Consider the following 55,566-nt stretch of genomic DNA (forward strand, 5'->3'; position numbering starts at 1 on the left):
TATGCCGCCACGGTTGCCGTCATCTCGGCAATTCCAGGTCCCAACATGCTGCTTGTGATGAGCCATGGCGCCCGCCACGGCTGGCGCCGATCCACGGCGACGATGGCTGGTTGTCTGGCAGCGCTGCTGTTGATGATGTCCATTTCCGCCGCAGGGCTTGGCGTGTTTCTCCAAGCCTGGCCGGCGTTGTTCGACACAATGCGCTTGGCTGGCGCAGCCTATCTCATCTACCTAGGCATCAAAACATGGCGCACAGCCACGCTCGCCCATGCATTTGAAGAAATGACGCCCGACACCAATGCGCCAGTCCATACCGCGCATCGCTCCATGGCTCTGTTTCGTAACGGCTTTTTGGTCGCCAGCAGCAATCCCAAGGCCATCCTGTTCGCGGCCGCTCTTCTGCCGCAGTTCATGAGCCCCAAGGCACATTGGCTACCTCAATTCGCGGTGCTCATCGGCACCTTTGCCGTCATTGAAGTAAGTTGGTACTTCATCTACGCCGGCTTTGGCTCGCGCTTGGGCGCGATGTTGCGCAGCGCAAAAATCGCACGTGCGTTTCAGCGTGTAACCGGCAGCATTTTCGTAAGCTTTGGCATGGCAATGGCTTCACTGCGTCACTGAAGCAGCGCTCGCCAGTCTCATCAGCGCCAGCGCCCTAATTCACCGAAAGCCAAGCGGATCATCGCATGGCATTTCTTCCCTCCCCGGCCAAAGCGCCGGGCTTTCCGGAGCTAACTGATGAGCGACCAAATCCGCGAAATCTGGCAACGCTTTGACGACCTTGTGGACAAGGCCCAGACGCCGGAAGCCAAGGTCCTTGTCGAAGCGATCAAGCTGCAGACGCAATTGATCAATCTCCGGCTTGCGGTTCTGGAACACCTACCAGCGGTTTCGGCACTGAGCAAACCGCGCCCCTAGAAGGCAAGGGCAATTCGCATGGACTTGGACTTGCATGCTGACCCGGCGCGCGACAAGCCACGCCGTTCAGGACGGCGAAGGATAGCGCGGATGCCACGGGCATCCTTGTGGGGCTTGCGGTTGGTTCGCTGGCTGCTGTAATTTATCCTGCAATGAAGGGCGGGACGCGCCCGGTTCGCCTGTGAAGGGGGTGTAACAATGCCGCCAGCAGCAGGAACCCGCCAAAGCGACTCGCTCCGGCTCGAAGCCGGGATGAGCGCCGTAGGCATCTCCGTCTTCCTTTGGGTCGGGCAGGATGTCAAGACCGCTTCATCGGACCTGCTCAATCATGCTCGCAAGTGAGCGAACATCAACGAGTCTCACTTCCTGCTTCGTCGAGGCAGGTTTAGCGTGGGTCTTACGACCCGCGTCAAAGCATCTCTCCACCGGTGGTCCACCGTGCGCTGCGCGATCCGCGCCTTTTCGCTGCTGTGCACCTCTCTCACGATGGAACGTCTGCGCGTCTCGTGAGCACGGAATCTCAATGGCGCTCAAGCAGCTTGGAAGTTTCCCGCACGGCGCCGACACACATCGGACCGAGCGCGCAGCGCACTTTGTTGGATGCGATGCATTAGTGGTGCTTCCGGGATGGCCAAGCGCGATTGCTCCGCCAGGGGGTCATTGCGCCAGCGCGATGCGCGGTGGGACTCGCACTTCCGCGCCTGGGGGCCATCCATCAGGGGGCCCGGCAAGCCGATGCCGCGGACTCGTCGGGAGTACACCGGTCGAACAGGCCCATGGCCTTCATAGCCTCGGCGTCACCGACCAGCACCCGCCGCTCGGTGACCAAGCGCGGCACCGAAGCGAAGCAATGGCTCCGAAGAATTCGGCGTTGTTCAACGGTGGGTAAACGTCGGCGCGCGCTTTTCAAGAAAGGCCTTCATGCCTTCGTGGGCGTCGTCACTGGCGAAGCGGGCATGCAACTGGCGGCGCTCAAAGCCGATGCCCTCGGCAAGCGACCCTTCGTAGGCGCGATTGACCGACTCCTTGATGGCCATCAGCGCGGGCAGCGAGAAGCTGGCAACCTTCGCCGCCAGCGCGAGGGCTTGCGCACGCAGTTGCTCGTCGGGGACGACACGCGACACCAAGCCGTAGCGGTCGGCCTCGGCGGCATCGAGCGTGCGCGCAGACAGGCACATGTCCATCGCCTTCGCTTTGCCGATTGCACGCGGCAGGCGCTGCGTTCCGCCGGCGCCTGGAAGCATCGCAAGCTTGACTTCGGGCAACGCGAACTTGGCACTCTCGGCGGCGATCACGATGTCGCAGGCCAGAGCCAGCTCGCAGCCGCCGCCCATCGCGAAGCCGGCCACCGCGGCGATCACGGGCTTGCGCACACGCCGGATGGTCTCCCAGTTGCGCGTGATGAAGTCGCTGCGGTAGACATCCATGTAGCTCCAGTCAGCCATCGCCGCAATGTCAGCCCCAGCCGCAAAGGCCCTGGCGCCGCCGGTGATCACGATGGCACCGATGCCTTCATCGGCATCGAAAGCGAGAAGCGCAGACCCGAGCGCGTCCATCAGCGCGTCATTGAGCGCGTTCATCTGCTTTGGCCGATTCAGCGCGATCAGGCCGACGCGGTCAACGCATTCAACGAGGACAGGCTGGTCTTGCATGGTGAGATCCTTGAAAACGTGACTCCGGGTCTCGGACGGTTCCCGACCGACACGGCCAGGGACCCGACGGTCATGAACGATTATTTGCCGCTGGGCTGGAGCGTGACCACGTCGTCGAAACGCCCGGATTGGGCACTCCGACGCCGCTGACCAGAGAGACGCGTCCGCCCAGCCGGCGGGGCGGCGCCCTCATTTAGCGGCCTCTTTGATCATCTCGCGCAGTTTGAATTTCTGGATCTTTCCAGATGCCGTGGCTGGCATCGCATCGAGCACGGTCAAACGCTCGGGGATGTACTGCAGTGCCACTTTTTGTGCCTTGAGAAATTCGACCAGCGCGGCGAAGTCGAGAGTCTGGCCGGGCTTCGTGACCACCACCGCGCACGCACGCTCGCCCAGTCGCTCGTCCGGATAGGCCACGATGGCCGCCTCCGCCACCGCCGGATGACGATAGAGCAGAGCCTCAATCTCGACCACCGGAATGTTCTCGCCGCCGCGAATGATCACGTCCTTGCTGCGACCGGTGATCCGGATGTACCCGCGCTCGTCGATGCGGGCAAGATCGCCAGTGTCGAACCAACCGTGCGCGTCGGTGCTGTTCCATTGGGGTCGGCGCAGGTAGCCGCCGAAGTTGGAGCAGGAACGCACCATCAGCTTGCCGACATGGTTCGCCGGCAGGGACGTGCCGTACGCGTCGATTACTTTGACCTCCACGCCTGGCAACGGGCGGCCGTCAGTCGTGAACGCGAGTTCGTCGTCATCGTCCAACTCGGTCAGCGTTACGGCACCGGTTTCCGTCATGCCCCAGGCCGAGACGATCTTCGTGCCGAGATCCTTGCGCGCCTTCTCCACCAGCGCACCGGGAATCGGCGCACCAGCGCACACAAAGGTGCGTAAGCTTGGCACGCTGGCGTCAGTTTCGGCCACCGTCCTGGCCAGGTCCGTCAGGAATGGCGTCGAGGCCATTGTGAAGCTCGCACCCTCGGCGCGGATGAGTTCGATCGCCTTCCTCGGGTCCCAGATGTCCTGCAACAGCGCGCTGGCGCGCAACATGATCGGCATGATCAACCCGTACATGAAGCCCGTCTGGTGCGCCATCGGGGATGCCATCAGCACCACGTCGTTACTGCCCAGGTTCAGCCGCTCCGCGTACGGAATGATGTTGGCCATCACTGTATTGGCCGAGTGCAGAACGCCCTTGGGCTCCCCTGTGGTGCCGGACGTGTAGATGAGGTGCGTGATATCGTCCGGCCTCGGCCGGCTGCGGGTCAGGATGTCCTTGGCGTCCGGCTCGTCTTCCCAGGCCGGATCGGCAAGCAGCGCATCGAAGCTGTTGGCACCCTTGCCACCGACGACCACGACGTGCCCAAGCGCAGGCAAGTCAGGACGCATCGCCTCGACCATCCGCTCGTGGTCGAAGCCGCGGAACACCTTGGGTACGATGACGACCTTGGCCTCTCCATGCTTGAGCATGAATGCCAATTCGCGCTCGCGGAAGATGTGCATCATGGGGTTGAGAACCGCGCCGAGGCGCGAGCAAGCGAGGTAGGTCAGCGTGAACTCCCACCAGTTCGGCAGTTGCACGGCCACGACGTCGCTGCGGCCGACGCCCAGGCGCGACAGGCCCACGGCAATCCGATCGGCCTTCGCCGCCAGTTCGCGGTAGGTAAAGCGACGGACCGAACCCGACTCAGCCTGCAGTGCTGTCAGCGCCACCTTGTCCGGGTAGCCGGCGGCACAGGCGTCAAGATCGTCGTTGATGGTGCGGTCATGCCAGAGGCCCTGCGCGATGCTGGCTGCACGGCGCGGTGGCAGCAGGTCGGCGTCGAATTCCATGGCTTCTCCTTTGTCTGCAATGGATCTGCCGCGCCCGATCAGGCCGGCACCGCGGCGCGGCCGCCATGCGTACGGGCGATGATGGTCTTCATGATCTGCGCCGTGCCGTCGCCGATCTGGAATCCAAGCACGTCGCGCAGGCGCTGCTCCATCAAGCCTCGGTCGTAGCCGCCATGTCCGAACATCAGCAGACACTGGTGAATCGCGTCGTAGGCGAGCTTGGGTCCCCACCATTTGCACATCGCCGCCTCGGCACTGTGGGGCCCGCCCTTATCCTTCAGCCAAAGCGTTTGCAGGCACAACAGGCGAGCGGCCTCGACCTGGGTCTCGAATTCGGCAAGCGGATGCGAGACGCCCTGGAACCCCGCGAGCGGCTTGCCAAATGCTTCGCGCTGCGCGACGTACTCCCAGGTTTCCTCAAGCGCAACCCGGGCGACGGCCAGCACCTGCAGGCCGATCAGGGCGCGCGAAAAGTCGAAGCCCTGCATCACTTGCACGAAGCCCTTGTTCTCGGCGCCCAGTCGGTAGCTCACGGGCACGCGCGCGTTCTCGAAGAAGATCGAGCCACGGCCAATCGCACGCTGACCATGACAGTCGAAGCGGCTCGTGGTGATCCCGGGAATGTCCATCGGCACCAGCATCGCCGTCACGCCATGCGCTGCGGACTCGACCGTGCCGGTGCGGCCGAAGACGACGGTGGCATCGGCCTGGTCGGCCGCCGAAATCGAGGTCTTCTCCCCATTTATCACGTACTCGTCGCCAATGCGCTCGACCCGCAGGCGCAAATTTGCGGCATCGGAGCCGCCGCGCGGCTCGGTCAGCGCAATCGCAAACAGGGCTTCGCCGCGTGTGAGCTTCTCGAGCCAAGGCTTGACGACCTCGGGCTGGCCATGCTGCGACAGGATTTGACCGTTCAACGAGGCGAGCAGATTGATATAGGAAATACTGAGATCGGCGCGCGCAATCTCTTCGTGGATGACGCCTGCGGCCAGGCAGCCCAGGCCCTGACCTCCGAACGCCTCTGGCAGCTCCGGCGCGATGAATCCCATCTCGCCCATTTCACGCATCAGTCGACGTTCCAGTTCACGCGTCTTGTCGCGCTCCAGAAATCCGGGAGCGATGCGGTCGGTGGCGAAACGCCGCGCGTGGTCGCCGAGTGCAACGAGGTCTTCGTCGAGATAGGGGTTCATGGCTCGTCTCCTGAATGCGCGCTGCCGCAGTGGACTGCCGTGTGGCGGAACACCGCGCGGTGCGCGCTCGGTGATTAGGGGGATCTACTTCGCGTATTTGCGGAAATCCGGCTTGCGTTTTTCTTTCCGCGCATTGACACCTTCGCGGGACTCTTCCGTGTCGTAGTACAGCTTGAGCGCGTACATGCCCAGGCCTGCGATCCCGCTCTGGTGCGCGGTGTCGGCGTTGAAGCTGCGCTTGGCAATGGCCAGCGCCGTGGGACTGCGCTCGCAAATCTCCTCGCCCCACTTCTGCACCTCCGCATCGAGCTGCTCGTGCGGCACGCACACGTTGGCCAGCCCCATCGCCACAGCCTGCGCACCGCTGTAGCGCCGGTTCAGGTACCAGATCTCGCGCGCCTTCTTCTCGCCCACCACGCGCGCCAGAAAAGCCGTCCCGTAGCCCGGATCCACCGACCCCATCTTCGGGCCCACCTGGCCAAAAATCGCCTTCTCCGAACAAATCGTCAGGTCGCAGATCGTGCACAGCACATTGCCCCCGCCAATGGCAAAGCCCTGCACCCGCGCAATCACCGGCTTGGGCACATCGCGAATGGCCGTGTGCAGCTCCTCCATCGGCAGCCCGATGGTGCCGCGCCCGTCGTAGTTGCCGTTGTGGGCCGACTGGTCGCCGCCGGTGCAAAACGCCCGGTCCCCCGCCCCCGCCAGCACAATGGCCCCCACCCCCTTGTCATACCCCGCCTTGTTCAGCGCCCGGATGATCTCGTCGCAGGTCTGGCCTCGAAACGAGTTCATCTTCTCCGGCCGGTTGATCGTGATCCAGGCCACGCCGTTGCGCACGTCGTACAGGATGTCTTCAAAATTCATGTCTGGCTCCTTGAATGTTCGCTGAAAATCGGCCTCGGAATCAGCCGTGCATGGTCAGGCCGCCCGACACGCTGATGACCTGACCGGTGATGAAACTGGCATCATCGCTGCCGAAAAACGCAATGGCGCTGGCCAGATCGTCGGGCTGGCCCAGCCGCCCCAGCGGAATGGCGCTGCGGAACGCCTCCAGCAGCTTGGCGGGGTCCCGCGCCCCTTCGGCCACACCAGCCAGCAAGGCGGTGTCCGTCGGCCCCGGGCACACCACGTTGACCGTGATGCCCTGGCGCGCGTGCTCACGCGCCAGCGTCTTCGACAGCGCCACCAGCCCGCCCTTGCACGCCGCGTACACCGCCTCCCCGACGAACCCCCGCGCGCAGCGTCCGACGCAATGTTCACAATGCGCCCGTACCTGCGCTCGGCCATGCCCGGCAGCACCGCGTGCAGCATGTGCAGCGCCCCAATCAGGTTGATCCCAATCAGCTTGTCCCACTCCGCCGGCTGCGTCTTGATGAACGGCTTGAACACGTCCCAGCCCGCGTTGTTCACCAGCACCCCGATCGGCCCCAACGCCGCTTCGGCCCCGCCCACCGCGGCGTCCACCTCGACGCGCCGCGTGATGTCGCACCCGAACGCCTGCGCCGCACCACCTTCGGCCCGGATCGCCTCCGCCACCTTCTGCGCCGCCTCCAGGTTCACGTCAAACACCGCAACCTTCGCACCCTCCTGCGCAAAACGCCGGCTCGTCGCCCCGCCAATCCCGCCTCCGCCACCCGTCACGATCACGGTCTTGCCTTCAAATCGTTGCATGATGTTTCCTATCAAACGTGAAGCTTGCGATCGCGAGTTGCGGGCTATCGTGAGCCACACGCTTTCTAGCTACCTGCCTATTATGACAATATATTGACGTATCATACTTCCCATCATTTGCGTTTTCAAGAGAAAATGTCGCAGACATATCATGGTTTGCACCTAGTACAAGCAGGAATCGGTGCAACCGAAATGGGCCAACCGCATGCGCTCTTGCTGTATTGGTACGTCCATCTATTGACTCAACAGCGCCGCCAAATCGTCGACACCGAGAGGCGGACCACGCAAGAGAGGGCTGTGTTGGGAACGCTGCGGAGGCCGCAGGCGATGCGGGGGATGAGCCTCAGGGACTTTGACCGGCACCTGACGGTCATTCGGCAGAACATGTGGAGGCCATCAGCGGGGCCGCAGCGCGGCCGACGATGCGCCCCGTACCGGTCCAAGACGAGGAGCCGCAAGCGCTGTCTGCCGTGCACCGAGCGCCGCGGAGTCCTCATGACCACCTGTGGCGGAACTTGCACCCGCAGGCGCGCGCCCGTGCCGGGCGCCCAATGACAAGGGCTGCACATGGCAGCCCTTGGTAAGTCCTTGATTTAAGTGGTCGGAGCGACAGGAGTCGAACCTACGACCCTCTGCTCCCAAACACTGCGCACACTCAGCCCCCCCCCGGGGGGGGGGGGGGGGGGGGGGGGAGGCGGGGGTAACTGGACACCGCACGACCTGCTCCGCACCGGCGCCACACTGATGGGCAAAGACGGCGTGCTTTCAGAAATCATCGAGCGGTGCCTGAATCACAAGGAACCGCGCAAGGTGGTGCGCATCAAGATCGAAGCGGTCTCGCTGGACAGCACCAGCATCAAGGTGCATTCCGACGGCACTGGCGCCCTAAAGATTCTTGACCTGATCGCACGGACGGCAAAATCACCCCGGAGGAACGTGACGTGCGATCTTAGGATGGGGGACGGCCGCTGCTTGCTCGACGCGATGCTCGCCGGCCCGTTCCAGCGCGCCGCGCAGGCGTGGGACGCCCTCGGGGCAGTGGCTCCACCGCCTGACGCGATTTCCGAGGCCGGAGTCACTGTGCGGCGTCACTTCCGCCGGCTCGTTCCGCCCGGCCTGCCCCCGGCGCACCGTCGGGCCCTGTTCTTTCCCGCCGCAACATCTCAAATCCTTAGCCTCTTGCAACCCGTAACGCCACGCTATACAATCGAATTATGATCAAGACCTTTCGGCACAAGGGACTGAGAGCGTTCTTCGAAGCAGGCAGCAAAGCCGGCATTCAGGCCGCCCACGCTCCACGGCTAGGAGTCTGTCGGACTTGAGTTCGAGCGAACCCGGATAATCAGTGCGGCGCGTTTTTTTGGACGGCGGCGCGCTGATCGAGTGTTCTGGAGGGTTCAGGCGGCGCAGTGAGGGGGCATGAGGCCGCCTGAGGACTCGGTTTTAGCGTGATTGGGGCGCATTTTCCCTCACGCCGCGCGCAGCACGTACATGCGCTTGATGTTCCAGGCCATGGTCACCAAGCTCCACTCGCCTTGCGCTTTGGCCAGCCCACGCAGGCTCATCTGGCGCCAGCCCATCACCCGCTTGATGATGCCGAACACCGGCTCCACCGTCTGCTTGCGCAAGCTGTAGAGGGCTCGCCCAGCCTGTGTGCGCAGCCGGTGCGCCATCCGCTCCACCGCATCCGTCGTCTGAGGGTCGGGCGCATCGGATGCGAAGCGCTCCATCACGGGCGTGTGATGCGACTGCCTCTTGAGCGCCAGCAGCGGCTCGACCCCGGCATCGCCGCAGGCGATCACGTTGGCCTGGCTGCAGTAGCCGTTGTCCGCAATCAGGGACTGCACCTCGCCCAGCACCGCAGGCAACGCCACAATCTGCTCCAGCGTGGGCACGACTTCGCGCTTGTCGTTGGGCGCCTGGCTCACATGCCGGGTGATCACCATCATCGTCTGGGTGTCCACGCCGGCTTGGGCGTTGTAACTCTGCTCGAAGCTCCCGCCCGACACGGGCATGATGCGTGACTCCTCATCCGTGAGGTTGACTTGGTCGCTGTCCATGGGACCCGCCTGGGGCGGCTCGGGGTCCTTGCCGCGGGGTTTCTTGCCCGCGTCGCGCTGGGCCTGGCGCTTGGCCTGCTTGGCCTCGAACTCCTGCTGCTCCGTCTTGAAGCGTTCGGCTGCGCGCTGCGCGATCTTGGCCTTGGCCTGCGCAATGGCTCTGAGGCGATCCTCCCGCCGGGCGATCTCGGCGGGCACATCCATGCCGTCGGGCGCGCTGGCGCGATCGCTCGTCTCCGCCAGCGCCAGCAGGCCCTGGACTTCCTCGCGCAACTGCGCCTCAATCTTGTTGGCATGCGCCCACGACAGCGCCTTGTGCTTGCTGGCGTTGGCGTCGATCTTGGTGCCGTCCAGCGCAATGTGTCCGAGTTTGAGCAGCTTCATCTCGCGTGCGAGCACCAGCACCTGCACAAACAGGGACTCGACTTCCTTGAGGAAGCGGTGGCGGAACGTCGCCAGCGTGTCGTGATCGGGGTGGGTATTGGCGGCAACAAAGCGAAACGCCACCGAGTCGTAGGTCGCGCGCTCAATCTTGCGGCTCGAATGCACGCCGTTGGCGTAGCCGTAGATCAGCAGCCCCAGCAGCACGGCAGGGTGATGCGCCGCCGATCCGCGCCCCGCATACTGCTTGACCAGATCGTCCAGATCAAGGCGATCGATGACTTCCACAACGAACCGTGCCAAGTGATCCTGCGGCAACCACTCGTCCACCGATGGCGGCAGGAGGTAGGCAGTGTCTCGGTCAACGCTAACGAAGCGGCTCATCGCAAAAAACCCAGGAATGCACTGCCTCCATTGTCATGCATCGCCTTCAAATCCGAAAGCCTCGAAAGTCCGACAGGCTCCTAGGGCGGCAATTGGCCAAGCTCGATGTGGCCAAGAACGCCAGCGACATGAATGTGCCAGGCTGGGGCTTGCACCCGCTCGCCGGAGGGCTTTCCGGTCATTACGGCGTCACTATCAACGGCAATTGGCGCATGACCTTCACGTTCGAAGGCGACAACGCCATCCTGGTGGATTACCAGGACTACCACTGAGAGGAACCGACCATGAACCGCATGCACAATCCGCCGCACCCCGGCTTGACACTGCGCGAGGACATCTTGCCGGCGCTGCGCTTGACCGTCACCGACGCCGCCGCACAACTCGGCGTGACGCGCCCTGCTCTGTCGCGCGTGCTCAATGGCCGCGCGGCGATCTCACCCGAAATGGCCTTGCGCCTTGAGGGCTGGCTCGGCATCGAGCATGGCGGCCGCGCAGACGTCTGGCTGCAGCAACAAAGCGCATATGACCTCTGGCAGGCTCGTCAAGCCGGTGCGCCAAAGGTCAAACATGCGCCGGTCGGCAATCTGATTGCGGGTTGAACCAGTTCGGCCGGCCCAGGCTGCCCCACGAAAATACGCAATCCCTGGCAGAGTGGCCGGCTGGCTGATCTGAATTGACGTGTGATGAGTCGACCAACTGTGATTGCCGTCAAAATCCGCGCCATGCTCGGCCAAAGGTGGACAGAGCACGGCTACCCCATGACCGGGCTTGTCAGCACGCCAGATGGCGATTATCTCGGGACGGTGAACGGCTTCATCCCTAGGCCAGAGCCAAAACGTAAAGGCAGGCCCAAGACGCCAGCGGAGAAGATACGGCAATATTGCGCGTTTCTGGCGCAGTGGGCAAACCCGTCACGAATCCTCAGTTACTCGAATCAACCAAGGCGGAAACACGCCGGCGCGTATTCCGAATGACTGCCGACGACCACAGCCATGACGCCATGCAGGTAAGGTCGCGCCGCGATGAATCGGATTGCTTGGGCTGGCTTGAGATCATCATTCCCAGCGGGTGTGCGACGCAAGGTAATTGTGTTCCCCGAAGCGCCGCGCCTGGACATTGATTCGGGCGGCATGACCATTGCCGGGCGGGCAACACGGTTCAAACGGACGGCCTCAAGTTCAAGCGCGCACTCGCACCCAACGGCCAGATGCTCAGCATTCGCCCTGCAGAGCAGGTTCCAGCGAGCCCAATGTCTTCGACAATGGCTTGGCCATCCTCGAACAATCGAGGATGCGACTGTGGCGCAGGCCCGCCTGACGTTTTCCTTGGTGCTACAAAGCGCCGCGAAAACGGCAACAAGATCCAGAAAACGCCAAGGGCTGCACCCTGGGCAGCCCTTGGTAAGTCCTTGATTTAAGTGGTCGGGGCGATAGGATTCGAACCTACGACCCTCTGCTCCCAAAGCAGATGCGCTACCAGACTGCGCTACGCCCCGAACCAACCATTGTAGGCGACTGGACCGTGCCCCGGAAATTGGGCTTGTCATCGATTGCAACAACCGTCCTCAACGCCGCCTCTAACATGCAGGTTTTGAGCCGCTGCCCGACAGGCGGGCCGGGATGCAACCCACCGACGGATGACCCCATTTCATGCAGACAAAGACGCAACTGCTGGCCGTGCTTGAGGGTGTGGTGCCGGGCGATGCTCGCGCTTTGATCGACCTTGTCGCGCTGCCCGCCTGCGGCCATGAACCGTGCCGCGGCACCGTCTCACGCGCGGAATTGACGCTGGCATTGACTCTGGCGCTATTTGCGCAATTGGTCGACGCGGTTCCCGAAGCGACGCGCTATGTCGAGCGCGTGCGCGCGCGCGGCGAATCCATCATTTTTGACCACGGTGCCGTGCGCACAGTGTTGGCGGACCAGTGTGGCGCGCTACCACCAGGCGAATTGGCCATCACGCGCATCCTGTTGCCACTGGGCTATACGCTCGCGGGCACTTACCCGCTGCCTCGGCTAAAGATGACCGGCCGCGCGTATATCCATACCGATGACCCGCGCGGCATCCCCCAGTTCTTTCTCAGCGAGTTGCACGCGGATCAGTTCTCGGCGGAATTCCACACCACGGTGAATGCGCTGCTTGGCGCCTCCCATGACCCTCTCACGAAGCACAACCTGGCAGCGCTGGATGCCCTACAACGCGATGAAAGCCTGCCCTTGGCCACCGCGCAGGAGTTACTGCCCCAGCTCGTGCGCTGCTTCGCACGCCAGCACCCTTTGCCCAGCGTGGCGCAATATGATGCGCTTGCGGCTGAGTCGGCCGAAATGGCTTGGATCAGCACGGAAGGACAAACATTCAACCACGCAACCGACCGAGTGAGCGATGTGGAGTCGCTCGCGGCCAGCCTGCGTGCTGAGGGTTACGCAATCAAGGATGCAGTGGAAGTCTCCGCGGATGGCACGGTGCGACAGACCGCGCTACGGGCAGCTTGCGTCAAGCGTCCCCTGCCGCAAGAGCAAAACGTCCATGCGCTGGAGCTTCCGGGCTCATTCTTCGAATTCATCGCCCGCGCAGCCCTTCCCGGCGGCTCGCTACCTGCCGATATGGACATGCGATTCGACTCCGGCAACGCAACCGGCATTTTCAAGATGACCGCAATATGAACAAGACACACACGTCCTCGGCAAATGATTCAGGGCTGCGTTCTCGCACAACTTGGCTGGCGCTCTTCGTTGTGCTGGGCGCCGCCGAAACTCTGGCAGCCGCGCTTTGGGTCCAGCATCTGGGGAACCCTCCCTGCCCGCTTTGCATCTTGCAACGCATGGGTTACCTTGCCGTCTTGGCATTCGCGCTGATAACGTCTGCGGCAAGGCTTGGCAAGATGCCTGGCATTGGCCGTGGGACTGCCGCTCTTGGCGTGTTGAGCGGGTTGCTCGGGTTGGCTGCCGCGGCGAAGCATGTGTGGCTGGTTTGGCACCCCGGTCAGACTTGCGGGCTCGATCCTCTGGCCGTAACCATCAACCATTGGCCCATTACGCACTGGGCGCCGTGGATGTTCCGAGCCGACGGATTTTGCGCTGATGTGCCATATGTTTTTGGTATCGCCTTGCCCTTCTGGTCGGCGCTTGGGTTCATCGTACTGACTGCGCTTTTGCTGCCGGCGTTGCGAGCCCCTGCCAGTCACTGACGGATCCCGTCTGGTTGGAGGCTGACGCCCCTCGGGCTCTGGAGACGATTGGCGCGCTCTCCAATCGCCACCTCGATGCGGGTAAATGCGCCGCAAACCGGTTTGGCCGCCACGCGTCAGTACCACCGGCAATCGCGACACTCGCAGAGGCGTGCGCGGTGGCCGACGCAACTCTCATGGGCGCGCCCTTCAGGGTCACGCCCGAAGAGGACAATGATGCGTGCGTCCCGGCCGAAACCGGTTCGAGGTGGATCCCCGATTGTTTTTTTGCGTTCGCTCCAAGCGCTGTGTGCGGCAGCCATGGGCCACGATCGCGGTCACCTCCTTGCCGCGCGTCTGCTCGCCACGTCCAAACTGGGTCACTCAACGCGAAGCCATCGAGGCGTTCCATGGCGGATGAAGCCAAGATCCCGCCCATCCTCGCGGGAGCCGATACGGCAGGTGACGATATGCCTGCAAGAAAATCGCAGTGGCACGAAAATGGCTGCCATGCAAAACCTGAATGCAGTCTCCGTGTCCATGCTCGACCTCGTCGCCGTGCGAGAGGGTGGTACCGTGGCCGATGCACTGGCCATCGCACTGCGCACCGCCCAGCATGCAGAAAAACTCGGCTTTACGCGCTACTGGCTCGCCGAACACCACAACATGCCCGGCATTGCGAGCTCTGCCACGGCCGTACTCGTCGGCTATGTCGCCGCTGGCACGCAGCGCATTCGCGTTGGCTCGGGCGGGGTCATGCTTCCGAACCATGCTCCGCTTGTCGTGGCCGAGGCCTTCGGCACCCTGGCTGAGCTCTACCCGGATCGCATCGACCTGGGCCTGGGCCGCGCCCCTGGAACAGACCCGCTGACCATGCGCGCGCTGCGCCGTGACCGCATTGAAACTGAGGATGACTTCCCCCGCGACGTGGCTGAGCTTCAGCGCTTGCTCGCACCGCCCGAGCCGGGTCAGCGCTTGGTCGCCATGCCCGGAGCGGGAACCCAGGTGCCCATCTGGCTCTTGGGCTCAAGCTTGTTTTCGGCACGGCTCGCCGCGCAGCGTGGACTTCCCTACGCCTTCGCATCACACTTTGCACCGCGCCTGCTCCTGTCGGCGCTTGATCTCTACCGCCGCGAATTCTGTCCCTCTTCCACGCTAGCCCGCCCATACGTCACCATTGGCGTGCCCCTGATTGCGGCGCCTTCGGACGACGAAGCCCAATTCCTTGCTAGCAGCACCTACCAGCGCGTGCTCGGCATCATCACAGGACAACGAGGCCGCCTTCAACCACCGGTGCCAGGCTTCATGGAACAGCTCCACCTGCAGGAGCGCGCTGCAATTGCGGATTTTCTCGCCGCTGCCGTGATCGGGGGACCCACGACGGTGCGTGCCGGGCTTGAAGCCCTGGCCAAAGCGACGAACGCCGATGAGTTCATGCTCGTCTGCGACATTTTCGACGCCGACCTTCGCCTGCGCTCGCTGGACATTGCCGCTGCCGCCATGCGGTCTTGAATCCGGGCCTTGTTGGACCCGCACGTTGTGGCTATGCTGGGCGGTCCAAGAAGGAGACAGGCAATGCGCGAAGATAGTCGGCAAGGTTGGTCGCGACGTGAGATGTTGAACGTGATGGCTTGGACGGTCTTTGCCGGCATCGCCGGCACCGATGTTGCGGGCTTTGGGCAGGCACAATCGGCGGAGCCGCAGCAGTCCATGGACAGCCTGCTTCCGCAAGGCTCACAACAGCTCGCCACGCTGATGGACACGCTGGCCAAAGCCCCGCACCGTCGGGACTTCAAGACGGTTCCGATGATACTTACCGACCCCGAGATGTGGGACGCACAGGCCATCCATGATGTCCTGCATTACCCCGGCAATCCGAAAATGGTCTGGCACAACACCGACCTGGAAGGCCCTTGGCTGAACCTGATGCGCCTGACGCTGAACGCGCAGATCTGGTCGTTCAAGCATCCCAATTTCCTCATTGTCTCCGTGACCCATGGCTCCGCCGCTCTAGCCCTGTTCGACGAGCAGGCGTGGACAAAATATGAATTTTCCAAACTGACGAAGAACAAGGTCAAGCGCAATACGTTCATCGACATTCCCGCCGCAGCCATTGCCAACCCGGCGGACTTCCAGAATCCTGAAGGCGCATACTCAGCCAAGGCCACGAGTATCGCCGTTCTGCAACGCCGCGGCGTCGTATTCATGGCCTGCCATGACGGCATTTGGGGGCTCGCTGGCCACCTTCACAGCAAGGGACACAACCCGGACAGGCTTTCGCAGCCACAATTGGCCGCGGATCTCACCAACCACCTGATACCGGGCGCAATCCTCACGCCCGACGTGGTGGCCGAACTTGTGGCGCTCGAGCGTGCCGGCTTCGCTTATGCCCACAGCTGACCTGTACGGGGTCGGGCGCCATTCAGGTCTTGCGCTTTGCTCGCGCGGCACTGTGTTGCGCTGCTTTCCGCACTTCGCCGGTGGCGGTACGCAAATTGGTCTCGGCCATGTCCGCGGCCTTTTTTGAGGCCTGCCTCACAGCCTCATAGGCCGCGTTCGCATTTTCCAGCGCGCTTTTCATCAAAGCCACCGCTGGCTCCGATCCCGCGGGGGCGGATTTCGCAGAACTCTCCACCAGCGCCATGAACTTGCGGTGCATCTCGGCCACCTGTGCCTCGGCCGTCTTTGCGATGTCGGCCTGCGCGCCCGAGGCGATCTCATGCACGTGCTGCGCGTAAGCCAGCATTTTCTCCGCCACTGGCTCCATCCACTGCGCCTGCCTTGCCGTCACACCCTGCAGATCTTTGGCTGACAACTTCGTCATGGCCTCTTCAGCGCTGTCCTGGAGCGTCTCTTTCACGGTCTGCATGCTCAAGACCACCAACTTCTCCATACTTTCCATGGTCTTGGTCACCATGTCGAACATGGCTTCGAATTGCGCCTTTTGCGTTGCGATCAACTCTTCGGGTGTCATGACAGTCCTTTCCGGTTGGGTGGGCGTGCCAACATGCTAGGCCGGCGCCCTGTGGGCTACAAGGGGGTGAACGGTCGGGCGGCAGTGCGCACACAGGGAGCACAATAGCCATGCCAGCCGGATCCGCTCTTCCCTTTAACACTCGTGCCCCAAGACTTTGCACGCTATGCGTCATGACGTCAACTTCTGGTTTGGCCTGAACGGCGCTCCGCTTGGAGAGCGCCCCCATGTTTACGCGCTCGAAAAGCGCATCAATCCGCTGATGGTGGGCATCGCATTACTGGCCATCCCATCCTTTTACCTGGAAGATCTTCAGCCCGATGGGGCGCTCAAGCCTTTTGGCCTCGAGATTGACCTTTTCATCCTTGGCGCATTCCTGGTCGAAACCCTGATCATGCTGGTTCTATGCCGGCAGAAATGGAGTTACCTCAAGTACAACTGGCTGAACGTCCTGATCATCGTGGCGTCGGCCCTTCCCCTGGTTGGGCTTAACAGCGAGTGGATCCCGCTGATCCGATTGCTGCGGATCACGTATATCGGGTTGGTCTTTGCCCGGCTGCTGAGCTATGTGCGGCGCATCGTGACGGCCAACGCCATTCCCTATGCCTTCATGCTTGGCCTCGGTGCCGTGCTGCTCGCTGGACTCGGGTTTTACTGGGTCGAGCCCACCATCCATTCCTACGAAACCGGGCTATGGCTGGCCTTCACAACAGCTGCAACAGTCGGCTATGGTGACTACGTGCCGACCACCGCGGCCTCGCGCGTGCTGGCCGTCTTCGTCGTGATTGTCGGATACGCCGTGTTTTCCCTGATCACGGCCAGCATCGCGGCTTTCTTCATCGGCGAGAACGAGAAGAAGCTCCAACATGAGATCTATCGCGACATGAAGGCCTTGCGTCAGGAGTTGCACGAACTGCGCGACGAGATTGTGCAACTGACGAGTCGTGCACAGTCGCAGGACGGCTCGTCCATGACACGGCATTCAACGATGCCTGCGGATCCCGAACCCGCCGGGCCCGCAGGCTCGCCGCAGGACCGGTCGACAACACCGTAGCACGCTCGGCGCCATGCGCGGCTGATGACTCTCTTGTCGCGATCTCGTTGCGACAAGAGAGTCCATATTGCGACCACCCCGCCTCGCGGCGATGATGGCCAACACCGCGGCGCCCAAGCTGACAGCGGACCTCGGGCCCAAAGCCACGGCCTCACAACAGGCTTGATGGTTTAACCGCGAGGTTGCTCAAGGAGCCGCTCGTGGTTATGCTGGCTGCCGTGGCTGTGGCGGCACTTCGCGCGGTGCTGGGGGCAGCCCTTGTTTACCCTCTGGCTGCCCGGCACTGTTGGCCATTGAACCTGGCAGTCAGACTGCGTCTTGGGGAACGGGACCCCAAGGTTGATTTCTGCGCTCAATCACTCCACGAGGCCTGCCCATGCCGGAACCCTCCGCAGACCGATTTCGACGCTGGACTCTAGGGCTTTACGCCTGCGCGTTCACCATACTGGTTGGGGGCATGAGTTGGTATCTCAGCCAGACGTGGCGCGAGCAGCTGAATCAGACACGCAGCCAGCTGCACGCCTTGGCGCAGTTGAGCCATCAAGCTGTCCAGCTTCAGTTCGATCAATATGCACGGAGCTTGCGGCTGCTTGCTTGGCAGCTGAGAGACAAACCAGAGCAAGACCCGAGCATTTTGCGTCGCGAGCTGGCGCAGTTCGCGCAAAGTGATGCCGGGATCGCTGTACTGAATCTCGTGAGATCAGATGGCCGAGTCCTGACCAGCACCGGGGCGGCCAGCGACGCGCCCATGCCCGATCTGAACGCTGACCCTGCGTTGCGCGGTTTGCTGGACCGCGCCCGCGCCGAGCCGCTGGTCTTGCAGCTGCTCCACCCCACCCTCAGCCCGCTGATCCACCGACTTGTCATTCATCTTGCGATGGCTGCAACGACACCGAATGGCGCCTTGTTCTACTTGGTTGGTGGAATCGACATGAGCCAACAAGTGCAGCTTTATCGCGATCTGCTGACACCAAGGCAGCGCGCGGATGGCGAGGTCATTGGCCTTCTGGGCCAAGACGGGTATTTGTATGGAGCGTGGCCGCTCCCTGGAAAAGTCGGAAGAACCGGTGGCCGCCTGGAAAGCTTCCTCCAGCAGCCCCGAAACGGCGCGCTGCACCACTTTCTGCTGAACCACCCCGGCACTGCCCAAGGAGACGTGGAGGGTCTCATCAATGTCGGACTGTCGAATACGGAGTACTTGGGTGCATTTCAAGAACTTCGCGGTTTCCCGCTCTACGCCTCTGTCTTTGCGCCCAAGCCCCTCGTCTGGGCCAAATGGTGGAAGATCGTTCTAGCGCCGCTGATTGGGGCGGGCTTGGCGCTCACGCTCCTGACGCTCATCATGGGGCTGAGCCTGCGCTTGCAACGGCAGTGGTTCCAGGATGCTCAGCGCAAGAATGAACAATTGCGCTTGGCCTGCGAAGGCGAAGCGCGCCAGAATGCCGCATTGGGCCTTTTAGGCCAAAGCTTGGCCATGGCGATGCGTGCCTCTGATACACAATCCATCCTTCAGGGGCTTTGCGCATTAGCCACGGAGCAGCTCGGTTGCGCCCTGGTCTGGGTCGGGTGTGCCGAAGCCACCGGACGCCGGCAGGTAACCCCGATCGCATCGGCCGGACAGACTGGCTATATGCAAAACATCCAGATCGCACTGAGTGACGCCCGGTTCGAACAAGGCCCTTTTGCACGTTGCATCAAAAGCGGAAAGCCCGTTTTTTCCACGATCAACGCACCCGAGTTTCGCCCTTGGCATGCCCAGGCAAAAGCGTATGGCATCGAGGAAATCCTCGCACTTCCCCTCCCGCTGGAATCCGGTACGCCGGACCATGCCGTGGTCTTCTACGGAACGGTTCCTGGATTTTTCACGGACTCGCATGTCGTAGGCACCTTGCTGCAGATGGTTCAGGAGGTTTCGCTTGCCCTGCAATCGCTCCTGACAAGACAGGCGCTCGACCGATCGCGCCATGCAGAGTCCACTGCCAACGCGCACTTTCATCAGATTCTCAACAACCTTCCGGCCGGGGTCATCGTCTTTGACGCCAATGGGCTGGTGCAGTATTGCAGCCGGGCCTTTGTCGATCTGTACGGCATTGATCTGAACCCGAATTTGCTCGTCGGGCGCCCCTGGCGGGACGTCTGGAGCCACGTCGCAGCGATGCACGCGCACCCCGAAGCCGCAACGCGCCGACTCAAGCTGCAAATGCATCAAAACGAACCGGCACAGGACGAGATCAAACTGGCCAATGGCCGCGTTTTCTTGGGCAATTACGTTCCGTTGCACGATGGGCATCAGCCAGGCGGCGCCGTGTGGAGTCTGCAGGACATCACCTCGCTCAAGACTCAGGAGGCACAGATCAAGCAACTGATTGATCGTGATCCGCTCACCGGCTTGTTCAACCGCCGAGCCTTTGACGCACGACTTGCCCAGTGCCTGGATGGGCACCCGGTAAGTGAGCAACTTGTGGTGGGCATCCTTGACCTGGATCACTTCAAGAACATCAATGATCGACTTGGCCATCAAATCGGGGACGCGCTACTCGTCGAGGTGAGCCGCCGTCTTGCCAGCGTCTTGCGCGACTCGGATTTGCTGGCTCGCTTGGGCGGCGACGAGTTTGGTTTGATCCTGCCTGACTGTCCGAGCATGGAGCAGCTGGGGCTCATCGCCGAGCGTCTTCTGGCAGCCGTAGAGCCGCCTATGGATCTCGACGGCCATACCGAGCACATCAGCTTGTCCTTGGGCTTTACCGTGTATGTGGACCCGAGCGTCGGCGCCACCACCTTGCTGCGACAGGCTGATATGGCCATGTACGCAGCCAAAGCGCGAGGGCGTCGCCAATACCAGATCTTTGGTGAAGCGATGGAGATGGAGGTCGCTCGATACGAGTCCTTGCTGAGGTGGGTTGCCAGTGCCTTGCGCGAGGATCGTCTGGAACTGCACTACCAGCCCATCTTGTCGCTGAGGCCCGATTCCCGCGGGCGGATGCAGGCCAGCGTCAGCAAGGTCGAAGCTTTGCTGCGCTTGCGTGACGAGGCTGGCAACGTACATGCGGCGGGGATTTTCGAAGAGGTGCTCGACGATCCCCAGTTGGCAGTCCAAATTGGCCGCTATGTCTTGCACGAGGCCATCTCGCAGGCACTACGGTGGCGAGACCAAGGGCTACGCTTGCAAATCTGCGTCAATATCAGCCCGCGACACTTTTTGGATCAGTCATTTGTTGCGGATGTGCAGGACGCCTTGACGCTTGCGCCCGATGGCGTTGCCGAACTGATCGAAGTGGAACTGACCGAGCATGGCGCACAACTCAATGGATCGCGGGCACGGCAAGTTGTCCAGGCATGCCGGTTATTGGGCGTCTGTGTCAGCCTCGATGACTTTGGCACCGGCAGTGCAAGCCTCACGCACCTTCAGCTTCTCGACGTGTCAACGGTCAAAATCGATCGATGCTTCACCAGTGACTTGTTTGAAAATGACGCCAATCTCAGCATCACCTATGGAATGCTGCGCACCGCGCAGATGATGGGCCTGACGGTGGTCGCGGAAGGTGTGGAAACGTCCCGGCAGGCGTTGGCCCTATTCGTGATGGGTTGCTTGAACCTGCAGGGCTACGTCATCGCCCGCCCCATGCCAGCGGCGAAGCTTGGCTCATGGGTGGCCCAATGGCAAGATCAGTTGCCCTGGATCGCATTGATGGAGCAGGTCCTGCACGTGGATGACCAGGCAATTCAAGCCATCGTCGCCCATGGCATCGGCATTCGTCATCTGCTGATGCAGTCCCGCGGCGGGCCCGATCACGACTTTTACTGCCAGGTCAATGCGCATGAGCTTTGCAAGCTGGGGGTTTGGTGCTCTGAGCAACCGCAGCGCCAGCGCGACACCGCTGCCTATGCGTTACTCATGCGCAACCATGCGGCATTTCATGAACTGGTTCGCCATTACCTGACAGCGCCCGGCGCGGTGGAGGCCTCCGCAGTGGAAGCGGCCAGTCAAAGTGTCCGCACGGCATTCTGGGACGTGGTTCTCGGCGGTTCGGATTCCATCATTGCGCCTCGATCCGCCCAACCCGTGCACTCCGCCAACACATTTGACGGCGCGTCGACGTAGGCAACTCGATGCTCGCCGAGCCCTTGCAGCCGTGCCGATGAGTACCAGTTCATCGCGCGGCGTGCGCGCTTGCCGAAAGGACTTTGGTACGGCGGCGTCACGGATGGAGCGAAGCGTGCAATGCCAAATTCGCTTGGCAAAACGGTGCGTGTTGTTGGCGCATGCGTAGGGGTGCTTCAATGTGCATGCGCTTCCATTCGCTGGATTTGCGCCGGAAAAGGGACGACGGGGTCGAACGACAGCGCGCTTTTCATGGCGACCGCCAATACGCTTGGCACCGGCTGCAAGCTCTAAAGCGGTGTCCGCGCTAACGCGGCGTTGACGATCAAGCACGGGCTCTTCGAGGGAATTCTGGCGGCTGAACCCCGGATACCCCGACAGCCGCTTCGAATTCCATACGGCGTTTTGGGCAACTGGCTGTTAAGAACTGGTAAAACCGCGCCGTGCAAGTTAAAAGGAACCCTTCCGGGCGGTCGTGCGGGTCGACGCTTTGCATGTTCGAGACGCGCTGATGCCGGAACCCGCAAAGCTTGGAGCCGCATACTCTGATAACCCACTACTTGGAGAATCCTTGACTGCTCCCCTCCCTAAAGGGAGGAGATTCCCACTTCACAGAGTCCAGCCCATGCCGCTTTACAGCGAGACGGGACTTACAGTCTCTCCATGGGCTGACACCGCAAGTCCTGCGGCCAAGACGTTGCGCGCGGCGTTGATGTCGCGGTCGTGGGTCGTGCCACACTCTGGGCAAGCCCAGGTGCGCACGCACAGCGGCATCGTCGTCTTGGTGTGGCCGCACACGGAGCATCGCTTGCTGGATGGATACCAGCGATCGATGCCGATCAATGTGCGCCCGTACCACTGCGCTTTGTACTCGAGCTGCCTGACAAACTCCGCCCAGCTTGCGTCGCTGATGGATTTCGCCAGGCTGCGGTTGCGCTGCATGTTCGACACGGACAGCGTCTCGACGGCGATCACTTGGTTTTCGCTGATCAGTCGGGTCGAGAGCTTGTGCAGGAAGTCCCTGCGCGCGTCCGTGATATGCGCATGCAGCGCAGCAACTTTCAACTTCAACTTCGCCCGGTTCTTCGATCCGAGCTTGGCTCGCGCCATGCGGCGCTGCCATTTCGCAAGTCCAGATTCGTTCTTGCGAAAGGTTTTCGGGGATGCGATCTTCTCGCCATTCGAGAGGACCGCGAAATGGGTGAGCCCCAGGTCGATGCCGACCTGGCCGGATGCGGCCTTCCTGGACGTGACCACGTCGTCGCACAGCAGCGCGGCGAAGTACCGACCGGCCGCATCCCTGGAGATGGTCACGGTCGTGAGCTTGGCCGCCTGGGGCAAGGTGCGCGACCAGCGGATGTCCAGCGGCGTGTCCATCTTCGCCAGACGCAACTCGCGCCGGCCCGCGTCCCACCGGAATGCGCTGGTGGTGTACTCGGCCGCCTGCGGCCCGTCCTTGCGCTTGAAGGACGGGTACTGGGCTCGCTTGGCGAAGAAGTTCGAGAACGCGGTGTTCAGGTGCCGCAGCGCCTGCTGCACGGGCACGCTGCTGACTTCGTTCAGCCACGCATGCTCGGGCGTCTTTTTCAGCACAGTCAGCGCGGCGGAGGTTTCGTGGTAGCCCACGCGCTCTCGCCGCAGCATCCAGGCGTCGCTGCGCAGTCGTAGCATGTGGTTGTAAGCGAAGCGTGCGCACCCGAAGGTTCGAGCCAGTGCGTCAACTTGCTCGGGCGTCGGGTAGAAGCGAAAGCGATAGGCGCGCTTGACCTGCATGCGTCACATGCTATGCGTTTTCCGTGTAAATTGTCAACACAGCACCGATCTTCGATCGGCGCTCCTTTCCTCCCCGCCCTAAACGGCGGGGTTTCTCGGAGATGTGATGGATGCCTCCCTCCCTGCGGGGACTGAGACAGGAGTATGGAGATGAACGCGAGGCCGTTCGGAGTCGACCTGGCCGCCAGGGTGGCGGGGTGGGTCCCCGAGTGGATACGGCATCGATGTGCCCAGGACGTGATAGACCACGGTCTTCACAAACACCCTCGGAGACCCGACATGAATCGTAAGACAGGCATGAGCGCAGGGCAAATCATCGGCACGATGGACGGCCTGCAGGTGGTGGGGCTGGACATCGCCAAGCTGGTGTTTCAGATGCACACGGTCGACATGTTCACGGGCGAGATTGCCAATGTGCAGATCAAGCGGGCCAAGGTGCTGGAGCACTTCGCCAACCGGGCGCGGTGCCTGGTCGGCATCGAGGCCTGCGGCGGGGCGCACCACTGGGCGCGCGAGCTGCGCGCGCTGGGCCATGAGGTGAGGCTGCTGCACGCCCGGGCGGTGCGGCCGTTCGTGTCGGGCAACAAGACCGATGCGACGGACGCGCGAGCGATCTGGCTGGCGGTGCAGCAGCCGGGCACCAAGTTCGTCGGAGTCAAGTCGCTGGCGCAGCAGGCCACGCTGACGCTGCATCGCCAGCGCGAGCTGCTGATGAAGATGCGCGTCATGCAGACCAACGCGCTGCGCGGATTGCTGTACGAGTTCGGCACCGTCTTCGCCAAGGGCAGCCGGGCCATGCTGGGCGAGGTCGAGGCGGCGCTGGAGGCACTCTCGACGGCGCTGCCGCAGATGGTGGCCGACAGTCTGCGCGAGCAGGTGCGGCGCATCAAGGCGCTGGGCGAGGACATTGCCGCCATTGACAAACGTCTGGCATGGCAACTCCGCCAGGATCCGGACATGCGGCGCATTGCCGAGATCCCCGGCGTCGGGGTGCTCACCGCCACAGCGGCGATCGCCACCATGGGCGACGCCCGCGCTTTCGGCTCGGCGCGCCAGTTCTGCGCCTGGCTGGGCCTGGTGCCCGCACAGCGAGGCACGGGCGGCAAGATCCGCCTGCAGGGCATCTCCAAACGCGGCGACGCCTACGTGCGAACGCTGTTGATCCACGGCGCGCGATCCGTGCTCACGCACGCCAAGGAACCGGGGCCATGGTTGGAGCAGATCCGGCAGCGGCGCCCGGCCAACGTGGTCATCGTGGCCCAGGCGGCCAAGATGGCGCGGACGATCTGGGCCGTCACGGCCAGACAACAGGATTACCAGAGGGGCCACCGCAGCGTGCGGCCGCAAGCGGCCTGAACGAACGGTGACCATGGATCAACTCTTACTTGATGAAAGGAATGGACCGCCTTTGTAGGCGATGAGGCAGCAAGACGCAGCGTGATGTGAACCGGTCGGACCGGGGCAAGCCAAACCTGAATCCGTTGTCGGACTTCAACAGTCCGCTCTAGGAGATGAGGCGCTTGTCCGCGAATGACATCGGGGCCGGCGGCGCGTCTGGGCAACCAGACAACCCGCGATCGAGGCCGGATATAAGGCGGCAGCCGACTCTTCACAGCACAACGCCGATTGCTCTTGATCGCCGGGAGGCATCCATATAAGCAACGGATGAATCCAGACCAATTCGAGCGAGGCTTGGCAGTGCGTAAGGAAGTGCTTGGTGCTGAGTACGTCGACGCGGCAATTAAGGGCGCCGATGAGTTCACCCGAGATTTGCAGAACCTCGTCACTGAATATGCCTGGGGCGAAATCTGGTCGCGTCCCGGTCTCTCGCGCCGTGATCGCAGCTTGCTCAACCTTGCCATGCTCACCGCGCTGAACAGGCCTCATGAATTTCGGCTTCACGTGCGCGGAGCAATCCACAACGGCGTGACCAAGGACGAAATCAAAGAGGTCCTTCTGCAGACGGCCGTTTACTGCGGAGCCCCTGCGGCCATTGACAGCTTCCGAAGCGCGAAGGATGTATTCAAGGAAATGGGGATCTAGCAGGGTGCCGGGTCGACCGCACCCTGCCCCACCGACAGGTTGATTGGGGAATCCGCTCCACATCGATGCCTCTTCAGGCCGCGTCGGGAACGTCTGTGCGTGCAGCGCCGCCGAATCGTGACGGTCCTGCTGCGCGCGCAAGTGCTATTGCAAGTACCGTGTGCCAGCAACACCGGGCATACCGCCACAGACGCAGGGAGAGACTTCCGCGTGATACTCTGAAAAACGCAACCCACACTCGCCTCTGAGGAGATCCATTCATGTCAAAGTCCACGTCTTGCTTTGCCCTGACCGCGAAGCGAGCCCGCGCGCTGATGTTGGTGTCCATCATCCTGGGCGCCCCCTGCGCCCAGGCCACAGAGAGCACCCTTAATCAAACGGCCCAAAAGGCCGGTTCGACTGTTGGCTCTGCTGCGCATGCTGTTGGCCAAGAAGGCAAGAAGATTGGCTTGACCGTTGGCCACGAAGGCAAGAAAGTTGGCTTGGCCATCGGCCATGCGGCAAAGACCGGGGGCTTAGCCTTCTGGCATGCTGTCAAGGGCGAAAACCGCTGACCTGAATGCTCGCCCATAAACCATCTTTGAGTAGGGAGAGATGGCACGAGTGGCGGCATGGAAACAATGCTGCGATCTCCATGCGTGCCTAGGAGCCTGTCGGACTTTCGAGGCTTTCGGATTTGAAGGCGATGCATGACAATGGAGGCAGTGCATTCCTGGGTTTTTTGCGATGAGCCGCTTCGTTAGCGTTGACCGAGACACTGCCTACCTCCTGCCGCCATCGGTGGACGAGTGGTTGCCGCAGGATCACTTGGCACGGTTCGTTGTGGAAGTCATCGATCGCCTTGATCTGGACGATCTGGTCAAGCAGTATGCGGGGCGCGGATCGGCGGCGCATCACCCTGCCGTGCTGCTGGGGCTGCTGATCTACGGCTACGCCAACGGCGTGCATTCGAGCCGCAAGATTGAGCGCGCGACCTACGACTCGGTGGCGTTTCGCTTTGTTGCCGCCAATACCCACCCCGATCACGACACGCTGGCGACGTTCCGCCACCGCTTCCTCAAGGAAGTCGAGTCCCTGTTTGTGCAGGTGCTGGTGCTCGCACGCGAGATGAAGCTGCTCAAACTCGGACACATTGCGCTGGACGGCACCAAGATCGACGCCAACGCCAGCAAGCACAAGGCGCTGTCGTGGGCGCATGCCAACAAGATTGAGGCGCAGTTGCGCGAGGAAGTCCAGGGCCTGCTGGCGCTGGCGGAGACGAGCGATCGCGCCAGCGCGCCCGACGGCATGGATGTGCCCGCCGAGATCGCCCGGCGGGAGGATCGCCTCAGAGCCATTGCGCAGGCCAAGGCCAAGATCGCGCAGCGCGCAGCCGAACGCTTCAAGACGGAGCAGCAGGAGTTCGAGGCCAAGCAGGCCAAGCGCCAGGCCCAGCGCGACGCGGGCAAGAAACCCCGCGGCAAGGACCCCGAGCCGCCCCAGGCGGGTCCCATGGACAGCGACCAAGTCAACCTCACGGATGAGGAGTCACGCATCATGCCCGTGTCGGGCGGGAGCTTCGAGCAGAGTTACAACGCCCAAGCCGGCGTGGACACCCAGACGATGATGGTGATCACCCGGCATGTGAGCCAGGCGCCCAACGACAAGCGCGAAGTCGTGCCCACGCTGGAGCAGATTGTGGCGTTGCCTGCGGTGCTGGGCGAGGTGCAGTCCCTGATTGCGGACAACGGCTACTGCAGCCAGGCCAACGTGATCGCCTGCGGCGATGCCGGGGTCGAGCCGCTGCTGGCGCTCAAGAGGCAGTCGCATCACACGCCCGTGATGGAGCGCTTCGCATCCGATGCGCCCGACCCTCAGACGACGGATGCGGTGGAGCGGATGGCGCACCGGCTGCGCACACAGGCTGGGCGAGCCCTCTACAGCTTGCGCAAGCAGACGGTGGAGCCGGTGTTCGGCATCATCAAGCGGGTGATGGGCTGGCGCCAGATGAGCCTGCGTGGGCTGGCCAAAGCGCAAGGCGAGTGGAGCTTGGTGACCATGGCCTGGAACATCAAGCGCATGTACGTGCTGCGCGCGGCGTGAGGGAAAATGCGCCCCAATCACGCTAAAACCGAGTCCTCAGGCGGCCTCATGCCCCCTCACTGCGCCGCCTGAACCCTCCAGAACACTCGATCAGCGCGCCGCCGTCCAAAAAAACGCGCCGCACTGATTATCCGGGTTCGCTCGAACTCAAGTCCGACAGACTCCTAGGCAAAACCGAGCCATAAGCGTGCGAACCGAGAATGTTGAGCATCAGCTTCTCGCGTTTGGAATTGGCTATTGAGACAGGTTTCCGAAAACCATCAGGAAGCCATCGGAAGCGCGCCACACAGCGCCCTTCCAATCGTCGTCATTCGTGCCGCCGGCAGACGAATAACTGGCGTGGTTCACGACTCAAACAATTTCTCGGCGGATGTATCAATAATGTTCCGCACGCTCTTACCTTCGGCTCTATAATTTTCTTGTGTAATCATTGTGTCGGCGGTGCAATGCGAGATAGACGCAAGGATTACCGGTATAATTTGCTTTTGATGGGATCTTCTGCACCCTCAAATCTTTTGTGGATGCAACAATGTTGAATCTTGAGAAGATCTCGCATCGCACGATAATCTTGTTCCCCAACGATCTAAAGGTGACAGCATGGCAACATATGCAGAGCTTCAAGCGCAAATCGCCGCTTTGACGGCCCAAGCCGAGGCGGCTCGGAAGGCTGAGCTTAATAGCGTGATCGCCGACATCAAAAAGAAAATGGCCGACTACGGTTTAACCGTGCACGACTTGGATGGCAGGGCTTCAAGCCTGAAAGGGTCCAAAGTCGCTCCCAAATATCGGAACCCGAAAACGGGCGCAACATGGTCCGGCAGAGGCAAGCGTCCCAATTGGCTGGATGAGGCCATTGCCGAAGGCAACGACATCTCCGCGTTTTTTATTGGCTAAAGTGCGGCAGGCGTGACTGAGGCCAGAAGGGTATAGCTGACCCTGACGAGAACCCTGTGACGATCGGGGACAGGGTTCCTTGAAATTTCTGACTTCAGTCACGACAGGCAGTTGAATATCGCGCGTCTCGCCTGTCGGTTCCACGTGGGTTGCGCAGACGCACGCGAAACCGGCCGGCACGGCAAAATGGGGGGACATTGGCCGCGTCAGAGTCTCGCCCCGGAAGCGCGATGCTTCTTGTGCGCAGATTGGCGAGGTCAGCATAGGCGGCTTGCCCTTATCACATGCCGCCTTCAAAAAACTGAACCCCACGGTGAACTGAGATCGTTGCCCGGTTCACGATCGGAGTAATCAACCGTCGACAGGGCTCCGGCTGTCGGCTTCCTTGATTCTTGCTACCCGCCCTTGTTTGAACGGCCAGCGCATTGAGTCGCCTTTTCCCTGTCCTACGAAGCCGAGCATGACTTTCACCGCCCCACCGGCGGGCAGCCACCTTTGATGGGATCGCTCGCGTGCAGCGAAGGCTCTAGAGCGCTACCCTGGCCGAATCGGCCGAGTTTCCAGACCAGCACGGAGATACCCCAAGCCAGCATGAACAGAAACACGATGAGATAGCCGAATGATCCGAACTGCAGGGACATGATCGTATGGGCTACGGGCCCCTTCCAGTGCATCGAAGGAATGAGTATTTGCAACAGCTCGATCGTGCCCAGAACGAGCGCCACAAGCACAGAGAGACCTGTCGTGGTGAGGTTGTAGAAGATCTTTCGCACTGGATTCACAAAGGCCCAGCCGTAGGCTTTCGTCATCAACACCCCATCGGTGGTGTCCATGGCCGACATTCCGGCCGTGAAAAGAATCGGCAGCGAAATCACCGCCCAGACAGGCAGGTTTCCTGTCGCAGCTCCAGCGGTCATCGCAAGCAAGCCAATTTCCGAGGCTGTATCGAATCCGAGACCAAAGAGCAAACCCACGGGATACATCTGCCAGCTTTCGTGGACCACCCTTTGCAGGCGAGAGCCGAAAAGCCGGTTGAGCAGTCCACGTTGCCCAAGCACCCGGTCCAGGTGCTCATGATCATGGCCACCACGAAGGGCGTGCTTCCACCCCTTGAGCAAATCCAGTAAAACCAGCAGATTCAGCACGCCGACGACCCAGAGGAATAGACCTGAGACGCCCGTGCCGACCATGGCACCCACATGCTGCATTTCAGGCAGCGCGTGTTTCACCGCAGACATCATGAGCGCTGTGAAGACCGCGAGGACAAAGACAACCGTTGAATGTCCGAGCGAAAAGAAAAATCCCACGCCGAGAGGCACCTTACCTTTCTGCATGAGATAACGCACCGTATCGTCCACGGCCGCGATGTGATCGGCATCAAAAGCGTGCCGCAAGCCAAACAAATACGCGGCCAGGCCGAGTCCGAGCATGGCGGGATACCGCGCCGCATAATGCAGATACAACCCCCAGCCCACGACATGCAAGAGCACAATCACGCCGTAGTAGGCAGCAATGCGCCGCCATTCGTCCTCTGTAAACCACAGGTCAGGGAAAGCTGCCGACCACGGTGCATCCTGCACAACAAGATCTGTCTGGCTTTTCATTGATCCTCTGCTCCGTAACGTGGTGAGCGTGCCACCATAATTCTCCCACTTTGACGGCCCATGCGGCCTACACTAGAGGAACGATCAACTTACTCCCGGCGGCACGCACGAGTGGCCGTTTACAAGGAGCGCATCATCATGTGCCTTGGTATCCCTGGACGCATCGTCGAAATCGTCGACCCGGACAACCGACTGGCGAAAGTGGAGATTTCTGGGGTCAGGAGACTGGTCAACATCGCGTGCATCACGGACGACACGAGCCCGATTGCGTCCTGCGTTGGCCAGTGGGTATTGGTTCATGTTGGCTTCGCCATGAGCCGCATCGACGAGGTCGAGGCGCGCAACACACTGGAATTGCTTAAGGCACTCGAAGATATCGATGACAGATCGACGCTGCTGGGTGAAGCTGGGGGGGCCTGACATGCGAGCGCATCGCCCGCTCAGACAACTCGACCACCGCATGGTCGCGACGACCAACACCGTCTTTCGCCGGGAGGGACTGCACCCGCGCCGATCGCACAGGCTCACCCGCACACTCCACATCCAACTGACTAGCCAGCCAAGGCAACCCGTCGGGAGCCCGCATGCAATACGTTGACGAATTCCGTGACCCCCACAAAGCACGGGCGCTGTCCCGGCAAATTGGAGCGTTGCTCGACCGCATTGGCCCGGCTGGCCATAAGCCGTTGCAAATCATGGAATTCTGTGGCGGTCATACCCACACCATTTTTCGCTACGGTCTTGAGCAGATGCTCCCCGAGCGCATCGAGATGGTTCACGGCCCCGGCTGTCCGGTATGCGTGCTGCCGATGGGCCGGGTGGACGACTGCATCGCCATCGCACAACGCCCGGAGGTGATCTTCGCCACTTTCGGCGACGCCATGCGCGTGCCCGGCTCGCAGAAGAGCCTGCTGCAGGCCAAGGCCGACGGCGCCGACGTGCGCATGGTGTATTCCCCGCTGGACGCCCTGGATCTCGCCCGCCGCAACCCGGACCGCGAGGTGGTGTTCTTCGCCCTGGGTTTCGAGACCACCATGCCCAGCACTGCGCTCACGGTGATCCAGGCTGAACGCGACGGGATTGGCAATTTCTCACTGTTTTGCAACCATATAACGACCGCACCAACGCTGAAGGCGATTCTTGATGCGCCCGACATGCAGATTGATGCATTCCTCGCCCCGGGTCATGTCAGCATGGTCATCGGGGAGGAACCATTCGCGTTCGTCGCCCGCGACTATCGGCGGCCGATCGTCATTACCGGCTTCGAACCGCTCGACATTCTGCAGTCGCTGTGGATGGTGGTTAAACAGCTGGCCGATGGTCGCTGTGTGGTCGAGAATCAGTATGCGCGAGTCGTGGCCCCAGGTGGCAACCGCGCCGGACTCGACGCGATGACTCAGGTGTTCGAACAGCGGGAGTTCTTTGAATTGCGGGGGCTCGGCTCGATCGATCACTCGGGCGTGCGCATGCGCGAGCGCTATGCCGCCTTTGATGCCGAGCGCAAGTTTGCCGTTCCGAACCTAACGGTCGCCGACCCGCAGTCATGCCAATGCGGTGAAGTGCTCAAGGGCGCGATACGCCCGTGGGAATGCAAGGTTTACGACAAACCGTGCAGCCCGCAGACGCCGCTTGGTGCGTTGATGGTGTCCTCCGAGGGCGCCTGCGCCGCCCATTACAGCTACGGCAGCGTGCGGCCTCCTGCCCAGCGCAATGCGTCCGATCTGGAGAAGATCTGATGAGTGTGCCCGTTCGTGCGCTGCGTCGGCGTTCCGGCAAAGTTGGGGAAGAACTCATCACGCTCGCCCATGGCAGCGGTGGCAAGGCAATGCGCGACTTGATCGACGATATTTTCGTCGGGACTTTTGACAATCCCCTGCTGAGCCAGCTCGAAGACCAAGCCCGCCTCAACCTTGATGGCTTGCTTGGGCATGGCAGTCGCCTTGCTTTAACAACGGACTCATACGTTGTCACCCCATTGTTTTTTCCCGGCGGTGACATCGGCAAGCTCGCCGTTGCCGGCACCGTCAACGATCTGGCTGTGGGCGGCGCAACGGCCCTTTATCTGACCTGCGGCATGATCATTGAAGAAGGCTTCCCCCTCGCAGCGTTACGCCGCGTGGCAACGTCGATGAAGGCCACGGCCGACGCCGCCGGGGTGTCGATCGTCACCGGCGATACCAAGGTCGTGCAGCGGGGCTCCGCCGATAAGCTCTTCATCAACACCGCAGGCGTCGGCGTGATTCCCGCACATGTAGACATTCGCGCCGAGCGTGCGCGTGCCGGCGACGTCATCATCGTCAATGGTTTCATTGGAGATCACGGCGCCGCCATTGTCGATGCGCGTGGCGAACTGGCATTGGAAAGCAGCGTGCAGTCCGACTGCCAACCCCTCAACGGCCTGATCGCTGCCATGTTGAAGGTGTGCCCCGATATCCACTGCATGCGCGATGCCACGCGCGGTGGCGTGGCCACGGTACTCAATGAGTTCGCTGTCGCCAGTAACTGCTGCATTCGGATGGATGAATCCGCGCTGCCGATTCGCGACGAGGTTCGTGGCATCTGCGAAATCCTGGGGCTTGATCCTCTGTACCTCGCCAATGAGGGCAAGCTCATCGCGGTCGTGGCAGCAGAAGGGGCTGACGCACTGCTCGAGGCGATGCGAGCCCACCCAGCCGGGCACAACGCGCAGGTGATCGGCGAGGTCCGGCAAGAGCCCGCCGGAATGGTTGTCATGGCAACCCGATTCGGCGGCGACCGCCTCATTGACATGCTCGTGGGTGACCAGCTACCGCGGATCTGCTGAACGCTGGCGCAGTCCCTGGACTTCCTGAGCGACTTGCTCGACTAACCGCGTGGCGGCCGCAGCAACGGCCGGACTCAGTCCTGCGCCCAGATCGAATCGACAACCCTCGACGGCGTAAAAAACAATGTCCGCAGGCGCGTTGCCCAGAGCGCGCGCCAGCTCGATCGCGGTGGTTATGCCGAGCGTATGACTTGATGCTGGAAGAAGCAGCTCACGCGGCAACTCTTGCACGGCCAGATCGATGCGATGCACATGTCCGGGCGCAGCTGCAGGTGCCGCGCAATCCACGCAAACCCAGGCTTCAAAGCCCGCACAGTCATCGACAATCCCCACGATGTCGCCCGCGCAGGTACGCACCTCGCACCCGGGTGCAAGGCGATCCCGCAAGCGGTGCACGACGAAAGCACCGACGCCGTCGTCGCCCCGGTCAGGGTTGCCAATGCCCAGCACCAGCACACGCCGCGCACCACTCATTCCCGAACCACCGATAACCTCAGGAAGTGGGTCGAGCAGGATATGCACGGATCATAGTTGCGGATGCTTTGCTCGCAGCGCGCTTGGATGGCGTCGTCTGGCTCGTCCACCATCGCGCCTGCAACGCTCGCAAGGTCTGCCTCCATACTCGGCTGGTTCTGCGAAGTCGGCGGTACGATGCGCGCGGTTTCAACGGTACCATCGGCGCCAAAAGTGTATCGATGCCAGCATATGCCACGTGGCGCCTCCGTGCACCCAAAGCCAACCCCGGCACGCGGCACCAGCGTGAGCGCAGCGTCCTGCGGCGGCTCATACGCGTCAATGATGCGCAGCGCCTCCTCGCAAGCATAGGCAACTTCAATCGCACGCACGACGACGCTACGGAACGGGTTGTTGCATACCGTGCCAAGTCCAGCTTGGCGCGCTAGAGCCTGAACGGTTGGCGGCAGCCGGTCAAAATTCAATGCGTAGCGCGCCAAAGGCCCTACCAGATAGGCGCCGCGCCGCTTCAGCAGCGAGTGCAACGCCGTCGAATCCGCGACCTGGCGCTCCTCAAATTCGCTCTCATAGTCAGCGACGTCAATGTCGATGCCCCGACTGGACACCAGCCGTCCTTCATTGAGCGGGTACTCGCACGGGTGGCGCAGCGCGACAAATTCATAGTCACGGGTGTAATCAGGAAAATCGAAGCCTGCGACCCAATGCACCAACTCGACCGCAATGTCTCGCACACGCTCAAGATTGCTCACCATCGCGGTCAACTCTGCGCGGCTAGGCACGCGGTAAAAGCCACCCGGCTTGACACTCACGGGATGGATTTCGCGTCCGCCGAGCACCCGAATCAGCTCGTTACCGGCCTTCTTCAAAGTCAGCGCATCTCGTACCTTGTCACCATGCACGCTCGCCATGCGAATCGCATCGGGAAAGCCCAGAAAATCCGGAGCATGCAACATGACGACATGCAATGCATGGCTTTCGATCCACTCGCCACAATACATGAGCCTGCGCAGGGCTCGAAGTTGCCCCTGCACCGTCACGCCAAAAGCCCTCTCAATCGCGTGCACAGCGCTCATTTGATAAGCCACCGGGCAGATGCCGCAGATGCGTGCGACGATATCAGGAAGTTCAGCGTAGCTGCGCCCACGCAAAAGGGCCTCAAAAAAGCGGGGCGGCTCCATGATCTTGAGTTTTGCCGCCGTCACGTGCCCGTCACTGATACGCAACTCGAGTGCACCCTCGCCTTCCACACGGGTCAGGTTGTCAACCTTGATCGTCCTAATCGCCATGGGCCTGGCTCTCTTTAAGAAATGGCTCGGCGCCCGTATTGAATGTACGAAGAGCGCGCTGTATCTCGCGCGGCGCTGCACCGAGCGCCAGCCACGCATCGGCCAGCGCTGGCATGTTGGGCGTCTCCATGGGGCCATAGCAGCCGTAACAGCCGCGGTGATAGGCAGGACAGATGGCGCCACACCCCGCATGGGTCACCGGGCCCAGACAAGGCGTGCCCTGCACCATCACGCACACCGCACCGCGACGCTTGCACTCGATGCACACGCTATGCGCGGAGATGGCCGGCTTGCGCCGGGCCAGGAAGGCCGCGATCACTTCAAGCAGTTGCGCCTTGTTGACCGGGCACCCATGCAACTCATAATCGACCGTGACATGGGCAGAGATTGGAGTCGACGTTTCCAGCGTGCTGATGTACTGCGGCGATGCATAGACCGCAGCGACAAAGTCATCGATGGCTGCCAGATTCCGCAACGCCTGGATCCCGCCAGCGGTCGCACAGGCACCGATTGACACCAGAAGCCGTGACTGGCGGCGCACTTCAAGGATGCGCTCGGCGTCCTGTGGCGTGGTGATTGACCCCTCGACCAAGGACAGGTCGTAAGGACCATCAAGAATGAGGCTCGTGGCTTCGGGAAAATTCGCAATCTGCACCGCGCCGGCCAGCGTCAGCAATTCGTCTTCGCAGTCGAGCAAAGAGAGTTGACAGCCGTCGCAGGAGGCAAATTTCCATACGGCCAGGCGCGGCTTCTCGTCCATATCAGACCTCACGCACCGCAAGAATGTCAGCGACAGCGTCCAATCGCATGACAGGGCCGTCCTTGCAGACAAATGCCGATCCGAACTGGCAGTGGCCGCATAGGCCGATCGCGCATTTCATATTGCGCTCCATCGACAGGTAGATGCGTTGGGCTGCGACCCCGGCATCGCGCAACGCGCCAACTGTGAAACGCATCATGATTTCGGGTCCGCACACAAATGCGGTGGCCCGCTGTGGGTCAAAGCCGGCTCGGGCAATCAGCGACGGCACCACTCCGACGTGACCGTGCCACTGGGCATCGGCGTGATCAACGGTCACCTCGACCTCAACATCAAGCCGTTGGCGCCAGCTCTCAAGTTCATGGCGATAAAGCAGTTCGACCGGGCTGCGCGTGCCAAACAAAACCGCGATCCGGTTGTAGCGATTGCGATCGCTCAAGATGGCGTGAATCACTGGGCGCAGGGGCGCCAACCCGAGGCCACCGGCGACGATCACGACGTCCCCGCCGACCGCAGACAGGAAAGGCCAGCCCACCCCGAAAGGGCCGCGCAGTCCAAGCATGGCGCCCACGCCAAGCCGCGCGATCGCACCGCTCACGGCGCCGACCTCACGAACTGTATGCACGAATGCGCCATTGCCAGCGCCCCCCGCACTGATGCTGATTGCCGCCTCACCGACACCAAAGGCATAAAGCATGTTGAACTGCCCCGGCACGAATGCTGGCCGCGCGCCATCGACGGGGGCGAGCGTCAGCGTCACCGTATCGGAGAGCTCGCGCTGCACGTGCTCCACCCGGTAGCGCCGTGGCGTAAAGGGACTGATCAGCTCCACCACCTTAGCGTTTTCCGTAGACATCGAGGAGCTGTAGCCGCGTCGCGTGCAAGCGGTTGACCAGAATCGGCAGGAAGCGGGTCATCATCGCATACCCGAGATCGTGGTCAACGTCGCATTTGCAGCGCAGGCAAGACGCATCGATACCGATTGCACGTGTGACCTCGAGCGCCCGCGCGTCGAAGTTCCAACGGTACGGTGATACGAGCCATGAGGCGCCCACGATATCCCCGGCCCCAAGGGTTGCAATGACGATGGATGCATGCCCGGGCGAAGCGATCTCAAGCGCGACCCGGCCGTGCCGAATGAGGAAAAATTCGTCGGCTGACTCGCCTTCCCGGAACAGGTACCGCCCCGCATCGAATCGGTGGTTGCGAGCGCAGCCCGCCACCAAATGGCGATGCGCAGATTCAAACCCAGCGAAAAATGGATGCTCCGCCAGAATCTGTTCAAGTTCCTGCATCTGCGGCGCTCCCCGTGCCTTGGACGTCGGCGCGAATCGCCGCAACCTCCGCAGTGATGTCGATGCCAACCGGACACCACGTGATACACCGGCCGCAGCCGACGCAACCCGAGGTGCCGAACTGATCAATCCAGTTCGCAAGCTTGTGTGTCATCCACTGTCGGTAGCGCGCAGCCGCTGAATGCCGCACACTGCCACCGTGGATATAGGAAAACTCCATCGTGAAGCACGAGTCCCATTTGCGCACGCGCCGCGCGGTTTCCCCAGCCAGATCGCCGACCTCATCCACGGATGTGCAAAAGCAGGTTGGACAGACCATCGTGCAGTTACCGCAGCTTAGGCAACGCTTCCCTAGTGCCTCCCATTGCGAGTGGTTTGGGTTGGCCTGAAGCAAATTCTTGATCCCGTCGGTCTGCAGGTGACGTCCCATGCGGGTTGCCGCGGCCGCGACAACCTGCCGTGCGGCCTCGACTTCACCGGGCGCTGCCGGGCGCTGCGCCACCTTGGCAAGCAGTGCAGCCCCAGCCGCACTGCCAATTTCCACAACAAAGACAGCATCGCCCTCAAGCAGCTCTGTCAACGCCAAATCGAAGCCCTGCTGTGCCCTGGGCCCGGTTTGCATCGATGCGCAAAAGCAGGTGCCCCCCGGCTCTGCGCAGTTGACAGCAACGATGAAGCTCTTCCGCCGCCGCTCTGCATAAGCTTGATCATGGAACGGACCTTGGCAGAAAACACGATCCTGGATGGCGATCGCCTGCAACTCGCAAGCCCGAACACCGATAAAGGCAAAGGGGGTCGAAGGTTCCGGGGGCGCGGTGAACTCGATGCCGTCGCCTTCCCGATGTGCGCTCCATAGCGTCTCCAGCGGAGGATGCAGGAATCGCTTCCACGAGTGCGGCCCGACAGCAAAGCTGAAAAACGCGTCATCACCGCGCCGTTCCAAGCGGTATGCTCCGGCCTCCTGCCGGTCCGTCCAGCCAGCGGGAAGCTCGCTCAAGCCCGAAATATGGTCGTAGACGATCGCGCCATCGCGCACAGTCGGCCCGACGACTTCATAACCCGTCTCGATGAGCATGTCGATAAGCGTTTGCAGGGCGCCACGGGCCATGACAACCGGCGCCTTCGCTGCCGGCAAGGACTCGGCCATGGTCAGACCCAATGCCGCACGGTCAACACGTCGCAATGGGCACGATTAGCCACTGCGCTTGCCGTGGATCCGAGCTGGGCAGCCACACCGTGCCAGCCGTGACTGCCCAGAACGATAAGATCCGTCCCGTTGGCGCCTGCAAGACGCACGATCTCATGCCAGGCCGAGTGCGGGCTGACCAGTACCGACTGATGCGCCGCTGCGCAGCCCAGGCTCGACGTGAGTGCGGCCAAGCGGGCGCGCGCCTTGTCTGACTCATATCCAGCGGGATCGACATCCTCGGGTGGAATGCGCTCGTTCGATCGCTCCCCAGGGAAATATTCGACGACATGCACGAAGCTCAGATGCTGAGGATTGTGCTCAGCCAGCACCAAGGCGCGCTGGCAGGCCTCGCCGCTGAGCGATGAAAAATCCACAGCGCAAAGGATGCGTTGATAGACAGGCATATCGAACCCCCTCGCCTTCCGCTTTGGGCTTGTTGTAGCACGAAAACACGATCGGGAAAACCCCAAGGAAGATCGGCAAATGACCATCTTTGCCCACGCACAGGCTCCGAGGGTGATGCCCGGCACGGCATTGACGCGCAGGCGCCTCGCCCTTCAACCCCTGCACCCGAACCGGGCCTGAGCGTTCGCCTCGTCGCAGAGAAAGAAGATCTCCGCCAAGCGGGAGTTCAATCGATGGGGAAGGGCTTCCCCTGAACAACTTGCGCACCGGTCTGCGTCGAGTCGCGGCAGCAAATCACGGGCCACGAGGTTCGCATCGGCGGCCACAGGACCGCCGATGCATCAGAAACGGGGCTTACCCCCTTGCTGGCGATCAGCCCGCGACGCGCCGACTGCTGCGTGTGAAGGCCGTGCTGGCATGCTTGTCTGCGGCGGATCAAGCTCTGAGCGCGCGGGCCCCTCGCGCCACGTCCTAGACCGGCGTATCCTTGGATTCTGGCTTCGGAGGCTTCATGAATGCCGCGCACGGTCACCTCACAAGCAAGGGCGCGAGCGGGTCGCAGCCTGCTTTCGACTACCGGCTTTGCATCACATTACGCCCGGGCACAGAGCGGGGCATGCAGGTGCATATCGACTCATCGCGCCCCTTATTTGCCGCGCGATTGTTCGAAGGCAAGACCCCGGAACAGGCACTGGCCATTCTCCCGACATTGTTCAATGTCTGTGGACGCGCCCACCAGGCCGCAGCAGCAGGCGCCTTCGACAGCCTGCTCAACGCCGACCTTGAAGAATCCAACCGGCATCGCACGCGCAGGCGTGCCGTTTTGACGGAGAGTCTGCGGGAGCATTTGTTGCGGCTGTATCTCGACTGGCCACAGCTCATGGGCGCCGCACTTGATTTTGATGCGCTTGGGCAAATCAATCGCGTGTGTGCCGCTCTCATGCAGCCAGAGCCGCACGCGCAGGCTGCTTGGGCCTTGCGCGAATTCATCGAACGCCGCGTTCTGACAATGCCGGCCAGTGAATTCCGCCGCATTGACAGTGGCCAGGCGCTGCTGCGCTGGGCGCGGCGCAGCGATGGCGCGCCGGCGCGTTTCATCACCTGGCTGAGTCAGCACGATGCGCTTGTGCCGAGGGCGATGCCGGCACCGCTCGAAGATCTCGATGCGGTGGGCCTGACGCATTATCTGGACGCCGAGAACTGGGCCGAATTTGTCGCCCGCCCCCGCTGGGAGGACCAATGCCGTGAAACCGGGCCATTCGCGCGACAGGCCGAGCATCCCATGATCCGAGACCTGGAGGCGCGTCGCGGCGGTGGGTTTATGGCGCGTTATGCCGCGCGTCTGCTTGATGCTGCCGAAACCACGCACGAACTTCTTGACCCGGACCACGAGCGGCCGTGGGGGCGCGCGCAGGCTGGGCTGGCCATGGTTGAGGCGTCGCGCGGAACCCTTGTGCATCGCGTTGTGCTCGACGCTCACAGGCGCATCAGCAGGTATCGCATCTTGGCACCCACCGAGTGGAACTTTCATCCGGAAGGCGCCGCCGTCCGCCTCCTTGAGGCGATCCCGTGCACGCCAGAGACCGACCTCTCGCTCCTGGCCCGGCTCGCGGTGCATGCGGTCGACCCCTGTGTCGGCTTCGACCTGCGGCTGCCGGGCGTGACACGCGAGGAGCCTGTCCATGCATGAGATGTCCTTGTGCGAGGGTATTCTGCAGATTTTGCAGGACGAGGCTGTGGCGCAGTCCTTCAGGCGCGTCAGGATGGTGTGCCTGGACATCGGCGAGCTTGCTGCGGTCGAGGTTGACGCGCTGCGCTTTTGCTTCGATGTGGTGTGTCGCGACAGTTTGGCTGAGGGCGCAATCCTGCGCATTGAGCGCAGCCCCGGGCGGGGCTGGTGCATGGCATGCGGTGACAGCATTGCGGTCGCCAGCCGCCTCGACGCATGCCCCGTGTGCGGAAGTCACCAGGTGCAAGTCACGGGTGGCGAGACAATGCGCATCAAGGAACTGGAGGTGGATTAATCATGTGCACAGAATGCGGATGTGGAGAAGGTGCGGTCCGGATCGAAGGCCACGAGCACAGTCATGATGATGCTCACCATCATGAACATGAACATGTTCATGTTCATGAGCACGGGCAGGCTCAGCACGCGCACGCAGCCGGTCTGCAGCCGGATCGCAAGGTGCGGGTGGAACGCGACATTCTGGCGAAGAACGACAGCTACGCGGCTGTCAACCGCAGTTGGCTGGCCGAGCGCGGCATCCTTGCCCTGAACCTCGTGTCGAGTCCAGGCTCGGGCAAGACCACGGTGCTCACGCGGACGGTTGCTGCGTTGAAGAGCGAAATGCCCGTGTCCGTCATGGAAGGGGACCAGGAAACGAGCCTGGACGCCGAACGCATTCGGGCCACAGGCGTGCCGGCGGTACAAATCAACACGGGCAAGGGCTGCCACCTCGATGCACACATGGTGGGTCACGCGCTGCACGCGCTCTTACCGGCCGAGGCGTCGGTGCTGTTTATTGAAAACGTGGGCAACCTCGTATGCCCCGCGGCCTTCGATCTTGGCGAGGCTGCCAAAGTGGCCATCCTGTCCGTCACTGAAGGCGAGGATAAGCCGCTGAAATACCCGGACATGTTTCACGCCGCCCAACTTGTGCTCATCAACAAGATTGATCTGCTGCCTCATGTCGACTTCAGCGTCGAGCGCTGCGTCGAGTATGCACGGCGGGTGAATCCCGGGGTGCAAATCCTGTTGTTGTCGGCACGAACCGGTGAAGGGATGGAGGCGTGGTACGAATGGCTGCGCCTGACGCGGCGTTCGCGGCTCCTTGGCCGGCGGAGCGCAGCGCATCAGACAGCCGAACCGTCTGGCGTGACGCTCACCTGACACTTGCCCCTCGATGCCATCGCCCGAGCATGCAGCGCGCCGCAGCGCGCACAGCTCATCTGTGGCTGCGCGCGAGATCCGCGTGCGCGGCATTGTCCAGGGCGTCGGATTCCGCCCGACGGTGTGGCGCTTGGCGCATCAGCACGCCCTGGCCGGAACCGTGCGCAACGACGCCGACGGCGTGCTCATTCGCGCGTGGGGAGATCCCCGCAACCTCGATGCCTTCATCGATGCCTTGCGCGCGCAAGCTCCGCCGCTGGCACGCATTGACCGCATCGACGTCGTTGTGCTGGATCTGGTGGCACCCGCAACCGGCTTCACGATCGAGGCGAGCCCGCTCGAAGGCGGCGCACGCACCTTCGTTTCGCCCGACGCCGCGACATGCGAAGCCTGCATGGGCGAAGTGTTCAATCCTGCGGATCGCCGCGCAGGCTACGCCTTCACCAACTGCACGCACTGCGGCCCACGACTGTCGATCATTCGGGCGATTCCTTACGACCGTGCCAACACCAGCATGGCCGCATTTCCCCTCTGCGCCTCATGCCGCCGCGAGTATGACGATCCAACCGATCGACGCTTTCACGCCCAGCCCAACGCCTGCCCCACCTGCGGGCCACGATTGTGGCTCGAGGACGGCGCTGGCGAGATCGCGGCCGGCGATCCCATTGCAGCCGCGGCTGAACGGCTGCGTGCCGGAGAGATCGTGGCGATCAAGGGTATCGGGGGCTTCCATCTCGCTGTCGACGCGACCAACGCGCAGGCCGTGCGGCGTCTGCGTCTGCGCAAGTTCAGGCCCGACAAGCCGCTGGCACTGATCGCGCGTGACCTTGACGTCGTGCGCCGCTGGCGTGACGTCAATCAGGCCGAGGCGGCCGCTTTGACCAACCGCGCAGCGCCGATTGTGCTGCTTGAACGCGCAGGCCCGCAAACCCTACCCGATGTCATCGCCCCGGGAAGCGGCATACTCGGCTTCATGCTGCCCATGAGCGCCCTGCACCATCTGCTGCTGGTTGGATTTGAACACCCTTTGGTGTTGACGTCCGGGAACGTTTCGGGGAACCCCCAGTGCACGGATAACGCCGACGCGCGTGAGCACCTCGCGCGGATCGCCGATGTCTTCCTCATGCACGATCGAGAGATCGTGAACCGTCTCGACGACTCCGTCCTGCGTCCGATGGCTGGCCGCGCTCGTGTCTTGCGACGCAGCCGTGGCTTCGCGCCCGAGCCACTGATGCTACCGCCCGGTGTCGATGGGTCGCGTCGGATCATCGCGCTTGGAGGTGAGCTGAAAAACACTTTCTGCCTGATTCGTGCCGGTCAGGCCTTGCTGTCGCAGCACATCGGCGATCTCGAAAACGTGCCGACACAAACCGACTATAGAAAGGCCCTCGGTCTGTATCAACAGCTTTTCGACCAGGCACCCGAAGCGCTGGCGATTGACCTGCACCCGGACTACGCGGCGAGCAAACTTGGACGGGCCTGGGCGGCCGCCGATGGACTTCAGCTCATCGAGGTGCAGCACCATCATGCGCACATCGCCGCATGCCTGGCCGAGCAAGGCTACCCGGCGCACCTTGGGCCCGTGCTGGGCGTCGCGCTCGACGGACTTGGCTATGGCGACGACGGCGCTCTGTGGGGAGGCGAATTGCTTCTCGCGGATTACCGCGAAGCAAGGAGGCTCGCACGCCTGCAGCCTGTTGCCTTGGCCGGTGGCGGGTCGGCGATGCGTGAGCCATGGCGCAACCTGGCGGCGCAGCTCTTGGCTTTACCGGATTGGGATCATCTGCGTGAGCGTCACGCCTCGCTGCCGCTGTTTCAGCGCCTTGCAGCCAAGCCCCTGGGAACGCTCCAACGCATGATCGCCCATCGCATCAACGCCCCCGCCGCCTCGTCATGCGGCAGGCTTTTTGACGCAGTAGCAGCGGCGCTGGGACTGAACTTTGATTACCAGACATACGAAGGTCAGGCTGCAACGGCCCTCGAACAACTGGCATGGCGCAGCTGCGATGGCGGCGCGTACCCATTCGACCTGGTGGCGCTTGATGGAATGATCGAGTTGCAACCGGCCCCGATGTGGCGCTCGCTGCTGGACGACATGGCACGCGGCGTCGAGCTGGCCGCCATTGCGCGGCGATTCCACAGCGGGCTTGCGCAAGCTTGGAGCGCGTGCATCGAAACAGCTGCACAGCGCTGGGGCTGCCAGCACTGCGCGCTGACTGGGGGTGTCTTCCAAAATCGCATGCTCTTTGAGGCCATGCACAGCCGGCTCGAGGGTCTGGGACTGAACGTGTTGTCACACCAGCATGTTCCGGCAAACGACGGCGGATTGGCACTGGGCCAGGCAATCATCGCCGCCGTGCGTGGCAGCTCCGCCTAGCCAGCATCACTGGGGCGGTGCCGGTGCATTCCCAAGGTCGGGAAAATACGCTGCCAAATCGGTTTCCCCCCGCAACGCCGCCTCAACACCATCCAGTGCCAAGTCGATGCGCCGCGCCTCCTCGGCGTCAAGCACCTCGCGCGCTGCATCCTGGAGGACCAGCAGCCACACTCCTGTCGGCTGCTCACCTACGAGTGCCAGATTCACCGTGCGCCTCACCCCCCGCCCCTCGCACAGCGCGACCAGGTTGGCGCTCTCGACAATTTGCATCGGTATGCCCAAGCACATTTCGCCATGCTCCCTTGGTGTTCACTACATCGTCACGCATCCAAGCGCGCGGAGGCGACGCGGGAGATTCACCGGCCTCTGGCTCGGGATCCGCAGTCGATAATCATCGAACCTTGTGACCGGATCGATGCCTGTCGCGCCGGCCAGCCGTCTGTCGCGCGCTTGCAAGAGCAATTCCACGTCATCCGCGAAGATGATCAGCAGATTCTCGAGCCAGCGCGCCACATCGGAAGGCTCGGCATGCCGTAGCCGCGGTCTTTTGAGTCGTGCATGCAGCGCGGGGGCGGCCTGCCAGACCTCATCGGTCACCCAGCGGTTGGTTGTGAAAAGACGAAAGGGCAATCCCCTCACATCAACCGACAGCCCGATGAGATGGGAAAACTGCGGCGTGCCGCTTCCCCGGGTTGCGCCATAAGGCACGAAAATATGAAAGTGTCCGTGCTCCGCGCGGGGCCGCTGGCTGGCAACGTGCGCGTGGTAGTAGAACTTCCAGCCTGACTCGTGATCAACCGAATCAGGCTGCGGATAATGGGCCCATTCCACGAATCCCCTTGCAACCCCAAGGAGCCGTGCGGGCGCGCTCAGGCCTTGTCCCGCCCAGTCGGCGATTTGTTGGGCAACCGCGATGCCCGCGTGCGCGGCCTCGCTCGCAGACGAAGCCGTATCAGCCATCACGACGCTCCTCGGTCTCAACACGGATGAACTGCCCCTTTGCGGCGTCGCAGTTGGGGCAACTCCAGTCGTCAGGCAGATCCTCGAACGCCGTGCCTGGTGGAATCTGGCGGACCACGTCTCCCGTCTCGGGCGCATAGACTGTCCAGCAGATTCGACATTCATAATGCAGAGCTGCCATAGCTGCGGGGTGTGTCATAAATCGAGTGTATGCAATGCATGCAACCGCTGGGCGGACTCGGCAATATCGTCGTCCGCCGCGCAAGCGACCGCCGGAATACCGATGACCTCGATCGAGTTGAGGATCAGCATGTCGCTTGAATTGAAATATTGCACCCACCATGTCGCGGCAAGCCGAGTGCTGCGGATACGGCAGGCTCCATAGCCCGACGACAAGATCACGACTGGCCCCTCGCCAAGGGTCTGCACGAGCCATCCCAGTTCCGCATCACTCATCGGCACGAGGTCCAGATTGATCATGTGCCCCCCTGCCCCAGCCTGGAATGCCCGGCTTCGCGCAATCAACTCGGCGAGAATATGGGGTGCATTGACCACGTCGGACGTGATCCCATCGCGCAATGGCATGTCCATTGGCGCACTCGCCTGGCGGGCCCTCGTGATAAGTACCTCCGGGGCGTCAGCCACTTCAAGCGCGTCGCTCACCACTCGGCCGTCGGCACTGATCCGCTGAATCCGCCAAAGACCAGGAAACACCGATTCCTGGATACGCAACTCCGGCTCGCCAAGCACGACCGCGCTAACCTCGCCACGTCCAAGCAGATCATCGAGAAATCGCCGCTCCGTCGCCGCGGTCTCATCGAGGTCGAAGCGCGGGCTCGGCATGCCGATCCGATAGGCGGCGAGCGCCGAACTCAATAACGCCGGCCATGCTTTGCCGGCCTGGCGAAGCTCGGGGTCGTCGGGCAGCGCCGGCGGGCTGAATACAGCCATCTCCTTGGGCAACTGCAGATATCCCGGCCCACCATCAAGGGAAGCCGGTCTCGGGCCGTGCAGCAACGTGCGACGATCGGTCATCTCATGTATCTCCCAAGCCGGTGGATGGGCCAGCGTACGGACCTCCGGTGTTGACTGGATCGGCCACAATTGCGGCGATCTCGGCGAGATAGACGGCCCAATCACGCATGCGCCCAATCGATCCCAGCACAGCACCGTCGCGCAAGAAGACGAGAGTCGGGCGAACGTTGACGCCAAAGCGCTGCGCCGCGGTGCGATCGACGTCAGGGTCAACCACACCCACGCGGAAGCGCCCGGCGAATGCGGTCATCAACTCGGGAAGCACGGCAGCGACGTCGTCGATTTCCGGATAACGCCTGCTGTTGCCCGTAAAAAACAACACACGCGTACCCGTGGCAGCGAAGGCATCAACCGCGTCGCCCGCGAGCTGTTCGACGTCGGGCCGTGCCAGAAGTCGCTGAAACACACCACTCGTGGCATTGGTCATGAAGACGCCTTCGATCCAGGCGTTGCCTGGGGCCGCCCCCGCTCGTACGGCTGCTTCGCCACGGATGCCGGACCCAACGGGTCCCCAGCAGTGCCACAAGGCAAAGCCTCGGCGCGGAGCCCCGCCTGTGCAAGAAACGCAATCCCGGCTGCGATCGCGGCATCAATTTGCCCATCAACAGGTCCCGACAGGCTTCCGCCGTAGGACTCGAGGTCCAGCGGTTGCACACCGACCAGACGCATTCGCGTCGGCTGACGCCCCGAGAGGGCGGCGAGCGCCAGCACGTCCTGAAAATTTGTCTGGTGAAGGCTCATTTTTTTCGCTGTGAGGTAACGCGGCACGTCGGCATCGTCGATCAGGCGTAACGAACCAGCGGGAAGGCCATAATCAATCGCGTCGAAAATCAACAAGACATCGGCATCCTCAATCCAGGGCAACAGTCCCAGGCCCAGCGTGCCGCCATCGACAAGCTTCACATTGGAGCCGAAACGATAGCGCTCGTGCATCGCTTCAACCACACGCACGCCGAAGCCTTCGTCGGCCCACAGGATGTTGCCAATGCCAAGGACAAGGACCGATCGCTCGGCGATCATGGGCGGCCGTCTTTGAAGTAACGCCAGCCATCGACCATTGTGCTGATCATGGTCTGGCGCGACATGATGTCCTCGCGAATCGCCATGTAGACGTGGACGATCACGAACATGATCAGGTACCACATGGCGAGATGGTGCCAAGTATGAACGGTCTGACTGCTGCCAAACAGCGGAATGACCCAACTCGTAAACAGATGATTGGACCAGGACCCATACCCTGTGCCTTCGCCATACAGCGCGAATCCGGTGATGATCTCGAACAGCACACCGACCACGAACATGAACAACATCGCAAGCTGCGCTAACGGGTTATGGCCGGTCTCCTTGCCGGTTTCGCGTTCGATCAGGAGATACCAGCGCACCGTTCGAAAAAAGGCATGCCACCAATCCTTCGTCCAAACCCGCGGCACGAAGATCTCTCGGGCGTAGCGGTTGCCGACGAAAGTCCAATAGATTCGCACCATCATGCCCAGTGCCAGGACGTATCCGCTCAAAAAATGCGCCAGCCGAATGTCACCCATCAGGTAATGGTTGTAAGGCTGACCGAGAAAGAGCGGCCACGGCGGATTGCCAATGAGCCAACCGGTGATGGCGAGCACCGTGATCGCTGCAGCGACAAGCCAGTGCCAGATGCGCACCGGCAGTTCATAAACATAGACTGGCGCGGTCACTTGTGGCGATGCGACGCCGGTCCACGACAATTGCGATTGATCGGGCATGACGGATTCCCCGGTTAGCCGCAGGCTCTAACGCACCTCGGCGCGAACCAACTCGCCCCCATCCGGCGCAATGACATGAGTCGAACACGCAAGGCAGGGATCAAAGCTATGCAAGGTGCGAAGAATCTCCAGCGGCTGTGTTGCCTCGGCGAGCGGCGTGTTGAGTAGCGACGCCTCAAACGCACCAATGTTGCCCGCGGGATCCCGCGGCGAACCGTTCCAGGTCGTCGGCACGACGGCTTGATACGACTCGATACGGGTGTTCTTGATGTGCACCCAGTGGCCCAGCGAGCCACGCGGAGCCTCAACGCGGCCGATGCCCTTGGTGTCGGCCGCCCAAGTGGACGGTTCCCATTTCTCCGTGGATGCGGTGGCGAGGTCCCCTGCACGCAGGTTATCCATCAAGCGATCATGGAACGTGCGCATCTTGTGCGCCGCCCATGAAGCCTCGAGGCCGCGCGCAGCGGTGCGGCCCAGCGTTGTGAACAGTGCGTCGACCGGCAAACCCAGATCGCTGAGCAGCTTGTCCACCGGCTCCTTGAATTCGGGTATTCCCCGCGCGTAGCCCACTGTGAACCGGGAAAGCGGACCGACCTCCATCGCGTGCCCACGCCAGCGTGGCGCCTTGATGAACGAGTACTTGGCGGATTCATCGAGCTGTTTGATATCCGTCTTCGTCCCCACCGTGTTGGGTCCAAGCTTGAAGTTCGGGTCGGTGATCCCAGCCCAGGGGTGAAGACCAACCGCCTCGTCCGGATAGCGATACCAAGAATGATCGACGAACTCCTGCACCTGCTGGGGGTCCCGAAGATCGACGTCCATCACGGCACCAAGCTTGCCACCGACGATGACTCCACTGGGGATCAGCATGTTGCCTTCCGACCAGTCATTCGCGTGCAGCGGAAATTCACCATAGGACATGACGTTTTGCCCCGCCAGCCCGCGCCCGTAGGTCCAGTTCTTGTAGAAGGAAGCGATCGCCTTGAGATCAGGCATATAGACCTGGTCGATAAAGTCAATGGTCCGGTCAATGATTGACGAGACGAGGTTGAGTTGCACCATATTGACCGGTGCGCCTGCCGCGAGCGCCTCATCCAGATTGATGGCACACGCCATGCCCCCGACAAGCCAATTCGGGTGGGGATTCTTGCCACCGAACACCGTATGAATCTTGACGATCTCGCGTTGAAAATCGAGCGCTTCCAGATAGTGTGATACCGCCATCAAATTCGCTTCGGGCGGGAGCCGATAGGCCGGGTTACCCCAGTAGCCGTTCATGAATGGACCAAGTTGCCCGGAATTCACAAATTTCTGCAGCCGGGATTGCACATCCCGGAAATATCCCGGCGATGAATTGGGCCACGGCGAAATGCTCTGTGCCAACGCGCTCGTCGCTTTCGGATCCGCCTTCAGCGAGTTGACCACGTCAACCCAGTCCAGCGCATGCAAATGGTAGAAATGAATCAAATGATCCTGCGCCCATTGCGTCGCAAGCATCAGATTGCGGATGGTGTTTGCATTTTCGGGGATCTTGATCCCGAGCGAGTCTTCCACGGCGCGCACCGATGCGAGCGCGTGCACCCCGGTACACACGCCGCAGATACGCTCACAAAATGCCCAGGCATCACGTGGATCACGCCCTTTGAGAATGACTTCAAGCCCACGCCACATGGTCCCGGACGACACTGCATTGCGAATGACATTGTTCGCATCGAGGTTGACTTCACAACGCAAATGCCCTTCGATCCGCGTGACCGGATCCACAATCAGCCTGCGCCCGCTGTTGTCCAGGTTGAAGCCGTTCGGCGTCGTCACCGTGCTCATTGCTCGCCTCCGTCACCCATGTCGGACTGCTCAACCTTATCCTGGCGCTTCTTGCGCACCACCTTGACCACACTGGCCACGGCGTGCGCCGCGACCCCAGCGCCAACGACCGCGGCACCAGCACCACCGAATGCGTCGGCCGTCGCCTCGATCCCGAGTGCCGTTCCGATGTGGGACAGGCGTTGGTAGAACGGGCCGTTATCCCAGAAGTTTTCTTCGGAGCAGCCGATGCAACCATGTCCAGCCTGAATTGGAAAGGAAACGCCCCCGTTCCAACGAATGGTCGAACAGGCGTTGTACGTGGTTGGTCCGCGGCAACCCATTTTGTAGAGACAATACCCCGAGCGCGCCCCTTCATCGTCCCATGACTCGACGAATTCACCCGCATCAAAGTGAGGTCGCCGGTAGCACTTATCGTGAATCCGTTGACCATAGAACATCAGAGGCCTTCCACGATTATCCAGTTCGGGAAGTCGGTCGAATGTGACCATGTAGCTAATGACGCCCGTCATGACCTCGGCGATTGGCGGACAGCCCGGAACCTTGATGATGGGTTTGTCCGTGATCACTTTATCAATGGGCGTTGCCGCCGTTGGATTGGGCCGCGCGGCCTGCACGCATCCCCAAGACGCACATGCGCCCCAGGCAATCACCGCCTTTGCATCGGCTGCGACCGACTTGAGTTTGTCGACGAAAGGCTTTCCACCCACGATGCAATACATGCCATCCTCGTTAAGCGGAGGATTTCCCTCGACAGCCAGGATGTATTGGCCCTTATATTTTTTGGGTATCTCGTCGAGGATCGCCTCGGCCTGCTCCCCGGCAGCCGCCATCAAGGTATCGTCGTAGTCGAGCGAGATCATCTTCAAAATGACGTCCTTCGCCAGCGGATGCCCGGACCGAATGAAGGATTCCGAGCAGCATGTGCACTCAAGCCCATGCATCCAAAGCACGGGAATGCGCGGCTTGGTTTCCATGGCGTGCGCGATTTTCGACGCGTATATCGGCTCGAGGCCCAGCGCTGCGGCCGTCAGCGAACAGAACTTGAGAAAGGAACGTCGGCTTGTTCCCTGCGCGCGCATCAGCTCATAAAACGTCTGGTTCTCAGCCACCATTTCCGTCTCCTCACTTCAAGAGCGAACCAGCGCCGGGCTGGTCCTCTTGATCAACCAAGCTGCGCCTTCGCTTTCCCCATTAAGTTCAATCTAGGCAACTTTCAACGTGAATGCGATCCCGGATCCAGGCGCCTGATTGACCTTCATCAAGAATCCTTGCTTTAAATCTGTTCGAAGATGAAACATGAGCTCGGCGACACTGCGAAGCAGGCTTGCGCTGGCCATAAGCTTGCCTCGTCGGGTTGTAGCCATGCTGACTTCCGCATGCAGTCGGCCGCTGGCCGGTGATGGAGTCTGCCTCGCCATCAATGGACCTGCGCTGCATGAACCGGAAGCCACCTGCGCGTGACTGCGTCTCTTCGTACCGTCGATCCATATCTCTGCCATGCGTTTCTGAAGCGTTGGCGCCAGGGAACATGTTCACCTGCAAAATTGTCGCAATGCCCGCGCGCTGGATAATTCACAACAGGCGTTGCCATGCGCGAACATCAGGCGCCCGTGTGCCGCCAATGTTGATGATTGCGGCACCCCCTTGCGCCCACCTTTTCTTCTATAACGCCCGAGCCCCGCGCATGACTTCCTGCCGCGTCCAACGTGATCTCGCCGTTCCGAACGACGCCTTGTTTGCACTGGTCGCCGACGTCGAGGCCTATCCCCGATACATGCCTGGATGGAAGGCCGTTCGGGTTCTCGCGCGAGCGGGTTCGTCCTGCCGGGTCGAGCAGACCATCAATCTCGTCGGCGCCGAAATCACGTTCGAGTCCATCGCAGAATGGGATCCGCCCCACCGTCTGGATATTCGGGCAACTGACAGCCCATCACAGCCCTTTCGCAAATTCCACTTGTGCTGGACCTTCACCCCGACTGGCCCACAACAAACGCTGCTTCAAGTCGAACTCGAATGTGAATTCCGTTCCGCGCTCCTGACCCATGTGGCACGCCGTATGAGTTGGATCTTGCTCAATCGCGCCATTGACGCCTTCGAGCGCAAGGCAACGCTGCTTATGGATAAGCCAGGCATTGACAGTCATGGCGGGTCCGCTGCGAGCACACTCTCCAATCACGATCCAAGCAGATAGGCGAGCGCGAGGAGCGCGCCGGTTGACAAGTGAAGCAACACGGACATTGCGTTAACCTGCAACAGGTCAAATGGAAGGCGCTTGCGATCCTCGTTGGGGTCGCGCCAACGCTCCACCCAGCGACGGCCGAGGCGGTCGGCCCTGAAAAAGAGCGGGAACGGCAGAAGCGCGAGCCACGCATACGGGGTCGCCAAGCCTGGAGTGACCACACCAAGCACACCGAGCGCCACGATCAGCGTGAAGCCCACCAAGTTGAACAGGCGATAAATGCCGAATACGCGGTCATAGGTGAACGCCATGTCGCGATCTTGAGCGATGCGCACGACCCAGTTGCGTTTTCCGCTGATGGCATCGGCGGGCGCATCCTGAAACTGGTTGATCCAAAGCACGAGCAAGATGAACACGCTGACGGGCAGTGACGCAACAACACTGGCAAACACGGGCCATGGCGTCGCGCCACCTGCCGTCAAGACATAACTTGTCCCCAGGACGATGACGGGTCCAAAACCGACAGCCACCGCGACCTCACCAAATCCGCGGTAGCTCAGCGGAAATGGCCCCACCGTGTAGGCAACGCCCAGGGCACAGCCCAGAGCCCCGATCATCAGCAAAGGCGTCGGGGCAAACGCCGACCCGGCGATGAGCGCGTTGATGTGCAGCCCGATCCAAATCGTTGCCCCGAAACAGGCAATGCTGGCTGCCAGCACTTTCCACGGCGCCAGAAGCCCAAGCTGGATCATCCGACTTCCACCAGTGAACGCATTGGCGCCCACCTGATTCTGATCGTCCGCCCCGCTGGTGTGATCTCCGTAGTCATTGATCAGATTGGTGCCAGCCGCAGCCAGCACCGCCCCGACCAATGCCCACACAAAAATGGCCCACGACCACTCCTGGCCTTCACCCGCACGCCGCATGGCATAGCTGGCAATGGCGCCCCCCAACAGCACAGGGACCAGGGCCGCGGTAAAAAACGGCGCACGAACGGCATGCACCCAAAGTCGCATCCAGCGACTCAGCGCCCGCAGCGCCTGCAAGGGGTGGCTGGGCTCGTTTTGTGGAAAGTCGCGCCACGCAAAACGCGGGATGGCCAAGGTGTCGACCAGTGCCGTGCGCGTCGGAGACAGCCGAAAGCAGCCAAACTCGCTGGGCACCTTGCCCGTGACATCATGGATCGCCTGTTGCGGCACATGAACCCCAGCTTGCAACAGGGCGACTGCGCGAATGCGACCTGCCTGATCCAGAATCTCGCTGCAGTGCCCGCTGATTTCCACTCCGAGCTCACTGCCTTGTTCGCAGGGCCAGATCACAGCCTGCACCGACGAATTGGTCGCCACTTGGGCCGCGATTCGAGACGCCTTGCAACACACGAAGATCAAATCTTGGCCGTCGAGCACGAATTGAAGCGGAGCAGCCGAGCTGTTTCCGTCGACCGAGGTCGCAAGCACCATGCGGTTCGCGCCCGCCAGGACGTGCTCGAGCAGTGGCTGGTCGGCGGCCGCCAGTGTCAAATCGCCACCGAATTTCATCACGTCGGATTGGTCCATTGGCTCTCCGAGGCACGGACGCACATGGGGCTAGGCGGCGAGATCGCCGCCGCCAGCGCGCTACTCAGTTGCAGATCCCTTTCAGGTTGATTCGCACGGGAACCTTCGGCATTGGTGCAACGGCCGCACCCGCGGCGGACGCAGCCTCTTGAGGCGACCCGATTTCGAGCATTGGAATCGGCGCAACACCGGCCTGTGGGCATGTGTTCAAGGCACGCACAATCTGAAATGTTTCGCGTTGAGAGGCCCACGCGTCAATCTTTTTGGCCCATGCACTCAGGCCCCCAGCCAGTCCGAGCGCCGGCACGCCCGCCACTCGCAGCAGTGTGGTGGCCTGCGCCTGCCTGTCGGTTGTTTCCGCATAGACAATCACCTGCGGCACGCGCCGCAGGCGCACAATTTCCGCCGGATCAAATAGCTTGGGCAACGGAATGTTCTGAGCACCTTGAATGTGGGCCTCAGCGAAGGCCCTGGCCGAGCGGATGTCGATCAACGTGAAATCCCCTCGATGCGCCAACATCAAGTTGCGCAAATGCTCGGGCGTGATCGCATCATCACCGCGCGCCACCGCTTGCGCCAGCGATTGAAGCGTGGCGTCCCGTGGCATCGCCGCCCAGACCACGTCAACGGGAGACAGTGCAGCGACGGCAGGAACGAGCAGCGGTATTGCACGCAGCGCAGCGGCCAGGCTTGGCCGTCGGATGCCGGAATTTCGCTTGGGCATGGTTTGTTCCTCAGAAACGACCATTAGGGTTTTCGCCGTCCTTGCGCAGGTCCTTCAGCAGGGACGCATTGAACTGGTTGTCGAAATGGCTCCAACTGGTCTCTTGACCCGTTTTCACGACCACGTCACGTAACAAAAATCCACCAAACAAGACCAACACCGCCGCAACGGCTGCAACGCTGACCATGGAGCGTCTCCATAAGACAAGCTCCAGCGCAAGCGGCAAAGCGAGCCCGGCGCCGATGAATCCGAGCCAGAACACCTGGGTGGCGCCACCACCGAGCACGTGTGCCGCAGCGTCGCGCTGCAGCGCGTTGCCGTTGAGCATATCAGCGAGAAACAAGCCTATCAGCGCGAGTTCCACCAAGATAAGACCCAGATCGATCCGTCCGAACAAATGCCTCTCACCGTCGGCTCCTGTGCCCAAGATCATCATCGCCGCGCCGGTTGACAGCCCGGAAGTGAGAAAGAGCGGGCCGAGAAGCGCCGAATGCCAGAATGGTCTCGCGTTGAATGCCGACAGCAAAACCCCGGTGTAAATGCCAAGGGCAATGCCCAAAGCGAAATTCAGGACGGCCAGCTTGCGGCGCTGCATGACGCAGATTGCACTGATCGGTGCGATCAGGCGCGGACCGATTGCCGGCAGCCGGTCCAACCATGCCGAAAGTGCCGGAAACCCGCTGGGCAAGCCAGCCAGCGTCAGCAGCCCCAGTGCAGGGATGACCAACAGCAGCACCCAAGACCCCCATGACATCACCGAGGTCACGTGAAGTCCCGTATAGAAGCGCCAAACGTTGATCTTTTGCTCGAGATCGAGGAAAAGGGTCGTCATCCCGACCATCAATGCCACGAATCCGATCAGTGGCGCTTGGCCCGCGGCGAACGGCGCCTGGGCCTCGCGCCGCGCAAGCACCGCCCAAGCCGACAACACCATGAGCCCTGCGGCCAGGCCACCGAGAAAAAGATAGGTCGCAATTTGCCAGCCCCAGATCGCAAGCTGAGGCTCGACTTTTGCGTTGGCCAACACGCTGGCCAGAACTTCCTCGCGCATGATCGTTGACTCCTCTCCCTGCGTCTTTTCGGTATTCGCAATTGGTGTCGAGCGCCTCCTGGCCCTCAACGCAGGTAAAACACGTTTGGCTCGTTGCCGCTCTCGGGATGCAGTGTGTAGTGTTTGCGGCTGGCGAGCAGTTGGCTGACCTCACTGGTCGGCTCGTCAACCAGCCCGAAATGCATCGCGCGCGTCGGACACACGGCTACACACGCGGGATCGTCGCCGACTTGGACTCGATGAACGCAGAACGTGCATTTGCCGATATAGCCCTGCGGCTGCATGATCAAACGCGCGTCGTAAGGGCAGGCGGCGATGCAGGCCTTGCAGCCAGTGCAGCGCGTGGCATCCACGACCACGATATTGGTACCGTTCCAATATTGGCTCGCGCCAGTGGGGCAGACTTCGACGCAGGTTGCATGCGAGCAATGGTTGCACCGCTCGGAACGAAATTCAGTCGCCAAATCCGGATAGATCCCGGTGGTGACCTCAACCACCCAGTCGTAGCACAGCCCTTCGGGGACATCATTTTCCATGCGGCATGCATCAACGCATGCCGTGCAGCCCACGCAGGTCTTTGTGTCGATCACCATGGCATACCGCGTCATGACACCACCTCCTTGCGGAATGTGACGAAATTTCCCCGCATCCCTGTGCCACCCATGATCGGATCGATCAGGACTCGGGTCATGAGCGCCGAATCGTCCGCTCCACGACCAAACGCCAATTTGAGGCCGCTTGCAGTGTGGCCAAATCCATGGACGAGCCAAACCGAATCCGGCCGCGTGCGCTCGGTGACCCGCACCCGCACAGGGTTGCTGACAACGCCGTCCTGATTGACCAGCCGGACGTAGGTGGCATTGTCGATACCAAAGCGGCGCGCAGCCTGCGGGTGGATCCAGACCAGGTTTTCGGGCATCAGCTGAAAGAGGACCGGATTGTTCTGGGTCCTGCTGAAGCTGTGTTGCGGCGCACGGCCATAGTTCAGATGGAAATAGCCGTCGGACGGGGGCCGAGGCGGCGTGTAATGCGGCAGCGGCTCGAATCCCGAATCTCTCAGCAGAGTCGAATACAGCTCGATCTTTTCGCTGGGCGTTTTCCAAGGAATGTTTGCGCCCGCATCCCAATACAGCGGCGTGCGACGCGGGAACTTCTTGAGACCGATCTTCTGCATCTCGGCGAGAGAACTGCCGACCTGCTTCAACTGCCAGTCCACCACTTCACTGTAGTCT

General features: G+C 61.8%; 54 protein-coding genes, 1 tRNA gene and 3 pseudogenes (2 of these 58 cut by a window edge). 26 read left to right on the forward strand and 32 right to left on the reverse strand.

Annotated elements, in window-relative coordinates; genetic code table 11:
- Positions 1–621, forward strand: partial view of a LysE family translocator gene (locus tag CD04_RS0108025; protein WP_031405702.1) — the 3' portion only. 24 nt of this gene lie to the left of the window's left edge; 621 of the gene's 645 nt are visible here — the last part of the coding sequence; its start codon lies off the left edge, out of view; the stop codon is at positions 619–621.
- Positions 622–738: 117 nt separating this feature from the next.
- Positions 739–918, forward strand: a complete 180-nt coding sequence (locus CD04_RS0108030) for a hypothetical protein (RefSeq protein WP_031405704.1) — start codon at positions 739–741, stop codon at positions 916–918.
- Positions 919–1,793: 875 nt separating this feature from the next.
- Here the strand turns inward: CD04_RS0108030 and CD04_RS0108045 are convergent.
- From CD04_RS0108045 to badH, 5 genes and pseudogenes are all read right to left on the reverse strand, one after another.
- Positions 1,794–2,570: an enoyl-CoA hydratase gene (locus CD04_RS0108045; RefSeq protein ID WP_031405708.1), complete on the reverse strand. Its 777-nt coding sequence runs from the start codon at positions 2,568–2,570 to the stop codon at positions 1,794–1,796.
- 189 nt (positions 2,571–2,759) lie between these two features.
- Positions 2,760–4,403 (reverse strand): cyclohexanecarboxylate-CoA ligase, encoded by a 1,644-nt coding sequence (gene aliA, locus CD04_RS0108050; protein WP_031405709.1) that lies wholly within the window; start codon positions 4,401–4,403, stop codon positions 2,760–2,762.
- Between the two features lie 38 nt (positions 4,404–4,441).
- Positions 4,442–5,593, reverse strand: a complete 1,152-nt coding sequence (gene aliB, locus CD04_RS0108055) for a cyclohexanecarboxyl-CoA dehydrogenase (RefSeq protein WP_031405711.1) — start codon at positions 5,591–5,593, stop codon at positions 4,442–4,444.
- 84 nt (positions 5,594–5,677) lie between these two features.
- A complete protein-coding gene (gene badI / locus CD04_RS0108060) occupies positions 5,678–6,460 on the reverse strand; it encodes a 2-ketocyclohexanecarboxyl-CoA hydrolase (RefSeq protein ID WP_031405713.1) in 783 nt (260 codons plus the stop codon).
- Positions 6,461–6,500: 40 nt separating this feature from the next.
- Positions 6,501–7,267, reverse strand: a pseudogene (gene badH / locus CD04_RS21600) (2-hydroxycyclohexanecarboxyl-CoA dehydrogenase).
- Between the two features lie 699 nt (positions 7,268–7,966).
- Between badH and CD04_RS25210 the strand changes: the two are divergent.
- Positions 7,967–8,158 (forward strand): annotated as a pseudogene (locus tag CD04_RS25210) (hypothetical protein); the annotation flags it as partial.
- Between the two features lie 323 nt (positions 8,159–8,481).
- Positions 8,482–8,571 (forward strand): annotated as a pseudogene (locus CD04_RS24495) (peptidase); the annotation flags it as partial.
- Between the two features lie 165 nt (positions 8,572–8,736).
- Here CD04_RS24495 and CD04_RS0108080 read toward each other — a convergent pair.
- Positions 8,737–10,092, reverse strand: coding sequence for an IS1182 family transposase (locus tag CD04_RS0108080; protein WP_031405719.1), 1,356 nt, complete (start codon positions 10,090–10,092; stop codon positions 8,737–8,739).
- Positions 10,093–10,127: 35 nt separating this feature from the next.
- Here CD04_RS0108080 and CD04_RS0108085 point away from each other — a divergent pair, with 35 nt between their 5' ends.
- The 3 genes from CD04_RS0108085 (at position 10,128) to CD04_RS23695 (ending at position 11,066) form a co-directional block, all read left to right on the forward strand.
- Entirely contained in the window at positions 10,128–10,364 is a 237-nt protein-coding gene (locus CD04_RS0108085) for a type II toxin-antitoxin system RelE/ParE family toxin (RefSeq protein WP_051849028.1), read from the forward strand.
- Positions 10,365–10,376: 12 nt separating this feature from the next.
- Complete coding sequence (locus tag CD04_RS0108090; protein WP_031405724.1) at positions 10,377–10,691, forward strand: HigA family addiction module antitoxin; 315 nt, start codon at positions 10,377–10,379, stop codon at positions 10,689–10,691.
- 99 nt (positions 10,692–10,790) lie between these two features.
- Positions 10,791–11,066, forward strand: a complete 276-nt coding sequence (locus tag CD04_RS23695; protein WP_156030188.1) for a hypothetical protein — start codon at positions 10,791–10,793, stop codon at positions 11,064–11,066.
- A 444-nt stretch (positions 11,067–11,510) separates the two neighbouring features.
- Here CD04_RS23695 and CD04_RS0108095 read toward each other — a convergent pair.
- A tRNA-Pro gene (locus CD04_RS0108095) sits at positions 11,511–11,587 on the reverse strand.
- Between the two features lie 154 nt (positions 11,588–11,741).
- On the opposite strand from CD04_RS0108095, the gene CD04_RS0108100 reads away from it, so the two are divergent.
- The 4 genes from CD04_RS0108100 to CD04_RS0108115 all read left to right on the forward strand — a co-directional run bounded on the left by CD04_RS0108100 (position 11,742) and on the right by CD04_RS0108115 (position 15,658).
- Positions 11,742–12,755 (forward strand): DUF1338 domain-containing protein, encoded by a 1,014-nt coding sequence (locus CD04_RS0108100; RefSeq protein ID WP_031405726.1) that lies wholly within the window; start codon positions 11,742–11,744, stop codon positions 12,753–12,755.
- Positions 12,752–13,279, forward strand: a complete 528-nt coding sequence (locus CD04_RS0108105; RefSeq protein WP_081857856.1) for a disulfide bond formation protein B — start codon at positions 12,752–12,754, stop codon at positions 13,277–13,279. The genes CD04_RS0108100 and CD04_RS0108105 overlap by 4 nt, the downstream gene beginning before the upstream one ends.
- Positions 13,280–13,759: 480 nt before the next feature.
- On the forward strand, positions 13,760–14,770 hold the full coding sequence (locus tag CD04_RS0108110) for an LLM class flavin-dependent oxidoreductase (RefSeq protein ID WP_369792784.1): 1,011 nt from the start codon (positions 13,760–13,762) through the stop codon (positions 14,768–14,770).
- A gap of 63 nt (positions 14,771–14,833) precedes the next feature.
- Positions 14,834–15,658 carry a transcriptional initiation protein Tat gene (locus CD04_RS0108115; protein WP_156030190.1) on the forward strand — a complete coding sequence of 275 codons (825 nt, stop codon included), beginning with the start codon at positions 14,834–14,836 and terminating at the stop codon, positions 15,656–15,658.
- Positions 15,659–15,680: 22 nt separating this feature from the next.
- On the opposite strand, the gene CD04_RS0108120 is transcribed toward CD04_RS0108115, so the two are convergent.
- Positions 15,681–16,232, reverse strand: coding sequence for a phasin family protein (locus tag CD04_RS0108120; RefSeq protein WP_031405734.1), 552 nt, complete (start codon positions 16,230–16,232; stop codon positions 15,681–15,683).
- A gap of 166 nt (positions 16,233–16,398) precedes the next feature.
- Between CD04_RS0108120 and CD04_RS0108125 the strand changes: the two genes are divergently transcribed.
- Complete coding sequence (locus CD04_RS0108125) at positions 16,399–17,286, forward strand: potassium channel family protein (RefSeq protein ID WP_051849030.1); 888 nt, start codon at positions 16,399–16,401, stop codon at positions 17,284–17,286.
- 376 nt (positions 17,287–17,662) lie between these two features.
- The gene (locus CD04_RS22545) at positions 17,663–21,388 is read left to right on the forward strand and encodes an EAL domain-containing protein (protein ID WP_081857857.1); all 3,726 of its coding nucleotides are present in this window, start codon (positions 17,663–17,665) and stop codon (positions 21,386–21,388) included.
- Between the two features lie 633 nt (positions 21,389–22,021).
- Here the strand turns inward: CD04_RS22545 and CD04_RS0108140 are convergent.
- Positions 22,022–23,161 (reverse strand): RNA-guided endonuclease TnpB family protein, encoded by a 1,140-nt coding sequence (locus tag CD04_RS0108140; protein WP_031405740.1) that lies wholly within the window; start codon positions 23,159–23,161, stop codon positions 22,022–22,024.
- Between the two features lie 324 nt (positions 23,162–23,485).
- Here CD04_RS0108140 and CD04_RS0108145 point away from each other — a divergent pair, with 324 nt between their 5' ends.
- From CD04_RS0108145 to CD04_RS0108165, 5 genes are all read left to right on the forward strand, one after another.
- Positions 23,486–24,517 (forward strand): IS110 family transposase, encoded by a 1,032-nt coding sequence (locus tag CD04_RS0108145; RefSeq protein ID WP_031404465.1) that lies wholly within the window; start codon positions 23,486–23,488, stop codon positions 24,515–24,517.
- Between the two features lie 309 nt (positions 24,518–24,826).
- Positions 24,827–25,204 carry a carboxymuconolactone decarboxylase family protein gene (locus CD04_RS0108150; protein ID WP_031405742.1) on the forward strand — a complete coding sequence of 126 codons (378 nt, stop codon included), beginning with the start codon at positions 24,827–24,829 and terminating at the stop codon, positions 25,202–25,204.
- 260 nt (positions 25,205–25,464) lie between these two features.
- On the forward strand, positions 25,465–25,758 hold the full coding sequence (locus tag CD04_RS0108155) for a hypothetical protein (protein WP_051849032.1): 294 nt from the start codon (positions 25,465–25,467) through the stop codon (positions 25,756–25,758).
- Between the two features lie 172 nt (positions 25,759–25,930).
- Entirely contained in the window at positions 25,931–27,286 is a 1,356-nt protein-coding gene (locus tag CD04_RS0108160; RefSeq protein WP_031405719.1) for an IS1182 family transposase, read from the forward strand.
- A gap of 597 nt (positions 27,287–27,883) precedes the next feature.
- Positions 27,884–28,180: an H-NS family nucleoid-associated regulatory protein gene (locus tag CD04_RS0108165; RefSeq protein ID WP_031405745.1), complete on the forward strand. Its 297-nt coding sequence runs from the start codon at positions 27,884–27,886 to the stop codon at positions 28,178–28,180.
- Positions 28,181–28,647: 467 nt separating this feature from the next.
- Here CD04_RS0108165 and CD04_RS0108170 read toward each other — a convergent pair whose 3' ends face one another.
- Positions 28,648–29,784, reverse strand: coding sequence for a HoxN/HupN/NixA family nickel/cobalt transporter (locus CD04_RS0108170; protein ID WP_051849033.1), 1,137 nt, complete (start codon positions 29,782–29,784; stop codon positions 28,648–28,650).
- A 138-nt stretch (positions 29,785–29,922) separates the two neighbouring features.
- On the opposite strand from CD04_RS0108170, the gene CD04_RS0108175 reads away from it, so the two are divergent.
- The 3 genes from CD04_RS0108175 to hypE all read left to right on the forward strand — a co-directional run bounded on the left by CD04_RS0108175 (position 29,923) and on the right by hypE (position 32,587).
- On the forward strand, positions 29,923–30,204 hold the full coding sequence (locus tag CD04_RS0108175) for a HypC/HybG/HupF family hydrogenase formation chaperone (RefSeq protein WP_031405749.1): 282 nt from the start codon (positions 29,923–29,925) through the stop codon (positions 30,202–30,204).
- Positions 30,205–30,368: 164 nt separating this feature from the next.
- Positions 30,369–31,520, forward strand: a complete 1,152-nt coding sequence (gene hypD, locus CD04_RS0108180) for a hydrogenase formation protein HypD (protein ID WP_031405751.1) — start codon at positions 30,369–30,371, stop codon at positions 31,518–31,520.
- Positions 31,520–32,587, forward strand: a complete 1,068-nt coding sequence (gene hypE / locus CD04_RS0108185) for a hydrogenase expression/formation protein HypE (protein WP_051849034.1) — start codon at positions 31,520–31,522, stop codon at positions 32,585–32,587. Before hypD ends, hypE begins: the two co-directional genes overlap by 1 nt.
- On the opposite strand, the gene CD04_RS0108190 is transcribed toward hypE, so the two are convergent.
- From CD04_RS0108190 to CD04_RS0108220, 7 genes are read right to left on the reverse strand one after another with little or no spacing between them, the layout of a single operon-like run.
- The gene (locus CD04_RS0108190) at positions 32,570–33,109 is read right to left on the reverse strand and encodes a hydrogenase maturation protease (RefSeq protein WP_156030192.1); all 540 of its coding nucleotides are present in this window, start codon (positions 33,107–33,109) and stop codon (positions 32,570–32,572) included. The genes hypE and CD04_RS0108190 overlap by 18 nt on opposite strands.
- Entirely contained in the window at positions 33,058–34,347 is a 1,290-nt protein-coding gene (locus tag CD04_RS0108195; RefSeq protein ID WP_031405754.1) for a Ni/Fe hydrogenase subunit alpha, read from the reverse strand. The genes CD04_RS0108190 and CD04_RS0108195 overlap by 52 nt, the downstream gene beginning before the upstream one ends.
- Positions 34,337–35,107, reverse strand: coding sequence for an oxidoreductase (locus CD04_RS0108200; protein WP_031405756.1), 771 nt, complete (start codon positions 35,105–35,107; stop codon positions 34,337–34,339). The genes CD04_RS0108195 and CD04_RS0108200 overlap by 11 nt, the downstream gene beginning before the upstream one ends.
- 1 nt (position 35,108) lies before the next feature.
- Positions 35,109–35,963, reverse strand: a complete 855-nt coding sequence (locus tag CD04_RS0108205; protein ID WP_051849035.1) for an FAD/NAD(P)-binding protein — start codon at positions 35,961–35,963, stop codon at positions 35,109–35,111.
- Positions 35,944–36,402: a cyclic nucleotide-binding domain-containing protein gene (locus tag CD04_RS0108210; protein WP_031405760.1), complete on the reverse strand. Its 459-nt coding sequence runs from the start codon at positions 36,400–36,402 to the stop codon at positions 35,944–35,946. Before CD04_RS0108210 ends, CD04_RS0108205 begins: the two co-directional genes overlap by 20 nt.
- Positions 36,389–37,549 carry a 4Fe-4S dicluster domain-containing protein gene (locus CD04_RS0108215; RefSeq protein ID WP_031405762.1) on the reverse strand — a complete coding sequence of 387 codons (1,161 nt, stop codon included), beginning with the start codon at positions 37,547–37,549 and terminating at the stop codon, positions 36,389–36,391. The genes CD04_RS0108210 and CD04_RS0108215 overlap by 14 nt, the downstream gene beginning before the upstream one ends.
- Positions 37,550–37,551: 2 nt before the next feature.
- Positions 37,552–37,995 carry a universal stress protein gene (locus tag CD04_RS0108220; RefSeq protein WP_031405765.1) on the reverse strand — a complete coding sequence of 148 codons (444 nt, stop codon included), beginning with the start codon at positions 37,993–37,995 and terminating at the stop codon, positions 37,552–37,554.
- Positions 37,996–38,507: 512 nt separating this feature from the next.
- On the opposite strand from CD04_RS0108220, the gene CD04_RS0108225 reads away from it, so the two are divergent.
- Both CD04_RS0108225 and hypA read left to right on the forward strand, forming a co-directional pair.
- Positions 38,508–39,686 carry a nickel-dependent hydrogenase large subunit gene (locus tag CD04_RS0108225; protein WP_031405767.1) on the forward strand — a complete coding sequence of 393 codons (1,179 nt, stop codon included), beginning with the start codon at positions 38,508–38,510 and terminating at the stop codon, positions 39,684–39,686.
- Positions 39,679–40,020, forward strand: coding sequence for a hydrogenase maturation nickel metallochaperone HypA (gene hypA, locus CD04_RS0108230; RefSeq protein ID WP_031405769.1), 342 nt, complete (start codon positions 39,679–39,681; stop codon positions 40,018–40,020). The genes CD04_RS0108225 and hypA overlap by 8 nt, the downstream gene beginning before the upstream one ends.
- Here the strand turns inward: hypA and CD04_RS25215 are convergent.
- Entirely contained in the window at positions 40,017–40,154 is a 138-nt protein-coding gene (locus CD04_RS25215; RefSeq protein ID WP_369792785.1) for a hypothetical protein, read from the reverse strand. The two genes, hypA and CD04_RS25215, sit on opposite strands and share 4 nt — an antisense overlap.
- 33 nt (positions 40,155–40,187) lie before the next feature.
- Here CD04_RS25215 and hypB point away from each other — a divergent pair, with 33 nt between their 5' ends.
- Together hypB and hypF are read left to right on the forward strand one after the other, a co-directional pair.
- Positions 40,188–40,886: a hydrogenase nickel incorporation protein HypB gene (gene hypB, locus CD04_RS0108235; protein ID WP_369792786.1), complete on the forward strand. Its 699-nt coding sequence runs from the start codon at positions 40,188–40,190 to the stop codon at positions 40,884–40,886.
- Between the two features lie 13 nt (positions 40,887–40,899).
- On the forward strand, positions 40,900–43,263 hold the full coding sequence (gene hypF, locus CD04_RS0108240) for a carbamoyltransferase HypF (RefSeq protein WP_081857858.1): 2,364 nt from the start codon (positions 40,900–40,902) through the stop codon (positions 43,261–43,263).
- A 6-nt stretch (positions 43,264–43,269) separates the two neighbouring features.
- Here hypF and CD04_RS0108245 read toward each other — a convergent pair whose 3' ends face one another.
- From CD04_RS0108245 to CD04_RS0108285, 9 genes are read right to left on the reverse strand one after another with little or no spacing between them, the layout of a single operon-like run.
- A complete protein-coding gene (locus CD04_RS0108245; protein ID WP_031405776.1) occupies positions 43,270–43,551 on the reverse strand; it encodes a HypC/HybG/HupF family hydrogenase formation chaperone in 282 nt (93 codons plus the stop codon).
- A gap of 24 nt (positions 43,552–43,575) precedes the next feature.
- Positions 43,576–44,223, reverse strand: a complete 648-nt coding sequence (locus CD04_RS0108250) for a hypothetical protein (RefSeq protein ID WP_038167607.1) — start codon at positions 44,221–44,223, stop codon at positions 43,576–43,578.
- The gene (locus CD04_RS0108255; protein WP_031405780.1) at positions 44,216–44,422 is read right to left on the reverse strand and encodes a rubredoxin; all 207 of its coding nucleotides are present in this window, start codon (positions 44,420–44,422) and stop codon (positions 44,216–44,218) included. The genes CD04_RS0108250 and CD04_RS0108255 overlap by 8 nt, the downstream gene beginning before the upstream one ends.
- The gene (locus tag CD04_RS0108260; RefSeq protein ID WP_031405782.1) at positions 44,419–45,258 is read right to left on the reverse strand and encodes a hydrogenase expression/formation protein; all 840 of its coding nucleotides are present in this window, start codon (positions 45,256–45,258) and stop codon (positions 44,419–44,421) included. The genes CD04_RS0108255 and CD04_RS0108260 overlap by 4 nt, the downstream gene beginning before the upstream one ends.
- Before the next feature lies 1 nt (position 45,259).
- Positions 45,260–45,685, reverse strand: coding sequence for a hypothetical protein (locus tag CD04_RS21605; protein WP_081857859.1), 426 nt, complete (start codon positions 45,683–45,685; stop codon positions 45,260–45,262).
- Complete coding sequence (locus CD04_RS0108270) at positions 45,682–46,278, reverse strand: HyaD/HybD family hydrogenase maturation endopeptidase (RefSeq protein ID WP_031405786.1); 597 nt, start codon at positions 46,276–46,278, stop codon at positions 45,682–45,684. Before CD04_RS0108270 ends, CD04_RS21605 begins: the two co-directional genes overlap by 4 nt.
- Positions 46,275–46,997 (reverse strand): Ni/Fe-hydrogenase, b-type cytochrome subunit, encoded by a 723-nt coding sequence (gene cybH / locus CD04_RS0108275; protein ID WP_031405788.1) that lies wholly within the window; start codon positions 46,995–46,997, stop codon positions 46,275–46,277. The genes CD04_RS0108270 and cybH overlap by 4 nt, the downstream gene beginning before the upstream one ends.
- Positions 46,998–47,024: 27 nt before the next feature.
- Entirely contained in the window at positions 47,025–48,821 is a 1,797-nt protein-coding gene (locus CD04_RS0108280) for a nickel-dependent hydrogenase large subunit (RefSeq protein ID WP_031405790.1), read from the reverse strand.
- Positions 48,818–49,936 carry a hydrogenase small subunit gene (locus CD04_RS0108285; RefSeq protein ID WP_031405793.1) on the reverse strand — a complete coding sequence of 373 codons (1,119 nt, stop codon included), beginning with the start codon at positions 49,934–49,936 and terminating at the stop codon, positions 48,818–48,820. Before CD04_RS0108285 ends, CD04_RS0108280 begins: the two co-directional genes overlap by 4 nt.
- A 572-nt stretch (positions 49,937–50,508) precedes the next feature.
- Here CD04_RS0108285 and CD04_RS24140 point away from each other — a divergent pair.
- On the forward strand, positions 50,509–51,015 hold the full coding sequence (locus CD04_RS24140) for a type II toxin-antitoxin system RatA family toxin (RefSeq protein WP_197033060.1): 507 nt from the start codon (positions 50,509–50,511) through the stop codon (positions 51,013–51,015).
- Here CD04_RS24140 and CD04_RS0108300 read toward each other — a convergent pair.
- From CD04_RS0108300 to CD04_RS0108320, 5 genes are all read right to left on the reverse strand, one after another.
- On the reverse strand, positions 50,997–52,559 hold the full coding sequence (locus tag CD04_RS0108300; RefSeq protein WP_031405797.1) for a prenyltransferase: 1,563 nt from the start codon (positions 52,557–52,559) through the stop codon (positions 50,997–50,999). The two genes, CD04_RS24140 and CD04_RS0108300, sit on opposite strands and share 19 nt — an antisense overlap.
- 64 nt (positions 52,560–52,623) lie before the next feature.
- Positions 52,624–53,283, reverse strand: a complete 660-nt coding sequence (locus tag CD04_RS0108305) for a rhodanese-like domain-containing protein (RefSeq protein ID WP_051849037.1) — start codon at positions 53,281–53,283, stop codon at positions 52,624–52,626.
- 10 nt (positions 53,284–53,293) lie between these two features.
- On the reverse strand, positions 53,294–54,334 hold the full coding sequence (gene nrfD, locus CD04_RS0108310; protein ID WP_031405802.1) for an NrfD/PsrC family molybdoenzyme membrane anchor subunit: 1,041 nt from the start codon (positions 54,332–54,334) through the stop codon (positions 53,294–53,296).
- Between the two features lie 65 nt (positions 54,335–54,399).
- Positions 54,400–54,942: a 4Fe-4S dicluster domain-containing protein gene (locus tag CD04_RS0108315; protein WP_031405804.1), complete on the reverse strand. Its 543-nt coding sequence runs from the start codon at positions 54,940–54,942 to the stop codon at positions 54,400–54,402.
- A protein-coding gene (locus tag CD04_RS0108320) for a molybdopterin-dependent oxidoreductase (protein ID WP_031405805.1) crosses the window boundary here: on the reverse strand, positions 54,939–55,566 show its 3' portion. The gene runs 1,571 nt beyond the window's last position; 628 of the gene's 2,199 nt are visible here — the last part of the coding sequence; its start codon lies beyond the right edge, outside the window — the gene reads right to left on this strand; the stop codon is at positions 54,939–54,941. The genes CD04_RS0108315 and CD04_RS0108320 overlap by 4 nt, the downstream gene beginning before the upstream one ends.

Origin of the sequence: Thiomonas sp. FB-Cd (assembly GCF_000733775.1) — a bacterium.
In the GTDB taxonomy this organism is placed as follows: Bacteria; Pseudomonadota; Gammaproteobacteria; order Burkholderiales; family Burkholderiaceae_C; genus Thiomonas_A.

What these genes read in the sequence shown, in the direction of transcription:
- CD04_RS0108030 (WP_031405704.1), top strand. Translation starts at nt 739, where the DNA reads ATGAGCGACCAAATCCGCGAAATCTGGCAACGCTTTGACGACCTTGTG.
- CD04_RS0108045 (WP_031405708.1), bottom strand. Translation starts at nt 2,570, where the DNA reads ATGCAAGACCAGCCTGTCCTCGTTGAATGCGTTGACCGCGTCGGCCTG.
- aliA (WP_031405709.1), bottom strand. Translation starts at nt 4,403, where the DNA reads ATGGAATTCGACGCCGACCTGCTGCCACCGCGCCGTGCAGCCAGCATC.
- aliB (WP_031405711.1), bottom strand. Translation starts at nt 5,593, where the DNA reads ATGAACCCCTATCTCGACGAAGACCTCGTTGCACTCGGCGACCACGCG.
- badI (WP_031405713.1), bottom strand. Translation starts at nt 6,460, where the DNA reads ATGAATTTTGAAGACATCCTGTACGACGTGCGCAACGGCGTGGCCTGG.
- CD04_RS0108080 (WP_031405719.1), bottom strand. Translation starts at nt 10,092, where the DNA reads ATGAGCCGCTTCGTTAGCGTTGACCGAGACACTGCCTACCTCCTGCCG.
- CD04_RS0108085 (WP_051849028.1), top strand. Translation starts at nt 10,128, where the DNA reads ATGCATCGCCTTCAAATCCGAAAGCCTCGAAAGTCCGACAGGCTCCTA.
- CD04_RS0108090 (WP_031405724.1), top strand. Translation starts at nt 10,377, where the DNA reads ATGAACCGCATGCACAATCCGCCGCACCCCGGCTTGACACTGCGCGAG.
- CD04_RS0108100 (WP_031405726.1), top strand. Translation starts at nt 11,742, where the DNA reads ATGCAGACAAAGACGCAACTGCTGGCCGTGCTTGAGGGTGTGGTGCCG.
- CD04_RS0108105 (WP_081857856.1), top strand. Translation starts at nt 12,752, where the DNA reads ATGAACAAGACACACACGTCCTCGGCAAATGATTCAGGGCTGCGTTCT.
- CD04_RS0108110 (WP_369792784.1), top strand. Translation starts at nt 13,760, where the DNA reads ATGGCTGCCATGCAAAACCTGAATGCAGTCTCCGTGTCCATGCTCGAC.
- CD04_RS0108115 (WP_156030190.1), top strand. Translation starts at nt 14,834, where the DNA reads ATGCGCGAAGATAGTCGGCAAGGTTGGTCGCGACGTGAGATGTTGAAC.
- CD04_RS0108120 (WP_031405734.1), bottom strand. Translation starts at nt 16,232, where the DNA reads ATGACACCCGAAGAGTTGATCGCAACGCAAAAGGCGCAATTCGAAGCC.
- CD04_RS0108125 (WP_051849030.1), top strand. Translation starts at nt 16,399, where the DNA reads ATGCGTCATGACGTCAACTTCTGGTTTGGCCTGAACGGCGCTCCGCTT.
- CD04_RS22545 (WP_081857857.1), top strand. Translation starts at nt 17,663, where the DNA reads ATGCCGGAACCCTCCGCAGACCGATTTCGACGCTGGACTCTAGGGCTT.
- CD04_RS0108140 (WP_031405740.1), bottom strand. Translation starts at nt 23,161, where the DNA reads ATGCAGGTCAAGCGCGCCTATCGCTTTCGCTTCTACCCGACGCCCGAG.
- CD04_RS0108145 (WP_031404465.1), top strand. Translation starts at nt 23,486, where the DNA reads ATGGACGGCCTGCAGGTGGTGGGGCTGGACATCGCCAAGCTGGTGTTT.
- CD04_RS0108150 (WP_031405742.1), top strand. Translation starts at nt 24,827, where the DNA reads ATGAATCCAGACCAATTCGAGCGAGGCTTGGCAGTGCGTAAGGAAGTG.
- CD04_RS0108155 (WP_051849032.1), top strand. Translation starts at nt 25,465, where the DNA reads ATGTCAAAGTCCACGTCTTGCTTTGCCCTGACCGCGAAGCGAGCCCGC.
- CD04_RS0108160 (WP_031405719.1), top strand. Translation starts at nt 25,931, where the DNA reads ATGAGCCGCTTCGTTAGCGTTGACCGAGACACTGCCTACCTCCTGCCG.
- CD04_RS0108165 (WP_031405745.1), top strand. Translation starts at nt 27,884, where the DNA reads ATGGCAACATATGCAGAGCTTCAAGCGCAAATCGCCGCTTTGACGGCC.
- CD04_RS0108170 (WP_051849033.1), bottom strand. Translation starts at nt 29,784, where the DNA reads ATGAAAAGCCAGACAGATCTTGTTGTGCAGGATGCACCGTGGTCGGCA.
- CD04_RS0108175 (WP_031405749.1), top strand. Translation starts at nt 29,923, where the DNA reads ATGTGCCTTGGTATCCCTGGACGCATCGTCGAAATCGTCGACCCGGAC.
- hypD (WP_031405751.1), top strand. Translation starts at nt 30,369, where the DNA reads ATGCAATACGTTGACGAATTCCGTGACCCCCACAAAGCACGGGCGCTG.
- hypE (WP_051849034.1), top strand. Translation starts at nt 31,520, where the DNA reads ATGAGTGTGCCCGTTCGTGCGCTGCGTCGGCGTTCCGGCAAAGTTGGG.
- CD04_RS0108195 (WP_031405754.1), bottom strand. Translation starts at nt 34,347, where the DNA reads ATGGCGATTAGGACGATCAAGGTTGACAACCTGACCCGTGTGGAAGGC.
- CD04_RS0108200 (WP_031405756.1), bottom strand. Translation starts at nt 35,107, where the DNA reads ATGGACGAGAAGCCGCGCCTGGCCGTATGGAAATTTGCCTCCTGCGAC.
- CD04_RS0108205 (WP_051849035.1), bottom strand. Translation starts at nt 35,963, where the DNA reads ATGTCTACGGAAAACGCTAAGGTGGTGGAGCTGATCAGTCCCTTTACG.
- CD04_RS0108210 (WP_031405760.1), bottom strand. Translation starts at nt 36,402, where the DNA reads ATGCAGGAACTTGAACAGATTCTGGCGGAGCATCCATTTTTCGCTGGG.
- CD04_RS0108215 (WP_031405762.1), bottom strand. Translation starts at nt 37,549, where the DNA reads ATGGCCGAGTCCTTGCCGGCAGCGAAGGCGCCGGTTGTCATGGCCCGT.
- CD04_RS0108220 (WP_031405765.1), bottom strand. Translation starts at nt 37,995, where the DNA reads ATGCCTGTCTATCAACGCATCCTTTGCGCTGTGGATTTTTCATCGCTC.
- CD04_RS0108225 (WP_031405767.1), top strand. Translation starts at nt 38,508, where the DNA reads ATGAATGCCGCGCACGGTCACCTCACAAGCAAGGGCGCGAGCGGGTCG.
- hypA (WP_031405769.1), top strand. Translation starts at nt 39,679, where the DNA reads ATGCATGAGATGTCCTTGTGCGAGGGTATTCTGCAGATTTTGCAGGAC.
- hypF (WP_081857858.1), top strand. Translation starts at nt 40,900, where the DNA reads ATGCCATCGCCCGAGCATGCAGCGCGCCGCAGCGCGCACAGCTCATCT.
- CD04_RS0108245 (WP_031405776.1), bottom strand. Translation starts at nt 43,551, where the DNA reads ATGTGCTTGGGCATACCGATGCAAATTGTCGAGAGCGCCAACCTGGTC.
- CD04_RS0108250 (WP_038167607.1), bottom strand. Translation starts at nt 44,223, where the DNA reads ATGGCTGATACGGCTTCGTCTGCGAGCGAGGCCGCGCACGCGGGCATC.
- CD04_RS0108255 (WP_031405780.1), bottom strand. Translation starts at nt 44,422, where the DNA reads ATGACACACCCCGCAGCTATGGCAGCTCTGCATTATGAATGTCGAATC.
- CD04_RS0108260 (WP_031405782.1), bottom strand. Translation starts at nt 45,258, where the DNA reads ATGACCGATCGTCGCACGTTGCTGCACGGCCCGAGACCGGCTTCCCTT.
- CD04_RS21605 (WP_081857859.1), bottom strand. Translation starts at nt 45,685, where the DNA reads ATGACCAATGCCACGAGTGGTGTGTTTCAGCGACTTCTGGCACGGCCC.
- CD04_RS0108270 (WP_031405786.1), bottom strand. Translation starts at nt 46,278, where the DNA reads ATGATCGCCGAGCGATCGGTCCTTGTCCTTGGCATTGGCAACATCCTG.
- cybH (WP_031405788.1), bottom strand. Translation starts at nt 46,997, where the DNA reads ATGCCCGATCAATCGCAATTGTCGTGGACCGGCGTCGCATCGCCACAA.
- CD04_RS0108280 (WP_031405790.1), bottom strand. Translation starts at nt 48,821, where the DNA reads ATGAGCACGGTGACGACGCCGAACGGCTTCAACCTGGACAACAGCGGG.
- CD04_RS0108285 (WP_031405793.1), bottom strand. Translation starts at nt 49,936, where the DNA reads ATGGTGGCTGAGAACCAGACGTTTTATGAGCTGATGCGCGCGCAGGGA.
- CD04_RS24140 (WP_197033060.1), top strand. Translation starts at nt 50,509, where the DNA reads ATGACTTCCTGCCGCGTCCAACGTGATCTCGCCGTTCCGAACGACGCC.
- CD04_RS0108300 (WP_031405797.1), bottom strand. Translation starts at nt 52,559, where the DNA reads ATGGACCAATCCGACGTGATGAAATTCGGTGGCGATTTGACACTGGCG.
- CD04_RS0108305 (WP_051849037.1), bottom strand. Translation starts at nt 53,283, where the DNA reads ATGCCCAAGCGAAATTCCGGCATCCGACGGCCAAGCCTGGCCGCTGCG.
- nrfD (WP_031405802.1), bottom strand. Translation starts at nt 54,334, where the DNA reads ATGCGCGAGGAAGTTCTGGCCAGCGTGTTGGCCAACGCAAAAGTCGAG.
- CD04_RS0108315 (WP_031405804.1), bottom strand. Translation starts at nt 54,942, where the DNA reads ATGACGCGGTATGCCATGGTGATCGACACAAAGACCTGCGTGGGCTGC.